58 protein-coding genes and 1 tRNA gene (2 of these 59 only partly in view) are annotated in these 55653 nt (G+C 53.2%); 26 read left to right on the forward strand and 33 right to left on the reverse strand.

Annotated features, from left to right (window positions below):
* A protein-coding gene (gene yqhD, locus ACSIPU_RS16770) for an alcohol dehydrogenase (protein WP_196558167.1) crosses the window boundary here: on the reverse strand, window positions 1-375 show its 5' portion. It extends 789 nt beyond the left edge of the window; the window shows 375 of its 1164 coding nt (coding positions 1-375); the start codon lies at window positions 373-375; its stop codon lies off the left edge, out of view.
* A 196-nt stretch (window positions 376-571) separates the two neighbouring features.
* Between yqhD and ACSIPU_RS16775 the strand changes: the two genes are divergently transcribed.
* Window positions 572-1471 (forward strand): AraC family transcriptional regulator, encoded by a 900-nt coding sequence (locus tag ACSIPU_RS16775; protein ID WP_016808000.1) that lies wholly within the window; start codon window positions 572-574, stop codon window positions 1469-1471.
* A gap of 43 nt (window positions 1472-1514) precedes the next feature.
* Here ACSIPU_RS16775 and yghB read toward each other — a convergent pair whose 3' ends face one another.
* On the reverse strand, window positions 1515-2174 hold the full coding sequence (gene yghB, locus ACSIPU_RS16780; protein WP_004105816.1) for a DedA family general envelope maintenance protein YghB: 660 nt from the start codon (window positions 2172-2174) through the stop codon (window positions 1515-1517).
* A 132-nt stretch (window positions 2175-2306) separates the two neighbouring features.
* The gene (metC, locus tag ACSIPU_RS16785) at window positions 2307-3494 is read right to left on the reverse strand and encodes a cystathionine beta-lyase (protein ID WP_004105814.1); all 1188 of its coding nucleotides are present in this window, start codon (window positions 3492-3494) and stop codon (window positions 2307-2309) included.
* A 251-nt stretch (window positions 3495-3745) separates the two neighbouring features.
* Here metC and exbB point away from each other — a divergent pair, with 251 nt between their 5' ends.
* The 7 genes from exbB to ACSIPU_RS16820 all read left to right on the forward strand — a co-directional run bounded on the left by exbB (window position 3746) and on the right by ACSIPU_RS16820 (window position 10049).
* On the forward strand, window positions 3746-4477 hold the full coding sequence (gene exbB / locus ACSIPU_RS16790) for a tol-pal system-associated acyl-CoA thioesterase (protein ID WP_004105812.1): 732 nt from the start codon (window positions 3746-3748) through the stop codon (window positions 4475-4477).
* A gap of 6 nt (window positions 4478-4483) precedes the next feature.
* Window positions 4484-4909 carry a TonB system transport protein ExbD gene (gene exbD / locus ACSIPU_RS16795; RefSeq protein ID WP_004105810.1) on the forward strand — a complete coding sequence of 142 codons (426 nt, stop codon included), beginning with the start codon at window positions 4484-4486 and terminating at the stop codon, window positions 4907-4909.
* A gap of 204 nt (window positions 4910-5113) precedes the next feature.
* Window positions 5114-6532 carry a glycoside-pentoside-hexuronide (GPH):cation symporter gene (locus tag ACSIPU_RS16800; RefSeq protein ID WP_004105808.1) on the forward strand — a complete coding sequence of 473 codons (1419 nt, stop codon included), beginning with the start codon at window positions 5114-5116 and terminating at the stop codon, window positions 6530-6532.
* Between the two features lie 13 nt (window positions 6533-6545).
* Complete coding sequence (locus tag ACSIPU_RS16805; protein WP_032692871.1) at window positions 6546-8072, forward strand: glycoside hydrolase family 43 protein; 1527 nt, start codon at window positions 6546-6548, stop codon at window positions 8070-8072.
* 107 nt (window positions 8073-8179) lie between these two features.
* Window positions 8180-8674, forward strand: coding sequence for a TIGR00645 family protein (locus ACSIPU_RS16810; protein ID WP_004105804.1), 495 nt, complete (start codon window positions 8180-8182; stop codon window positions 8672-8674).
* 121 nt (window positions 8675-8795) lie between these two features.
* A complete protein-coding gene (yghX, locus tag ACSIPU_RS16815) occupies window positions 8796-9683 on the forward strand; it encodes a YghX family hydrolase (RefSeq protein ID WP_023330039.1) in 888 nt (295 codons plus the stop codon).
* Window positions 9684-9761: 78 nt separating this feature from the next.
* The gene (locus ACSIPU_RS16820) at window positions 9762-10049 is read left to right on the forward strand and encodes a DUF2623 family protein (RefSeq protein WP_024274730.1); all 288 of its coding nucleotides are present in this window, start codon (window positions 9762-9764) and stop codon (window positions 10047-10049) included.
* A 35-nt stretch (window positions 10050-10084) separates the two neighbouring features.
* Here ACSIPU_RS16820 and yghU read toward each other — a convergent pair whose 3' ends face one another.
* Both yghU and ACSIPU_RS16830 read right to left on the reverse strand, forming a co-directional pair.
* Window positions 10085-10951 (reverse strand): glutathione-dependent disulfide-bond oxidoreductase, encoded by an 867-nt coding sequence (gene yghU, locus ACSIPU_RS16825; RefSeq protein ID WP_004115609.1) that lies wholly within the window; start codon window positions 10949-10951, stop codon window positions 10085-10087.
* Window positions 10952-11011: 60 nt separating this feature from the next.
* Window positions 11012-11572, reverse strand: coding sequence for a DsbA family protein (locus ACSIPU_RS16830; protein WP_004115608.1), 561 nt, complete (start codon window positions 11570-11572; stop codon window positions 11012-11014).
* Here ACSIPU_RS16830 and ACSIPU_RS16835 point away from each other — a divergent pair.
* The 3 genes from ACSIPU_RS16835 to ACSIPU_RS16845 all read left to right on the forward strand — a co-directional run bounded on the left by ACSIPU_RS16835 (window position 11572) and on the right by ACSIPU_RS16845 (window position 15099).
* Window positions 11572-11703, forward strand: coding sequence for a hypothetical protein (locus tag ACSIPU_RS16835; RefSeq protein ID WP_306344562.1), 132 nt, complete (start codon window positions 11572-11574; stop codon window positions 11701-11703). The genes ACSIPU_RS16830 and ACSIPU_RS16835 overlap by 1 nt on opposite strands.
* Before the next feature lie 76 nt (window positions 11704-11779).
* The gene (gene gss / locus ACSIPU_RS16840; RefSeq protein WP_004105796.1) at window positions 11780-13651 is read left to right on the forward strand and encodes a bifunctional glutathionylspermidine amidase/synthase; all 1872 of its coding nucleotides are present in this window, start codon (window positions 11780-11782) and stop codon (window positions 13649-13651) included.
* 266 nt (window positions 13652-13917) lie between these two features.
* The gene (locus tag ACSIPU_RS16845; RefSeq protein ID WP_004105794.1) at window positions 13918-15099 is read left to right on the forward strand and encodes an aminotransferase-like domain-containing protein; all 1182 of its coding nucleotides are present in this window, start codon (window positions 13918-13920) and stop codon (window positions 15097-15099) included.
* A 329-nt stretch (window positions 15100-15428) separates the two neighbouring features.
* Here the strand turns inward: ACSIPU_RS16845 and ACSIPU_RS16850 are convergent, their stop codons facing one another.
* The 3 genes from ACSIPU_RS16850 to ACSIPU_RS16860 form a co-directional block, all read right to left on the reverse strand.
* Window positions 15429-15617, reverse strand: coding sequence for a hypothetical protein (locus ACSIPU_RS16850; RefSeq protein ID WP_004105789.1), 189 nt, complete (start codon window positions 15615-15617; stop codon window positions 15429-15431).
* Between the two features lie 180 nt (window positions 15618-15797).
* Window positions 15798-16136, reverse strand: coding sequence for a hypothetical protein (locus ACSIPU_RS16855; protein ID WP_004105787.1), 339 nt, complete (start codon window positions 16134-16136; stop codon window positions 15798-15800).
* Window positions 16137-16242: 106 nt separating this feature from the next.
* Window positions 16243-16845, reverse strand: a complete 603-nt coding sequence (locus ACSIPU_RS16860) for a short chain dehydrogenase (RefSeq protein ID WP_004105785.1) — start codon at window positions 16843-16845, stop codon at window positions 16243-16245.
* Window positions 16846-16943: 98 nt separating this feature from the next.
* On the opposite strand from ACSIPU_RS16860, the gene ACSIPU_RS16865 reads away from it, so the two are divergent.
* Complete coding sequence (locus tag ACSIPU_RS16865) at window positions 16944-17843, forward strand: LysR family transcriptional regulator (protein ID WP_004105783.1); 900 nt, start codon at window positions 16944-16946, stop codon at window positions 17841-17843.
* A 78-nt stretch (window positions 17844-17921) separates the two neighbouring features.
* On the opposite strand, the gene ACSIPU_RS16870 is transcribed toward ACSIPU_RS16865, so the two are convergent.
* Together ACSIPU_RS16870 and ACSIPU_RS16875 are read right to left on the reverse strand one after the other, a co-directional pair.
* The gene (locus tag ACSIPU_RS16870) at window positions 17922-19067 is read right to left on the reverse strand and encodes a trans-sulfuration enzyme family protein (RefSeq protein ID WP_004115602.1); all 1146 of its coding nucleotides are present in this window, start codon (window positions 19065-19067) and stop codon (window positions 17922-17924) included.
* Between the two features lie 10 nt (window positions 19068-19077).
* A complete protein-coding gene (locus ACSIPU_RS16875) occupies window positions 19078-20448 on the reverse strand; it encodes a pyridoxal-phosphate dependent enzyme (protein WP_004105779.1) in 1371 nt (456 codons plus the stop codon).
* 33 nt (window positions 20449-20481) lie between these two features.
* On the opposite strand from ACSIPU_RS16875, the gene ACSIPU_RS16880 reads away from it, so the two are divergent.
* Together ACSIPU_RS16880 and ACSIPU_RS16885 are read left to right on the forward strand one after the other, a co-directional pair.
* Window positions 20482-20829 (forward strand): hypothetical protein, encoded by a 348-nt coding sequence (locus ACSIPU_RS16880; protein WP_224238653.1) that lies wholly within the window; start codon window positions 20482-20484, stop codon window positions 20827-20829.
* A gap of 164 nt (window positions 20830-20993) precedes the next feature.
* Complete coding sequence (locus ACSIPU_RS16885; RefSeq protein WP_004105776.1) at window positions 20994-22382, forward strand: SLC13 family permease; 1389 nt, start codon at window positions 20994-20996, stop codon at window positions 22380-22382.
* Window positions 22383-22519: 137 nt separating this feature from the next.
* Here ACSIPU_RS16885 and ACSIPU_RS16890 read toward each other — a convergent pair whose 3' ends face one another.
* From ACSIPU_RS16890 to ACSIPU_RS16905, 4 genes are read right to left on the reverse strand one after another with little or no spacing between them, the layout of a single operon-like run.
* Window positions 22520-23692: a hypothetical protein gene (locus ACSIPU_RS16890; protein ID WP_004105775.1), complete on the reverse strand. Its 1173-nt coding sequence runs from the start codon at window positions 23690-23692 to the stop codon at window positions 22520-22522.
* Window positions 23693-23742: 50 nt separating this feature from the next.
* Complete coding sequence (locus tag ACSIPU_RS16895; protein ID WP_004105773.1) at window positions 23743-26265, reverse strand: fimbria/pilus outer membrane usher protein; 2523 nt, start codon at window positions 26263-26265, stop codon at window positions 23743-23745.
* A 36-nt stretch (window positions 26266-26301) separates the two neighbouring features.
* A complete protein-coding gene (locus ACSIPU_RS16900) occupies window positions 26302-27000 on the reverse strand; it encodes a fimbrial biogenesis chaperone (protein ID WP_004105771.1) in 699 nt (232 codons plus the stop codon).
* 47 nt (window positions 27001-27047) lie between these two features.
* Window positions 27048-27566, reverse strand: coding sequence for a fimbrial protein (locus ACSIPU_RS16905; RefSeq protein ID WP_004105769.1), 519 nt, complete (start codon window positions 27564-27566; stop codon window positions 27048-27050).
* Window positions 27567-28357: 791 nt separating this feature from the next.
* Between ACSIPU_RS16905 and ACSIPU_RS16910 the strand changes: the two genes are divergently transcribed.
* Window positions 28358-28723 (forward strand): RidA family protein, encoded by a 366-nt coding sequence (locus tag ACSIPU_RS16910; protein WP_224227548.1) that lies wholly within the window; start codon window positions 28358-28360, stop codon window positions 28721-28723.
* Between the two features lie 143 nt (window positions 28724-28866).
* Here the strand turns inward: ACSIPU_RS16910 and ACSIPU_RS16915 are convergent, their stop codons facing one another.
* Window positions 28867-29271, reverse strand: a complete 405-nt coding sequence (locus ACSIPU_RS16915; protein ID WP_004105765.1) for a VOC family protein — start codon at window positions 29269-29271, stop codon at window positions 28867-28869.
* A gap of 637 nt (window positions 29272-29908) precedes the next feature.
* On the opposite strand from ACSIPU_RS16915, the gene ACSIPU_RS16920 reads away from it, so the two are divergent.
* Together ACSIPU_RS16920 and ACSIPU_RS16925 are read left to right on the forward strand one after the other, a co-directional pair.
* The gene (locus tag ACSIPU_RS16920) at window positions 29909-30733 is read left to right on the forward strand and encodes a winged helix-turn-helix domain-containing protein (RefSeq protein WP_004105763.1); all 825 of its coding nucleotides are present in this window, start codon (window positions 29909-29911) and stop codon (window positions 30731-30733) included.
* Window positions 30726-31199, forward strand: coding sequence for a hypothetical protein (locus ACSIPU_RS16925; protein ID WP_004105761.1), 474 nt, complete (start codon window positions 30726-30728; stop codon window positions 31197-31199). The genes ACSIPU_RS16920 and ACSIPU_RS16925 overlap by 8 nt, the downstream gene beginning before the upstream one ends.
* A gap of 39 nt (window positions 31200-31238) precedes the next feature.
* Here the strand turns inward: ACSIPU_RS16925 and ACSIPU_RS16930 are convergent, their stop codons facing one another.
* Window positions 31239-31787: a LuxR C-terminal-related transcriptional regulator gene (locus ACSIPU_RS16930; protein ID WP_004105759.1), complete on the reverse strand. Its 549-nt coding sequence runs from the start codon at window positions 31785-31787 to the stop codon at window positions 31239-31241.
* 389 nt (window positions 31788-32176) lie between these two features.
* On the opposite strand from ACSIPU_RS16930, the gene ACSIPU_RS16935 reads away from it, so the two are divergent.
* Complete coding sequence (locus ACSIPU_RS16935) at window positions 32177-33043, forward strand: nucleoside deaminase (protein ID WP_227628709.1); 867 nt, start codon at window positions 32177-32179, stop codon at window positions 33041-33043.
* A 155-nt stretch (window positions 33044-33198) separates the two neighbouring features.
* On the forward strand, window positions 33199-34092 hold the full coding sequence (locus ACSIPU_RS16940; protein WP_004105755.1) for a PHP domain-containing protein: 894 nt from the start codon (window positions 33199-33201) through the stop codon (window positions 34090-34092).
* A gap of 212 nt (window positions 34093-34304) precedes the next feature.
* On the opposite strand, the gene ACSIPU_RS16945 is transcribed toward ACSIPU_RS16940, so the two are convergent.
* From ACSIPU_RS16945 to ACSIPU_RS16955, 3 genes are all read right to left on the reverse strand, one after another.
* Entirely contained in the window at window positions 34305-35216 is a 912-nt protein-coding gene (locus ACSIPU_RS16945) for an alpha/beta hydrolase (protein WP_016807983.1), read from the reverse strand.
* 712 nt (window positions 35217-35928) lie between these two features.
* Window positions 35929-36004 (reverse strand) — tRNA-Phe (locus ACSIPU_RS16950).
* A 105-nt stretch (window positions 36005-36109) separates the two neighbouring features.
* Entirely contained in the window at window positions 36110-36826 is a 717-nt protein-coding gene (locus ACSIPU_RS16955) for a DUF554 domain-containing protein (RefSeq protein ID WP_004115404.1), read from the reverse strand.
* Between the two features lie 437 nt (window positions 36827-37263).
* Here ACSIPU_RS16955 and ACSIPU_RS16960 point away from each other — a divergent pair, with 437 nt between their 5' ends.
* A complete protein-coding gene (locus tag ACSIPU_RS16960) occupies window positions 37264-39402 on the forward strand; it encodes an ornithine decarboxylase (RefSeq protein WP_196558171.1) in 2139 nt (712 codons plus the stop codon).
* Window positions 39403-39469: 67 nt separating this feature from the next.
* Here ACSIPU_RS16960 and ACSIPU_RS16965 read toward each other — a convergent pair whose 3' ends face one another.
* The 4 genes from ACSIPU_RS16965 to mutY all read right to left on the reverse strand — a co-directional run bounded on the left by ACSIPU_RS16965 (window position 39470) and on the right by mutY (window position 43414).
* Window positions 39470-40726 (reverse strand): nucleoside permease, encoded by a 1257-nt coding sequence (locus tag ACSIPU_RS16965; protein WP_016807921.1) that lies wholly within the window; start codon window positions 40724-40726, stop codon window positions 39470-39472.
* Between the two features lie 193 nt (window positions 40727-40919).
* Window positions 40920-42005, reverse strand: a complete 1086-nt coding sequence (gene mltC, locus ACSIPU_RS16970) for a membrane-bound lytic murein transglycosylase MltC (protein WP_004105745.1) — start codon at window positions 42003-42005, stop codon at window positions 40920-40922.
* Between the two features lie 47 nt (window positions 42006-42052).
* Window positions 42053-42328 carry an oxidative damage protection protein gene (locus ACSIPU_RS16975; protein WP_004105744.1) on the reverse strand — a complete coding sequence of 92 codons (276 nt, stop codon included), beginning with the start codon at window positions 42326-42328 and terminating at the stop codon, window positions 42053-42055.
* 27 nt (window positions 42329-42355) lie between these two features.
* The gene (mutY, locus tag ACSIPU_RS16980; RefSeq protein WP_004105734.1) at window positions 42356-43414 is read right to left on the reverse strand and encodes an A/G-specific adenine glycosylase; all 1059 of its coding nucleotides are present in this window, start codon (window positions 43412-43414) and stop codon (window positions 42356-42358) included.
* A 136-nt stretch (window positions 43415-43550) separates the two neighbouring features.
* Here mutY and trmB point away from each other — a divergent pair, with 136 nt between their 5' ends.
* From trmB to ACSIPU_RS17000, 4 genes are all read left to right on the forward strand, one after another.
* Window positions 43551-44270 carry a tRNA (guanosine(46)-N7)-methyltransferase TrmB gene (gene trmB, locus ACSIPU_RS16985; protein WP_004115399.1) on the forward strand — a complete coding sequence of 240 codons (720 nt, stop codon included), beginning with the start codon at window positions 43551-43553 and terminating at the stop codon, window positions 44268-44270.
* Window positions 44270-44596, forward strand: a complete 327-nt coding sequence (locus ACSIPU_RS16990) for a YggL family protein (protein ID WP_004105731.1) — start codon at window positions 44270-44272, stop codon at window positions 44594-44596. The genes trmB and ACSIPU_RS16990 overlap by 1 nt, the downstream gene beginning before the upstream one ends.
* A gap of 50 nt (window positions 44597-44646) precedes the next feature.
* Window positions 44647-45366, forward strand: coding sequence for a YggN family protein (locus ACSIPU_RS16995; RefSeq protein WP_017145429.1), 720 nt, complete (start codon window positions 44647-44649; stop codon window positions 45364-45366).
* A gap of 110 nt (window positions 45367-45476) precedes the next feature.
* Window positions 45477-46484 carry a DUF1202 family protein gene (locus ACSIPU_RS17000; RefSeq protein WP_064370403.1) on the forward strand — a complete coding sequence of 336 codons (1008 nt, stop codon included), beginning with the start codon at window positions 45477-45479 and terminating at the stop codon, window positions 46482-46484.
* A 190-nt stretch (window positions 46485-46674) separates the two neighbouring features.
* Here ACSIPU_RS17000 and ACSIPU_RS17005 read toward each other — a convergent pair whose 3' ends face one another.
* The 8 genes from ACSIPU_RS17005 to ACSIPU_RS17040 all read right to left on the reverse strand — a co-directional run bounded on the left by ACSIPU_RS17005 (window position 46675) and on the right by ACSIPU_RS17040 (window position 53126).
* A complete protein-coding gene (locus ACSIPU_RS17005; RefSeq protein WP_004105725.1) occupies window positions 46675-47976 on the reverse strand; it encodes a TRAP transporter large permease in 1302 nt (433 codons plus the stop codon).
* Complete coding sequence (locus ACSIPU_RS17010) at window positions 47976-48479, reverse strand: TRAP transporter small permease (protein WP_004105723.1); 504 nt, start codon at window positions 48477-48479, stop codon at window positions 47976-47978. Before ACSIPU_RS17010 ends, ACSIPU_RS17005 begins: the two co-directional genes overlap by 1 nt.
* 45 nt (window positions 48480-48524) lie before the next feature.
* On the reverse strand, window positions 48525-49511 hold the full coding sequence (locus ACSIPU_RS17015) for a TRAP transporter substrate-binding protein (protein ID WP_004115390.1): 987 nt from the start codon (window positions 49509-49511) through the stop codon (window positions 48525-48527).
* 304 nt (window positions 49512-49815) lie between these two features.
* A complete protein-coding gene (hemW, locus tag ACSIPU_RS17020) occupies window positions 49816-50952 on the reverse strand; it encodes a radical SAM family heme chaperone HemW (protein WP_004105720.1) in 1137 nt (378 codons plus the stop codon).
* Window positions 50945-51538, reverse strand: a complete 594-nt coding sequence (locus tag ACSIPU_RS17025) for an XTP/dITP diphosphatase (protein WP_004105717.1) — start codon at window positions 51536-51538, stop codon at window positions 50945-50947. The genes hemW and ACSIPU_RS17025 overlap by 8 nt, the downstream gene beginning before the upstream one ends.
* Window positions 51539-51550: 12 nt before the next feature.
* On the reverse strand, window positions 51551-51841 hold the full coding sequence (gene yggU / locus ACSIPU_RS17030) for a DUF167 family protein YggU (protein WP_004105716.1): 291 nt from the start codon (window positions 51839-51841) through the stop codon (window positions 51551-51553).
* Entirely contained in the window at window positions 51838-52404 is a 567-nt protein-coding gene (locus ACSIPU_RS17035) for a YggT family protein (protein ID WP_004105714.1), read from the reverse strand. Before ACSIPU_RS17035 ends, yggU begins: the two co-directional genes overlap by 4 nt.
* Before the next feature lie 17 nt (window positions 52405-52421).
* Window positions 52422-53126: a YggS family pyridoxal phosphate-dependent enzyme gene (locus ACSIPU_RS17040; protein WP_016807917.1), complete on the reverse strand. Its 705-nt coding sequence runs from the start codon at window positions 53124-53126 to the stop codon at window positions 52422-52424.
* A 16-nt stretch (window positions 53127-53142) separates the two neighbouring features.
* On the opposite strand from ACSIPU_RS17040, the gene ACSIPU_RS17045 reads away from it, so the two are divergent.
* Together ACSIPU_RS17045 and ACSIPU_RS17050 are read left to right on the forward strand one after the other, a co-directional pair.
* Window positions 53143-54123 (forward strand): type IV pilus twitching motility protein PilT, encoded by a 981-nt coding sequence (locus ACSIPU_RS17045; protein ID WP_070556278.1) that lies wholly within the window; start codon window positions 53143-53145, stop codon window positions 54121-54123.
* Between the two features lie 348 nt (window positions 54124-54471).
* On the forward strand, window positions 54472-55125 hold the full coding sequence (locus ACSIPU_RS17050; protein WP_004105708.1) for a LuxR C-terminal-related transcriptional regulator: 654 nt from the start codon (window positions 54472-54474) through the stop codon (window positions 55123-55125).
* A gap of 55 nt (window positions 55126-55180) precedes the next feature.
* On the opposite strand, the gene ruvX is transcribed toward ACSIPU_RS17050, so the two are convergent.
* On the reverse strand, window positions 55181-55597 hold the full coding sequence (ruvX, locus tag ACSIPU_RS17055) for a Holliday junction resolvase RuvX (RefSeq protein WP_004105707.1): 417 nt from the start codon (window positions 55595-55597) through the stop codon (window positions 55181-55183).
* On the reverse strand, window positions 55597-55653 hold the 3' portion of the coding sequence (locus ACSIPU_RS17060) for a YqgE/AlgH family protein (RefSeq protein WP_196558172.1). Its footprint extends 507 nt past the window's final position; 57 of the gene's 564 nt are visible here — the last part of the coding sequence; the start codon falls outside the window, past its right edge; the stop codon is at window positions 55597-55599. Before ACSIPU_RS17060 ends, ruvX begins: the two co-directional genes overlap by 1 nt.

Raw genomic sequence — 55653 nt, forward strand, 5'->3', positions numbered from 1 at the left:
GCTGCCGTAAGTTTCGAGAATTTCCCACGGATCGATACTGGCATTGTAGTGGGCCGCCGCGGCGATGAATTTAGTGCCGTCGAGAACGGAGCCGCCGCCCACCGCCAACAGGAAAGTGATCTTTTCATCACGCGCGATTTTCACCGCGTTCATCAGCGTTTCGTAGGACGGGTTTGGCTCGATGCCGCCAAATTCCCGAACGTCAATGCCGTTCAGCGCGCTGAGAACCTGATCAAGCACGCCGGTTTTCTTCACGCTACCGCCGCCGTAGGTGACAAGCACACGTGCATCTGCCGGGATTTGATCGCGCAGATTTTCAATCGCGCCTTTACCGAACAGAATGCGGGTTGGGGTATGTAGGTCGAAATTATTCATGGCTGGTGCCCTCAAATAGATAAAACCGCCAACAGAGACAATACCTCTGCCAGATGACGGACATTGTGTTCCCGCGGGCCGTTCCCCTCAATGCACATTCCTGCCGTTGTCTTGCCCATTTCTCTTTGTAGCTGGAGAAATTCGCCGGAAGTGCGCACAATGCGAAGGTATAAAAACGTTCGGAGAAGCACGATAAATGAACCGCGCTGAGATATGCCAGCTATTAACGCATAAGGTTAATCAGCTGAAAAATAAAGAAGAAATGCTTAATGGTCTGCTGCCGGATATCCGCCTGCTGTACGGCACTCAGCCGGGGACGCGAACGCCGGTCATGTACCAGCCGGGGATCGTTTTTCTCTTTTCCGGGCATAAAATTGGCTATATCAATGAGCGTACCTTCCGCTATGACACCAATGAGTATCTGCTGCTGACGGTTCCGCTGCCGTTTGAGTGCGAAACTTTTGCCACCCCGGAAGTACCGCTGGCGGGAATAAGGCTGAATGTCGATATTCTTCAACTGCAAGAACTGCTGATGGATATCGGGGAGGATGAGCAGTTTCAGCCGTCCATGGCGTCAAGCGGGATCAACTCTGCGGTGCTGTCCGAAGAGATTCTGTGCGCGGCGGAGCGGCTGCTGGATGTGATGGAACGCCCGCTTGACGCGCGCATTCTTGGCAAACAGATCATCCGCGAAATTCTCTATCACGTGCTGACCGGGCCGTGCGGGGGAGCGCTGCTGGCGCTGGTCAGCCGTCAAACCCACTTCAGCCTGATCAGCCGCGTGCTGAAGCGCATTGAAAGCCAGTACACTGAGAACCTCAGCGTCGATCAGCTGGCGGCTGAGGCCAATATGAGCGTCTCGGCGTTCCACCATAACTTTAAATCAGTTACCAGCACCTCCCCGCTACAGTATCTGAAGACTTATCGCCTGCATAAAGCGCGCATGCTGATGATCCACGACGGCATGAAAGCCAGCGCGGCGGCGATGCGGGTAGGGTATGAGAGCGCATCGCAGTTCAGCCGCGAATTTAAGCGTTATTTCGGCATGACGCCGGGAGAAGATGCGGCACGCATCAGGACAATACAGGGGATGTAATAACGATCTCAGGGCGGCAAATCCTCGCCGCCCTGGCACCCTATCAGGCGTTGCAGTATTTCTTTTTAATCACCACGATAACCGTACCGAGCAGCCCGGCTATCAGCAGCGCGATAGGCAGAATCATCAGGCAGGTCATGACCTGATCTTCATGACGTTTTACGAAGGGAATCATACTCAGCGCATAGCCCAGACCGGTAACTACCCCAACCCACAGCAGCGCGCTCAGCCAGTTGAAAAACTGGAAGCGGCGGTTCGGCAGCCCGGAAATGCCCGCCATGGTTGGCAGAAGGGTGCGAACAAACGCCAGGAAGCGTCCGGCCAGCAGCGCCAGCAGGCCGTGCTTGTCAAACATGCAGGTTGCCCGCTGATGGTATTTATGCGGCAGATGCCCAAGCCAGCGCTTAACCGTGGCGGTATTACCCAGCCAGCGCCCCTGAATATAGCTGAGCCAGCAGCCGAGGCTGGCTGCAGCGGTTAAGATAGCGACAGTCGGTACAAAGTCCATCACGCCTTTGGCGATTAGCGCGCCGGCGAGCAGCAGCAGGCTATCGCCCGGTAAAAACGAGGCGGGCAGCAGACCGTTTTCCAGAAACAGGGTTGCGAACATGACCAGATATACAACGCCCACAACGTGGGGGTTTGCCAACGCGGCAAAATCATGCTGCCACAGAGCGGCGACGATTTCTTGAATGACAACCATGGACTTTCCTAAGTGGTACCGTGTTTTTTATTTAGTGTACTCCTGAAGAGGCCCGAGCACCTTGATCCCGGGCGCAACTAAAGCGGCCGCTTTTCTTAAAAACGTCCGCTATTGTTGCCACTGACTGTCACTTTACACGATACGCGCGAAGCCCGCCGCTAAATCATCCAGCAGATCGGTAACATTTTCTAACCCGATATGTACCCGAATTAGCGTGCCGCTGAAGTCAACTTCAGCATCAGGACGGATTGCGGCAATGTGTTCCGGCTGATTGGCTAAAATCAGCGATTCAAAGCCGCCCCAGGAGTAGGCCATGCTGAACAAGCTGAAGTGGTCGAGGTAGGCGGACAGCTCGGCATCGCTCAGGCGTTTGTTCAGCACGAAAGAGAACAGACCGCTGCTACCGGTGAAGTCCCGCTTCCAGTACTCATGGCCTTTGCTGCCGGGCAGGGCGGGATGATTCACGCGCGCTACCTGCGGATGCTGTGCCAGCCATTCGGCAATCTGCAGGCTACTCTCATGATGCTGACGCAGGCGGACGGCAAGGGTGCGCAGGCCGCGGCTGGTCATGTAGGCGGTATCGGCATCCACCATTTGCCCCATCAGGTAGGCATTTTCCCGCAGCTGCGCCCAACAGCGCTCATTGGACACCGCAGTGCCGACCATCGCATCGGAATGGCCGATCAGGTACTTGGTTCCGGCCTGAATAGAGATATCGATACCAAACTCCAGCGCTTTGAACAGTACTCCCGCCGCCCAGGTGTTATCGATCATAATGATAGCTTGCGGAGCGACGCTGCGCACCGCCGCGACGATCGCCGGGACATCATGAACTTCCATGGTGATGGAGCCGGGCGATTCGAGGAATACCACTCGGGTATTCGGCTGTACCAGACGGGCAATATCGCCGCCGATAAGCGGGTCGAACCAGCCGGTGGTTACGCCGAGTTTGGCGAGGATTTTAGTGCAGAAATCCTGGGTCGGCTCGTAGGCGGTATTGGTCACCAGAATATGGTCGCCCTGCTCGACGAACGCCAGGATAGTATTTGCGACCGCCGCTGCGCCGCAGGGGAAGAGGGCGCAGCCGGCGCCGCCTTCCAGTTCGCACATCGCTTCCTGCAGGGAGAAGTGGGTTAGCGTCCCGCGACGACCGTAGAACAGTTCGCCTTTGGCGCGGTTGCGGGTGGCGTGCTTTTTCGCTTCGACGGTGTCGAAAACCAGCGATGACGCGCGCTGAATCACGCTGTTGACCGAGCCCTGAGTATATTTTTTGCTGCGCCCGGCATGAACCAGCGCAGTATCAAGATGTTTATCAGCCATGTTCAGATAACCTGTTTTTATACGTCTGGACGTCTAAACTATCATGAATGCCCGTTGATGTACCGGGTCACGGCGGATACAGGTAAAAATTTTACTAACCGCGGGGTCAGCAACTTTTTTACTGCGTAAGCGCAAGGAAAATAAACGTGATTTGCTGCACAGTGTAAATACTAATGAGAACCACTATCAATTCGATGTCGTTTTGATATTATTGTGCGCAGATTTTGTGATTTACGTCCTGGAGATACAGTGTGGGTAATAATTTGATGCAGGCGGATCTCTCCGTTTGGGGTATGTATCATCATGCCGATATTGTCGTTAAGGTAGTGATGATCGGCCTGATTCTGGCGTCGGTCGTTACATGGGCTATCTTTTTCGGCAAAGGCGCAGAAATCCTGGCCAGCAAGCGCCGCCTCAAGCGCGAACAGCAGCTGGTTGCTGAAGCACGCTCTCTCGACCAGGCCAGCGATATCGCTAACGGTTTCGATGCGAAAAGCCTGACCTCGCAGCTGATCAACGAAGCGCAAAATGAGCTTGAGCTTTCTGCGGGTTCTGAAGATAACGAAGGCATTAAAGAGCGTACCGGTTTCCGACTGGAGCGTCGCGTCGCGGCGGTAGGTCGTTACATGGGACGCGGCAACGGTTATCTGGCGACCATCGGCGCGATTTCCCCGTTCGTCGGCCTGTTTGGTACCGTCTGGGGCATCATGAACAGCTTTATCGGGATTGCCCAGACCCAGACCACTAACCTGGCGGTTGTTGCTCCGGGCATCGCGGAAGCGCTGCTGGCCACGGCAATCGGCCTGTTCGCTGCGATTCCGGCGGTCGTCATCTATAACATTTTCGCCCGAATGATTGCCAGCTACAAAGCGTCCCTTGGCGATGTCGCCGCCCAGGTTCTGCTGCTGCAAAGCCGCGATCTGGACCTGAGCGCCAGCGGCGTTAAGCCGGTACGTACCGCCCAGAAATTACGTGTAGGTTGATGCTCTATGGCGATGCATTTTAACGAAAACCTCGATGATAACGGCGAAATGCACGACATCAACGTGACGCCGTTTATCGACGTCATGCTGGTGCTGCTGATCATCTTTATGGTAGCGGCGCCGCTGGCGACTGTTGACGTGAAGGTCAATCTGCCTGCGTCCTCCAGCCAGCCGCAGCCGCGTCCGGAAAAGCCGATCTATCTGTCGGTGAAGGCGGATAAAACCATGTTCCTCGGCAATGACCCCATTACTGACGAGAACATGATTGCGTCTCTGGATGCGTTGACCGAAGGTAAGAAAGACACCACGGTCTTCTTCCGTGCGGATAAAACCGTGGACTACGAGACGATGATGAAAGTTATGGATACCCTGCATCAGGCGGGTTATCTGAAGATTGGTCTGGTGGGCGAAGAAACCGTCAAAGCGAAGTAATCTCCCCTTTCCACGCATCTCCTCAGGCTGGCCTTGCGCCAGCCTTTCTTATAGTTGAAGCAAAAACTTGTAAGACCAATCGTGTAGATGTGTGACAACTTTCTCAGTTAACAGAAAACATAAACCCGATGCGAAAAATGACAATAGGATAGTTTTTATCCTCCCTCTAGAGTGAATACCACTTCATCTGAGAGGGATTATATTGTGAATCACGATAATAAACTGTCATTTGCGGAGAAGCTGGGATACGGCATGGGAGATGCAGCCTGCGGTATCGTCTACTCTTCGGTAACCATGTTTCTGACATGGTTTTATACGGATATTTACGGACTCTCCGCTGCCGCAGTCGGAGTGATGTTCCTGGTGACGCGAGTTCTGGATGCGATTACCGATCCGCTAACCGGCATCGTTGCAGACCGTGTGAAGACCCGCTGGGGCCATTTTCGCCCGTGGCTTATCTGGTTTGCCGTCCCTTATGCCGTGCTGGCGGTAATGACCTTCACTACTCCGGAATTTGGCGCATCGGGTAAACTGGTTTACGCCTACCTGACTTACACCTTACTCATGCTGTGTTACACCTTTATCAATATTCCCTACTGCGCGCTGGGCGGAGTCATCACGCGCGATGAGAAGGATCGCCTATCAGCCCAGTCATATCGTTTTACGATCTCTTCTCTGGCCGGTCTGATGGTTTCTGTCGCAACCCTGTTTCTGGTGGATTTTTTAGGTAAAGAAAATAAGCAGTTTGGTTTTCAGGCGACAATGGGAATCATGGGCGCGATCGCTATTGTAATGCTGGCTTTCTGCTTCTTCTCTACTAAAGAACGCGTGGCTCCAGCGGTTGAACAGCAGGGGAGCATACGCGAAGATCTCCGTCAGCTTCTGGCGAATGACCAGTGGCGTATTGTGGCGATAATCACTTTTTTCTCGAGTATGGCCGGGGTTATGCGCAGCGCCGCCACGCTCTATTATGCAACCTACCTGATGTTAGGCGGCGTGGAGTCCGCGGCGGGAACAGCCATGAAATCAGCATTTGTTTCCACCAGCGTCGTTGGCACGATTATCGGCAGCATCGCCGCCGGATGGCTGGCCAAGCGCTATCGCGCGGTCTCGCTGTTTAAAAATATCAACCTCCTGCTGGTTCTGGTTGGCGTCGTAATGTTCTTTGTGCCGCCGACCTGGCTGCCGGTGGTGTTCCCTTTATACTTTCTGGTCGGCTTCTTCCATCAGATGTACCAGCCGTTTAAATGGAACATGATGGCCAACGCCGCCGATTATGGCGAATGGAAGTTTGGTCGTCGCATCACGGGATTATCTTATTCCGGTAATCTGTTTGCTTTGAAAATGGGCATGGCGGTTGCTGGTGCCGCCGTAGGTTTTTCGCTTGGGCTATTTGGCTATCAGGCGGGCGTAACGGCGCAGACTCCGCTGGCGACAATGGGAATTGTTGGGCTGTTAACGCTCGGTCCATCACTATCTTACCTGCTCCTGTGGTGGCTGGCGCGTTTCTATAAGCTGGATGACAAAATGATGCAGACAATTCAGCGAGAGCTGTCCATGCGCCAGCAACAGGCGCATTCAGAGACGCAATTGCCGCTAAACGCCGTTCCGGAAAAGGCCTGAGGAGATGCGAAATATGACTCCTTCTGAATACCAGAATCCTATTTTATGCGCCGATTATTCCGACCCGGATATCGTGCGCGTAAGGGATGATTTCTTTATGGTCTCTTCCAGTTTTAACCATGTGCCCGCTTTACCGATCCTGCATTCAACGGACCTGGTTAACTGGACTATTATCAACCACGTTCTGGATGAACTGCCGCTACCGGGTTATGACCGGTATCAGCCGGGTAAGGGCGTATGGGCGCCATCGATTCGCTGGCACGATGGCAAGCTGTGGGTCTGCTTCAGCACCCCAGATGAAGGTATTTTTATCTGCCATACCGAGGACCCGTGGGGGAAATGGAGCGCTCCGCACTGCCTGCGTCAGGCCAGAGGGTGGATAGATCCCTGCCCGTTCTGGGACGACAATGGTCAGGCCTGGTTGGTACATGCTTTCGCCCATAGCCGCAGCGGCATTAAGCATAAACTGCAGTTGTTTGCGATGGCGCCGGACGCCAGCGAATTACTGGGCGAAGGGCAGATTATCTATGACGGCTGCTGCGATTTACCCACCCTTGAGGGGCCAAAGGTTTATCAACGCGCCGGTTGGTACTACATCTTTGCTCCTGCGGGCGGGGTAGAAAATGGCTGGCAGACGGTGCTGCGCGCGCGCCAGATGACGGGTCCCTGGGAAGCCAAAAACGTGCTTTTCCAGGGAAACACATCGATAAATGGACCACATCAGGGCGGCTGGGTGGAGGGCGAGAAGGGCGAATGCTGGTTTGTTCATTTCCAGGACTTACATCTCTATGGCCGCGTGGTTCACCTCCAGCCGATGTTCTGGGGTGACGACGGCTGGCCGCGTATCGGTGAGCAGATTGGCAGTTGCGGCGTCGGACAGCCGGTTTTACGTTGGCCGCGTCCGAAAGGGTTAACGCCTTCACCGGCGTTGGCGCCGCAAACCAGCGACTATTTTGCGCAAGGCCAACCGGGAATACAGTGGCAGTGGCAGGCTAACCCCAGCCCTGAGTGGCTGCTGCCGGCGGAAGGCGAACTCCGATTACGCTGCACCCCATTATCCCAAGTCGATGGACAGAGAGCGTTATACTGGGCGCCGCAGCTGTTGCTGCAGAAATTCCCGGCGCTAACTTTTAGCGCGAAAACAAGCGTAACGTTATATGCCGCTCAGGACGGTGATGCCGGAGGCCTGATCGTATACGGCGAACGCTACGCCGCTTTGCTGGTGGAGTTTGGGCAAGGGAGTTGCCGGCTCGTGTGGCGACACGGTTGGATGAGCGATGCGGGCGTTGTGCGCGAAACTCGTCAGGTTCTTGCTGAGCTTAAGCGCGGCAAGTGTCAGCTGCAGGTTGCCGTAGGCGAAGGCGGCTTGTGTCAATTTTCCTGGCGAGCTGAGGAGGAGGAGTGGCAGGGGGTTCCCCTTTGTTTTGCTGCCGGGAAGGGGAAATGGGTCGGTGCGAAATTTGGCCTGCTGGCTGCTTCAATGGATGGCCTGCAAAGCGAGGGCTACTGCGCTTTGCAGGACTTTGAGGTCATCCTATAAAGAAACCGTTTCTGGCCGTCTGCAGATAATGCGGGCGGCTGGATGTTGCATAAACGTTACCCTGTTGCGATATAATGGCGGCCGTTTATGTTAACTGACAGGATCTTATGGAACGCTTTCTGGAAAATGCTATGTACGCCTCGCGCTGGCTGCTGGCGCCGGTTTATTTTGGCCTCTCGCTCGGTCTGATTGCGCTGACCATCAAATTTTTTCAGGAGATCTTCCACATACTGCCGCATATTTTTAGCGTCAGTGAGTCGGATATGATTCTGACCCTGCTGTCGCTGGTGGATATGACCCTGGTGGGCGGTTTGCTGGTGATGGTGATGTTCTCCGGGTATGAAAATTTTGTCTCGCAGCTGGATATTAACGAGGGTAAAGAAAAACTCAGCTGGCTGGGCAAAATGGACGCGACGTCGCTGAAAAATAAGGTTGCCGCCTCCATCGTGGCGATCTCCTCTATTCACCTGCTGCGGGTGTTTATGGATGCGAAAAACGTCCCGGACAATAAGCTGATGTGGTACGTCATCATCCACCTGACCTTTGTGCTCTCGGCCTTTGTTATGGGCTACCTCGATCGTCTGACCAAAGTGAAACACTGATCCCTTCTCTCCCGGCGGCGTTAGCCGCTGGGCTTTTTTCTCCCCGTTTCTGCTTTTCTGCGCTGGCGTATGTCCGGGCTTCTGCTTTGCTTAAAGGGCGCTTAACAACGGAGGCAGGGTGATGACGCGATTAACGGCCAAAGATTTCCCGCAGCAGCTGCTCGAGTATTATGACTACTATGCCCACGGCAAAATCAGCAAACGCGAGTTTCTCCAGCTGGCGGGGAAATATACCGTCGGCGGGATGACCGCGCTGGCGCTGTTTAATCTGCTGAAGCCCGACTATGCCCTGGCAGAGCAGGTACCGTTCACCGACCCGGATATCCGCCCGGAGTATATTCATTATCCCTCTCCTGATGGCCACAGCGAAGTGCGGGCTTACCTGGTGACGCCGACGAAAATAGCCGACAAAGCGCCCGCCGTGGTGGTGGTTCATGAGAACCGCGGCCTGAATCCCTATATTGAAGACGTTGCCCGGCGGGTGGCGAAAGCGGGGTATATCGCGCTGGCGCCGGATGGCCTGAGCTCCGTCGGCGGCTATCCAGGGAATGATGATGAAGGCCGCGCGCTACAGCAGAAAGTCGATCCCGTGAAGCTGATGAATGACTTTTTTGCGGCGGTCGAATTTATGGCGAAGCATCCGCAGGCGACGGGGAAGGTCGGTATCACCGGTTTTTGCTACGGCGGCGGCGTCAGCAACGCGGCGGCGGTGGCGATCCCGGAACTGGCCTGCGCGGTGCCGTTTTACGGCCGCCAGCCGCCGTTGAAGGAGGTCGATAAAATTAAAGCGCCGCTGCTGCTGCACTATGCCGGCCTTGATAGCGGCATTAATGAAGGCTGGCCCGCCTATGAACAGGCGCTGAAGGCGCATAATAAAGTCTACGAGGCCTATCTCTATCAGGGCGTGAATCACGGCTTTCATAATGATTCCACGCCGCGCTACGATCGGGCTGCGGCTGACCTGGCCTGGCAACGTACGCTGGCGTGGTTTGAAAAGTATTTACGCTAGCGCAAACGCCATAAATAGCGCTACCGCTCGCTCAAAAAATCGCTATATAATTTATTATATAACGATTGGGAGAGCGCGATGGAAAATCATTTTGGAAAAGGCTTAATGGCGGGGCTACAGGCATCCCATGCTGACACCGCCGCGCATGCGGCGAATTTTTGCACCGACTATAAACGCGGGTTTGTGCTCGGCTACTCGCACCGCATGTTTGAAAAAACCGGCGACCGCCAGCTCAGCGCCTGGGAAGCGGGGATCCTCACTCGTCGCTATGGCCTGGAAAGAGACATGGTGATGGACTTCTTCAGAGAGGGCGGTTCTTCGACCGCGATGCGCTACTTTATGGCGGGCTATCGGCTGGAAAGCTAAAAACCGGAGGCGGGCGCCTCCGGTGGGCCAGAGCGTTACGCCTGGCGCTTATCTTCGGTTTGCGTTTCGAAGTCGCTGGCGGCATGGCGCTCATGAAGCTGCTCATTGAGCGGGCCAGAGGTACGGTTAACCATGCGTCCACGCTGTACGGCGGGGCGATTGCCAACATCCTGCGCCCAACGCAGCACGTTTTTATAGCTTCCGGCATCAAGGAATTCGGCGGCATTATAGACATTCCCCAGCACCACGTTGCCGTACCACGGCCAGATGGCCATATCGGCGATGGTGTACTCTTCTCCCGCCACAAAACGACCGCGGGCAAGCTGCTTGTCCAGCACGTCAAGCTGGCGTTTGGCTTCCATCGTAAAGCGGTCTATCGCGTATTCGATTTTCACCGGCGCATAGCTAAAGAAGTGGCCAAAGCCGCCGCCGAGGAACGGGGCCGCGCCCTGCAGCCAGAACAGCCAGTTGAGGGTTTCAGTGCGGCCTGCCGGATCTTTTGGCAGGAAGAAACCGAACTTTTCCGCCAGATAGAGCAGGATGCTGCCGGATTCAAAAACGCGGGTCGGCGGAGTGGTGGAATGGTCGCGGAGCGCCGGGATTTTTGAGTTTGGATTAACCTCGACAAAGCCGCTGGAGAACTGATCGCCTTCACCGATGCGAATCAGCCAGGCGTCATATTCCGCGCCGCTAACGCCTAACGCCAGCAGCTCTTCCAGCATGATGGTCACCTTCTGGCCGTTGGGCGTCCCCAGCGAATAGAGCTGAAGCGGATGCGCGCCCACCGGCAGCTCCCGCTCGTGCGTTGCGCCGGAGATCGGGCGGTTGATATTGGCGAATGCGCCGCCGTTGTTTTGCTTCCATTCCCACACTTTAGGTGGCTGGTAGTTATTCTCTGACATGCTGATCTGCCTTTTTAGTGAGGTGTTGAAGTCGTGACGTTACCGTGCCGGAGCGCCGGTCTAAGCCAGAATCCGCGCGGCCCATACGCTGACGTCGTCGCCGCTGCCGAGATCCGCCTGCACCAGGCCATTAACCATAAAGGTCGGCGACACGTGGATGCCGTTCTGGCGGGCGTATTTGCTATGCCATTTGATCTCGTTTTGCAGCTCGGGGCGGGCAAACGCTGCGGCCAGCGAGACGCGGCTGTAGCGTTCGAGACGTTCAATAATCTGCTGCGGCGTGGCGTCCATATTCGGCCCGCTACAGTGGTCGGTAAACTCAAACTCTTCGCGGTGGTCGGCGACGGCTTTAAGCACCTTATGCGCCTGCTCGCGGCCGTGCGGGAGGGTTGACGCGGCGAGAATACAGCGGACGATGACGCCGGAAAACAGATGCCACGGTTGAGACTGCAAACGTATTTTGATCGTCACGTTATCTGCGCCAACTTCATCCAGCAGGTCATCAAGCTTATTAAAGGCGCGAACGGAATAGGGGCAGGTGGGTTCAAGGAACACCTCAAAGGTGCGTGGCCCATGACCCCAGACCAGCGGTTGGGCGGTCAGATGCGAAGGTGTGCTCATTGTCGGCTCCTGATAATTTTTTTATCTCAAATAACGATATCACTTTTGCCCGGGGGCGCAGGCTTATTTTCCTTAAGGGCACGATTAGCGAATCGAATGAGTGGTATCATCACTTCACCTCTGTCTGGTAAGTGCCTGCGGCAGGATAAGAAGAGGGAGTTTTGTTTCGCCAACTGCCCGGGCTGCATTAATTTGAGGTCAGGCTAAATGAGCAAAGGTTCGACAAGCAGTGACGCCCCGTTTGGTACACTATTAGGCTACGCACCGGGCGGCGTGGCGATTTATTCATCTAATTACAGTAGCTTAAATCCGCAAGATTATCCGGATGACGCCACGTTCCGCAGCTATATCGGTAATGAGTATATGGGGCATAAATGGCAGTGCGTGGAGTTCGCGCGCCGCTTTCTGTTCCTCACCTACGGTTTTGTTTTCACCGATGTCGGCATGGCCTACGAGATTTTCTCCCTGCGTTTTTTACGCGAGGTGGTCAACGACAATATTCTGCCGCTGCAGGCGTTCGCCAACGGCTCTCGTCGTCCGCCGATCGCCGGCTCGCTGCTGATCTGGCAGAAAGGCGGCGAGTTCAAGCACACGGGCCACGTGGCGGTCATTACTCAGCTGGTAGGGAACAAGGTGAGGATCGCCGAACAGAACGTGATTCACTCGCCGCTACCGCAGGGGCAGCAGTGGACCCGCGAGCTGACGCTGGAAGTGAAAAATGGCCTCTACACGATTAAAGACACCTTTGCCGATACCGAAATCCTCGGCTGGATGATCCAAACCGCCGATACCGAACACAGCCTGCCGCAGCCAGTGCTGCCGGGTGAGGCGATGGCGATTAAAGGCGCGCGGTTGCCGAACAAAGGCCAGTTTCGCGGCAACTGGCTCAACGAGAAAGATTCCCTGCAAAAAGCCTATGTCGAAGCCAACGGCCACGTCATCAATAAAGACCCTTACCAGTATTTCACTATTACCGAAAGCGCCGAGCAGGAGCTCATCAAAGCCACCAACGAGCTGCATCTGATGTACCTGCACGCTACCGACAAGGTGATGAAGGACGATAGCCTGCTGGCGCTGTTCGATATTCCGAAAATTCTCTGGCCGCGCCTGCGCCTCTCGTGGCAGCGCCGACGCCATCATATGATTACCGGTCGTATGGATTTCTGTATGGATGAGCGCGGGCTCAAGGTGTATGAGTACAACGCCGACTCCGCGTCCTGTCATACCGAAGGCGGGCTGATCCTCGAACAGTGGCTGAAGCAGGGCTACTGCGGCACCGGCCATAACCCGGCGGAAAACCTGCTCGATGAGCTTGCCGGAGCGTGGAAGCACAGCCGGGCGCGCCCATTCGTGCACATCATGCAGGATAAGGATCTGGAGGAGAACTACCACGCGCAGTTTATCCAGCGTTCGCTGACGCAGGCCGGTTTCGAGAGCAAAATTCTTTACGGCCTTGATGAGCTACGCTGGGATGCCGCCGGGCAGTTAATTGATGCCGATGGACGCCTGGTTAACTGCGTCTGGAAAACCTGGGCATGGGAGACCGCCATTGAGCAGGTGCGCGAAGTCAGCGCCGACGAGTACGCGGCGGTGCCGATCCGTACCGGGCACCCTGATAATGAAGTGCGTCTGATTGACGTCCTGCTGCGCCCGGAAGTGTTAGTCTTCGAGCCGCTGTGGACGGTTATCCCCGGCAACAAGGCGATTTTGCCAGTGCTTTGGTCGCTGTTCCCTAATCATCGCTATCTCCTGGATACCGATTTTGTGGTCAACGAGCAGCTGGCGGAAAGCGGCTATGCGGTTAAGCCTATCTCAGGCCGCTGCGGCAGCAATATCGATCTGATTGGCCCGCAGGATGAAGTGCTGGATAAAACCAGCGGCCAGTTTTTCGATCGCAAAAATATTTACCAGCAGCTGTGGTGCCTGCCGAAGGTGGATGGCAAATACATCCAGGTTTGCACCTTTACGGTTGGCGGTAACTATGGCGGTACCTGCCTGCGCGGAGACGATTCTCTGGTGGTCAAAAAAGAGAGCGATATTGAGCCGCTAATCGTGCTAAAAGACAACGATAGCCGTTAAATTTTATCCCGGATTACGGCGGTGAGCGCCTTATCCGGGCTGCGGTTCTCGTCACCTGCGGCATTTGTAGCCCGGGCAAGGCGCATCGCGCCGCCCCCGGGGGAAGGCCGCAGGATGCTGAAGAATATCCCGGAGGCGATGCTGCGCATCTGTCCGGGCTACCGAACATACGAACCCGTAGCCCCAGTGAGCCTAGTGCGACCGGGGGAGTTATCGGTAAAAAACAGATAAAACATCACAACAACAAGACAGAAAAGGAAAATAGTATGCACGATCGGCGACTCGCCGCCCGCGCGGGTGAACTTAAGCCCTCCGCCGTCCGCGAACTCCTCAAGCACAGTAAACTGCCCGGCGTGATCTCCCTGGGCGGCGGCATTCCGGCTCCGGAGCTTTTTGATACCGAAGGCCTGAACCTGGCGGTGCAGCAGGTGATGAACGGGCGCTTTAACGATGCGTTCCAGTACGGTTTGACCGAAGGTTATCCGCCGCTGCGTCAGGCCGTCAGCGAACTGTGTCAGGCGCGCGGCGTGGACTGCCCGGCAAGCCATGTTTATATCACTTCCGGTTCGCAGCAGTCGCTGGATATCGTCGCCCGCACGCTCCTCGATCCGGGCGATGCGATTGTCGTTGAGCGCCCGACCTATCTGGCGGCGCTGCAGGTCTTCCAGCTGGCGCAGGCCAATATTCTCAGCGTGGATACCGATGATGACGGCATGCTGGTGGAACAACTGGCCGATCTGCTGGAAACCACGCGCGTGAAAGCCGTTTACCTGGTGCCGACGTTTGGCAACCCAGGCGGGAAGACCCTCAGCGAAGCGCGCCGTCGTCGCCTGGTTGAGCTGGCGAAAAAGCACGACTTCGTGATCATTGAAGACGATCCGTACGGTGAAATCAGCTTCACCGATGAAGTGCGCCGTCCGCTGTATCAGCACGCGGTTGAACTGGGCTGTGTCGATCAGGTGGTGTATACCTCCACCTTCTCCAAGATCCTCGCGCCGGGGATGCGTATTGGCTGGATCGTGATGCCGGACTGGCTGGCGCAGCAGACGGTGATCGTCAAGCAGGCGGCGGATCTGCACACCAACATGCTATCGCAGGTCATCACTGCGGAATACCTGAGCATGAACCGTCTGGAAAAGCAGATTGCCCTGATCCGCGAAGATTACCGCAAGAAGTGCGTGGCGCTGGCCGACGCGCTGGAATCGCAGCTTGGCGAGCATCTGGAGTTCAGCCGTCCTAAAGGCGGTATGTTCCTGTGGGCTCGCTTCCGCTATCCGTTCGATACCATGGAATGGATGAAGAAAACGCTGGAAAACGGCGTGGTCTACGTGCCTGGGGAAGCGTTCTATAACGACAACCCGGATACCCGCACGCTGCGTCTCTCCTACTCTACGGTATCGGCTGACGGTCTGATGACCGCCGTCGAGCGCCTGGCGAAATCGCTGTAATCGCCTTGCTTCGCGCCGCTGGTCGGCGCGGAGCGCTCTCCGCCCACGTTTCTTCTATTAACGGCCTGAATTCAGGCTAATCCTTGCCTGTCCGGCGAGCGCAATGAGGGGAGCTGAAGTTGAATGACGTGAGCGGTTTTGGCATCGCCCGTCATCGCTGACGACGGGCGAGAGAAACGTAGTGCTGGGGTTCTGGCGGCTTATCGCCAGCCCGGGGTTTAATCCTGGTCGGCAATGCGATCGTCAAGCCAGATCAGCATCAATGAGGAGAGAAAAGCGACAGCGATGGTACCAATAGCTAACAACATAAGAAGCCTCAGGGGTTTTTATTATTTTTCTGCTTTTACCGATGAGCGATTGTTTCTGTCCGTAATGGTCACTTTTGTGGCTGATTGTGAGGTGGCGAGGGTGAAGAAATCGTCAGCATCAATATCGAAATTGAGAACGATTTCTCTGTATTTGCCACAGTTCATTAACTCTTTTGCTTCTTTCATACTACTGGCGGTAATAGTAGGCATCAGTTTCATCTCGTTTAAAAACTGAGAAGCAAAATAAGAGCTAGTCGCTACCAGATCAACTACTTTTTCTGGTAAAGGCAACCGCAGTCGTCATGAGGGCTGCGGCTGTCCATCACCTTGTGAAACATCATTTCTGTTTTACCTTTCCTTTCAGCGCTGCGTTTTACGCCGCGCGCCTGTTTAGCGTGAACGCTGTTTCTCGCTCATCAGCTGGCGGCAGCGCTGCTGATCCTGGCCGAGGCTTTTCTGCTCTTCCGGAGTGAGCTGCTGCCAGGTGTCCAGCATCCGCTGGCCCAGCGCGGGAACGTAATGGGCTTTATGCAGCGCATAATCTGAATTGCCGCCTTCAATGATATTTTCCATATCGCGGAGAAATGTCTGGCTATCCTGGTGGTCGATCACGCAGAAAACGGAGCGGTAGTACGCTTCGTCCTCTGCGGAGTAGCGCGGCGTGAACCACCAGATAAGCAGGGCGATAAGCGCGATAAGCGGGATAATAAAAGCGAGTTTCTTCAGCATGAGTGATTCAAAAAAGCAAATTGAAGAACCAGTGTAACCGCTGCAGGCACAGGATGTAAGCGCCGTCGCGGGCCGGCAGCCTGACTCCAGCCCGCTGCGGTGTCGGTCAATAGCCGACCCGATAGATCCGCCCGCTCTGAACGCCTTCCACGCTGCGACGGTAGGCCTGAGCCACGCTGGCGGCAGGGACGCTGGCAAAGCCGGGGAAGAAACCGTCGTAGGCTGCCGCCGATTCCGTTAATACAGTGGGGCTAATCAGGTTAATACGGATCCCGCGCGGCAGTTCACAAGCGGCGGCGCGAACAAACCCCTCCAGCCCGGCGTTCACGGTGGTGGCATTGACGCCCTGAGCGATAGGCTCATGCGCCACGATCCCGCTAATCAGCGTAATCGAGCCGCCATCGTTAAGATAATGCTGGCCGGTCAGCGCCAGGCGAATCTGCCCCAGGAGCTTATCCTGTAAGCCCTGGTTGAAATCGCGATCGGTCATGGTCGCCAGCGGGCCAAAGAACAGATTACCGGTGGCGGAAACAATCGCGTCTACCTGACCGATTTTCTCAAACAGGCTCTGCACGCTCTGCTGTGAGGTGATATCAACCTGATAGTCGCCCTGAGTGCGGCCGACGCGAATAACTTCATGACGCTGGTTTAATTCTTGCGCAACCGCGCGGCCAACGGTACCGCTGGCGCCAATAACGATGATTTTCATAGCAGGTTCCTCTCTCGGATGAGAGGCTATTCTTTAATAAAACAGATAGCGGATAAACTGGCTGAAAGTTAAATGATTACTAACCTGAGGTTTGTAATATGGATAAGCTACGGGCGATGGAGACCTTTATTGCGGTCGTGGAGTGCGGCAGCTTTACCGACGCCGCGGCGCGGCTCGAGATGTCGGCGGTGATGGTCGGGAAATATATCGCGCTGATCGAACGGCAGCTTAATACCCGTCTTCTTGAGCGCAATACCCGCCGCCAGAGCCTCACCGACGCCGGGCGGGTCTATTTTGACGAGGCGAAACGCGTCCTGGAGCAGGTTTCAATCGCCGAGAGCGCGGTGGAGAGGCTGCGGATCGCGCCCGCGGGCACGCTGCGGGTAAGCGCGCCGACGTCGTTTGGCGCCTGCGTCATTGCTCCGCTGACCGCCACGTTTCTGCAGGCATGGCCCGACGTGCGCGTGGAGCTGGATCTGACTAACCGGATGGTCGATCTGGTGGATGAGGGGTTCGATTTGGCGATCCGCATCGGCGAGATCCGCAATAGCGATCTGGTGGCAAAATATCTCGCGCCCTACCGGATGACGATCTGCGCCGCGCCCGGGTATTTAGCCCGCTACGGTACGCCGACGACGCCTGCTGACCTGGCCGATCACCTCTGTTTGTCGCATACGGTGTGGACCGCGCGCAATGAGTGGAAGCTGCCTGGCGCGGAGGAGGGCGTCCGCTGGAAGCGCGATGCCGTCCTGCGCTGCAATGACGGCTATGCCCTGCGAACGGCGGCGATCGCCGGGGCCGGACTGGTGTTGCAGCCGGAAGTCCTGCTGGCCGATGCGCTGGAGAGCGGTAAACTGGTGCGCGTGCTGGAGGCGTATACCCCGCAGCCGAGGCCGGTTCACCTGCTCTGGCGGCAGGATCTGCGGCCGCTGCCGAAGCTGACGCGCTTTGTTGAGCATCTTCTGCAGGGGCAACGCCAGAACGGGCGGACCGCTTAATTTTCTGCCGGGCGGCGGCCTGACGCTATGGGGGTCTTGTTGGCCCGGCAAGGCGTCAGGCACCGCCGGGCAATCTGCTTAGTCGCGCAGCGCGTGGCGCCAGTCGGCGATCAGATCCTGCGGATCTTCTATCCCTACCGACAGACGAATCAGCTGGGGAGTAATGCCGTTGGCTAAACGCTGCTCCAGCGGGATCGATGCGTGGGTCATGCTAAACGGCTGGCTCACCAGGCTTTCCACGCCGCCGAGGCTCTCTGCGAGCGTAAACAGCTTCAGCTTGCGTATGATCCGCTCGGCGTAGCCATCGTCGCCTTTGACCACCACGGAAATCATCCCGCCGGGAAGCGCCATCTGCCTGCGCGCCAGCTGATGATGCGGATGCGAGGCCAGCCACGGGAACCAGACCCTTTCGACCTGCGGCTGCTGCTCCAGCCACTCGGCAAGCAGCAGCGCATTGCTGCTGTGGCGCTCCATACGCAGCGCCAGGGTACGAATACCGCGCAGCGTCAGGAAACTGCTGAACGGATCGAGCACGCCGCCAACCGCGTTTTGTAGATAGCCCAGCTTTTCCGCCAGCGCAGCGTTGTCGCCGACCACCGCCAGTCCGGCGACGACATCGGAGTGGCCGTTAAGGTACTTGGTCGCCGAATGCACCACGATATCAAAGCCCAGCTCAAGCGGACGATGGATGGCCGGCGAGGCGAAGGTGTTGTCGGTAACGCTGATAATATTGTGCCGCCGCGCAATGGCGGCGATGGCGCTAAGGTCGGCCAGCTTAAGCAGCGGGTTGGTCGGCGTTTCAACCCAAATCATGCGCGTATCGGGTTGAATAGCCGCTTCGATGGCCGCCAGATCGTCGGGCTTCACCCAGCTCACCCGCAGGCCGGCGCTGCGGCGACGAACGTTTTCAATCAGCCGGTATGTGCCGCCGTAAACATCGTCGACGGCGACCAGGTGGCTGTCTTTATCCAGCAGCTCCAGCACGGTTGAGATGGCCGCAAGGCCGGAAGCAAAGGCGTAGCCGCGCGTGCCGCTTTCCAGGTCGGCAATCGCCGTCTCCAGCGCGTGGCGCGTCGGGTTGCCGCTGCGCGAATATTCGTACCCGGTATGCTGGCCCGGCGCGGGCTGGGCAAAGGTGGAGGTGGCATAAATAGGCGGCATCACCGCGCCGTGTTCATCGGTAAATGTGCCGCTATGTACGCTCAGAGTATGCAAATTTGTCATTGAGAAGTCCTTACTGTTCGAGTCGGTTACGCCAGGTGGTCAGCACATCGCTGCGGGTAATGAGGCCAAGAAAACGATCGTTGTCGGCGATAACGGCCACCAGACCGCGATCGAAAATGGCCTTCAGCGCGCTTTCCGGCGCGTGCTTATCCAGGGTCTCCACGTTACGGGTCATCGCTTCCCTGACCGGCAGAGAAAAGCGCTGACTGTCACCCTGGACGTGGCTAATCAGATCCCATTCGTCGACGATGCCGACGACGCGGCCGTTTTCCAGCACCGGTAGTTGTGAGATGTCGTAGAGACGCATACGCGCGAGGATGGCCGCCAGGGTATCGTCCGGCGCGGCGGTAACGGTTGCCCCTTCGTCGTGGCGCAGAGCGATAAAATCGCTGAGATCGCCGCGCGAAGGGCGGCTTAAAAAGCCCTGCTGGCGCATCCAGTCATCGTTAAACATCTTTGATAAATATTTATTGCCGCTGTCGCAGGCGAAAGTCACCACGCGTTTAGGGGATGTCTGCGACCGGCAGTAGCGCAGGGCGGCGGTGAGCAGCGTTCCGGTAGAGGAGCCTGCCAGAATGCCTTCAACCTGCAGCAGCTGGCGGGCAGTGGCGAAAGCTTCGCTATCGGTGACGCGGTATGCGCTGCGGACGCTCTCAAGATGGGCCAGCGGCGGAATAAAGTCTTCGCCGATCCCTTCAACCAGCCAGGAGCCGGTTTCACCGTAGCGCCCGGTTTCGACCTGGTCCGCCAGAATGGAGCCCGCCGGATCGGCGAGGATAAATTCCGTTTTCGGGGAGTGTTCAGCAAACCAGGCCTGTAGCCCACCGAGGGTTCCGCCGGAGCCGACGCCGACGACAATCGCGTCGATATCGCCCTCCAGCTGCCGGAAGATTTCCGGGGCAGTGGTGGTGGCATGCGCCAGCGGGTTAGCCTCGTTATTAAACTGGTCGATATAAAAGGCGCCTGGCGTTTCGTCGGCAAGACGCCGGGCGTAGTCCTGATAGTAGGCGGGATGGCCTTTGTTAACGTCCGAGCGGGTAAGCTGTACCTGCGCTCCCAGCGCGCGCAGGTGGAAAATCTTCTCGCGGCTCATTTTGTCCGGCACCACCAGGATCAGGCGATAATTTTTCTGCGCGGCGATCAGCGCCAGCCCGAGGCCGGTATTGCCGGCGGTGGCTTCGATAATCGTGCCGCCGGGTTTTAATTTTCCTTCGCGCTCTGCCTGCGTAATCATGGATAGCGCGACGCGGTCTTTTATCGAGCCGCCGGGATTTTGATTTTCCAGTTTCAGAAACAGGCTGCAGGGGCCGGTATCCAGCTTATGAAGCTGCAGCAGGGGAGTATGACCAATCAGGTCGCTAACGGAATGAAAAACTGTCATAACATTTTGCCCATTCGTATCGAGATGATTTGAATGGTAGGGCTGCAAAATTGGCATTTTAAAGAACTTTTGTCTGCCGCTAAGAGCAAAAAGGAATATAAGATGCTTTTTAGCCGTCCGGAGGGAAAGGTTGTTAGCCGCCTGGGCGTGTCGATTTCCAGAATAGCGCGCTTTTGCCCGGTTTTTCGCCGAATTATCCGTTTTTACGCGCTGCTTTATCTCTATTTCGGAAAAGGATTGCCAAAAATATTCGATAGTTTCCAGCGGCAATTTTCAGGTGCCAGCGAAAATATCAGCGCCGGTATACCGGGACATTGTTCAACGGAACAAATTCAGATGGATGAATTATTCCTGATAAGATGCTCCTTCTCGTTTCAATAAAAAATATATATCAGGAACCCTTTTTCCAAAAATATCCTGCCCTGCAGGTTAATCAGCCAGGAAATTGTCTGGTACGATCCAGTTAACAGAACAGGAACATAATTTATACCTGAAAGACATATACATGTAATGATTCAGTCGTAACCAGTTACAAGGAAGCTACTATGAATAAAAACGACATGAGTCCTTTACCTACCAATACCCACGAGTGGTTTTTTAATCGTAACAGCATCATCATTTTGCTCGATATTGTTCTGTTTATCGTTCTCTACAACACGCTACCCTATGAGCCGAAGGTGGTCATGGGACTGAGTATGCTCGCTTTTATCGCCGTATTATGGTTAACGGAAGCGCTGCACGTGACCGTTACGGCAATAATGGTTCCCGTTATGGCTGTGCTGTTGGGAGTATTTAATACCCAGGCGGCGCTAAACAGTTTCGCTAACTCTACGATATTCCTTTTCCTCGGCGGCTTTGCTCTGGCGGCGGCGATGCATGTGCAGGGGCTGGATAAAGTCATTGCCGATAAAGTATTAGCGATGGCGAGGGGCAAAATGAGCCTCGCGGTCTTTATGCTGTTTGGCGTGACGGCGCTGCTGTCAATGTGGATCAGTAATACGGCGACGGCCGCAATGATGATGCCGCTGGTATTGGGGATCCTGAGTAAAGTCGATGGCAAAAACAGCCATTCGACCTATGTGTTTGTGCTCCTGGGGATTGCCTATAGCGCCAGCATTGGCGGGATGGCGACGATCGTCGGCAGTCCACCGAATGCGATTGCCGCCGCCGAGGTGGGGCTCTCCTTCTTTGACTGGATGAAGTTCGGTTTCCCGGCAATGATCGTCTTACTGCCTGTCGCTATTGCGATTCTTTACCTCGTGTTCAGGCCGGAACTTAAGGGAACCTTTGAAACGAACACTGAGCAGGTCGATTGGGATAAAGGCAAAGTTGTCACCCTGGCTATTTTTGGCCTTACCGTATTCTTCTGGATTTTCAGCGGACCCATTAACGACCTGCTGGGCGGTTTTAAATCCTTTGATACCATTGTGGCATTAGGCGCCATTATATTAGTCAATTTCGCCCGGGTGGTTCACTGGAAGGATATAGAAAAAACGGCTGACTGGGGCGTGCTGTTATTATTCGGCGGCGGTATCTGCTTAAGTAATGTGTTGAAAGAGACGGGCACCAGTCTGTTCCTGGCAAACCAGATTAGCGGGATGGTGGCTCATATGGGGATATTTATTATTATTCTGGTGATTGCAACATTCGTGGTGTTTCTGACCGAGTTTGCCAGTAATACGGCCAGCGCCGCTTTGCTTATTCCCGTATTTGCCTCAGTGGCCGAAGCGTTCGGCATGTCGCCTGTGATTCTGTCGGTATTGATTGCCATTGCGGCTTCATGCGCTTTTATGCTGCCCGTGGCGACGCCGCCAAACGCTATCGTTTTCGCCACCGGCCATATCAAGCAGCAGGAGATGATGCGCGCCGGCCTGTTTTTGAATATCGCCTGTATCGTCGTTTTGACCGGTTTTAGCATGTTGTTTTGGTTATAACTTAAACGCAGCGCGGCGGTCATTGCAGGCCGCCGTGTCGGGGTGACTCTCTTTGAGCGACAGGCGGGGCGCGCTTTTGTCATCGGCGACATCGCCAGTATAAAGCGATGCCGGGCATTAACGATTAAGCCAATAATCTAGGGCAGCGTAAAGGTGACCGTTGCCGCCGCGCTCCATGCGCCTGATGAGGTCTGATTTAACGCTTTCCACTGTGCCGTCAACGACTGTGGCGTTTGCACGGTATGGGTATAGGTTGCCCCTGAACAGACATTGGTGTTGGTATTGTCGCGCATTATTCGAAAATCGATTTGCCCTGTTGCCGCACAGCTCCAGGATTCAATAACGTTAAAGTTTTCTGATGCGCCAAACTTGCGGGTTAAATTGCCCTGTCCGGTTACGGTAAGCGGCTGTTCCATATAGGTGGTGCGCCACGCGGAGATAGTTCCGGTGTTGAATACCGTGCTGGGGAGAATTTCTATCGCAGCAATATTGCGTATATTAACGGCGATAGTATTGGTGATAGGTAAGGCCGGTGAATAACTGATCGTCGGGGCGTAGGCGGGTCGTTTGCCTGAAGGCACCAGTATAAAAGAATGGCTGATTGTCGATCCACTGGCCAAAGATGTAAGGGCGCCTTGCGTTACAGTGCAGTAAAGAAAGACACTTGGTGGCGTTGCGGCAGAAAGTGTAGCCTGCAGATTTGTATCGTAGGAGGATGATGATGGCATTGTCGTGAAAGTCTGACGTGGGTAAGTAAGCGTTGTTACACCGACATTTGCTGAATCTGGACGGGTCAAGGATCGAGTGCTTTGTGACCCATTATTATTAGATTTCAATTGAACGAAAGTACCAAACGAACTTATAACGTATGGTTCATTCCCCGAACCGAAAAAAGATTTACATGTGGCACCTTTGCCCATGCGTATATCGTAATTGACCTTAAAGGTGAAGCAGCCGTTTATGGTAAGAGATGCACCGCTGGCGGTTGCAGTACAGGTTCCCCTGGCATTAATTGAGGCGGCGGCAGCTGTGGCGACAGTGTTACTTGTCATGCTATAAGTATGCGATCCCCAGTAAATCAGCCCATTTTCTTGAACATAATTACCACTACCGATGGCGGGTGCCCAAAAAACTTTTTCACCGTCAGGGATTACCGACGCGCTGGCCGTAACGGTCTTTGGCGTCAGCGTGACGGTTATCGGATCGGTAGTATAAGCGCCGGTTACTGGATCAAACGATCCGCTTTTAACCTCGGGGGTGACGGTGAGTGCCGTTACGGTAGTAACGAACATAAAAACAAACCACTTCATTCTATTCTTCCTCGTAAGGCGTGCTATTTACTTCGACCAAGGGCGCAGAATTATTGACAGACGCTCGTCGCGCTCCAGAGACCGGATGCGCCAGCGGGTTTACGGGCGATATAATCAGCCTGACAGGTTGTTTCCTGCCCCTGACCGTTGCCCCACTGCACAAGCAGAGTTCCTTTTTGCGGTAAACCGCTCAGGAATACTTCCCCACCGTCACCGACAATAGAGGTGTTTCCCTCTGTTTTAAGCAGCGATACCACCGCCCCAAAGGGGATTGGTTTGCCGCCGGGCAGCGTTAACGTCATCAGGACGCGGTGGCCAATGGCCGTTTTATACTCTGCTCTGACGAGTGCCCCGCGGGTGGGGACAACTTTACTGGTCATATAGGTGATATCGGTATCGTCCCGCAGGGTCTTGCTATTCAGGCTAATATCATTGCGGCGGTACGGGGTCAGGTAAGGAACAACCGCATAGCCGCGGCTGTCCGTAGTGATGCCGCTATAGTTATTGATACCGACGCCTTCGGCATCCGGTGCTTTTACCAAGCCAATGGTTTCACCTAAGGGTTGTGACAGGGTGATACCATTTTCATGAACGACGAGCCCGCCGGCGATGCCGTACCCCAATTGCCGGGTATCACGGCTGTGGCTGTAAGAACCATTTACCGTTCCATAGCTTGTCTGCCAGTTGGCATTTGCTCCTACCAGTTGTTCGTTATGGCTGGAGTGAGTGGCGTTGATGCCCCAGTCAAGGCTGCCATCATCAAATGCCGAGCCGTTGAGCCTCAGGTTATGGCTGGTCCCGTTTCCACTCGTCCGGGTTGTGCCATAGGAGGCGTAAGTCTGGGGCAGGAACTTATCCAGAGGCACATTAATTTCAAAAGAGACAACATTATCCTGATCGGCATGGCCATACAGGCCGGTGTTGCGGTTCCAGGAGTAGTTCAAACTGATGCCAATGGCGTTGAAGTTTTTGTAGTACCCCAGGTTCGCCGACAGGCTGTTACGTTTGTTATGCCAGTAATCCTCACTGATCAAGGAGGCATTAAACGCGCCAAAATTGGCGCCAAGATCCTGATTCAACGACAGCTCAGCCCGGTTACGACGGCGGTCAGTAACATATGATGGAATGTTACTATCGCTTCTGTAGGTGCCGAGCGTCTCCTCCAGCGAGCGAAATCCGGAGGTTGAATAGCGATAACCGGCGATGGTGAAGTTTGTTCCCGTTTGCAGGAAATTTTTGCTATAGCGCACCCGTAGCGACTGACCCTGTTGCCTGCCCGTATCCGTCGGCGCTGACACCGAGTGGATGACATCGGCTGAAAAAGCGCCCCATGCGCCGATGTTCTTGCCCACGCCCAGAGCGTAAGACTGGTATTTGCTGCCTGCGTTTTGCACCCCACCGTACAGCGTAAAACCGAGCGGGAGACCATAAATACCGGTTCCCTGCACAAACAGATTTTTTTCCGTTTGCGGATCATAGGCGCGAAACTGACCGCCCGTTACGCTATAACGAAATTTCCCTTCGCGCTGCAGCACAGGCAAAGAGGCATAGGGGATAATCAAATGTTGTTCGCTTCCATCCGCTTCTTTAATCGTGACGTCAAGATCGCCTGCCCCGCCTGTAGAGGCGAGATCCGTTATTTCAAATGCTCCCGGCGCCACTTTGGTTTCATAAACCACGTATCCGTTCTGGCGTATGGTGACAAGGGCATTACTGCGGGCAATCCCCCGCACTACAGGCGCATAGTTGCGTACGCTGGAGGGCAGCATGTCATCATCTGAGGCTAGTTGAACACCGCGGAACGGTACGCTATCGAAGACATCAGAAGGGGCGGAACTGTCACCTAACGTCAGTTGGCTTCGCAAAGAGATAATATTCCGCTGAAGATAGCTGTAGACGTTGTCCCATTTACTTCCACTCTGATTACTATGCTCAAAGGTGGTGTAGTTGCGCAGACGCCACGGCCCGATGTTTATTCCCGGCCGCAGGTTGAGGTACGTACTTTTATAGGTATCAGCACCGTTATACTGGCTCTGATAACTGTTCATGCTGTAATTGAGTAACACGGCAGGAATCCCCTCATCCCAAAGCTCGACGGGCACTTCATCCTGACTGCGTGCCTTTAATGCCGCGTGGGGAATGCTCAGGTTTAGCCGCTGTCGGTTAAACTGAAAGTCAGTAAACGCGTCTGGAATAGCGTCCAGCTTAATGCATTCGCTGTTACTGTCCTGCAGCTCTGGAAACGGGGCGGTATTAATCCCCCACTGGGTGAGTTCCTCCAGGGTAACGCAGGGTTCCAGCTTGCCATCAGCAGTTTTCGAGAACATCACGTCACGGGCCTCGGCGGTCACCATCTCATTATTCACTGAGATATCGACCCGGTATTTTCCCGCAGGCTGACCATTGGCGACTTCAAAGACCGAGAGGTCGGTTGTACGCTCTGAAACACCATCCCGAACCTCAAGCAAGGCAGGATTAAAATACTCATCCGCAAAAGATTTATCAGGAACATTCAGAAGCGTAATGATAATCAAAAGGGATGTATATTTCGCAGTGAAATTTATCTGTCGCAAAATTCCATACCTGTTATACAAAAACATCGGTGAGAATTAATATGTGGCGTGAAACTCTTTGCCACTCGTTCCGTAGTCATTAATTATTTTCCAGTCAACACTATTGCTGGCCGCACCGGATGGAATAGTAATTAACAGCTCTGATTTGGGCGCTACATAGGTTTGTTCAGGGAGCACAGGCTTAAACATCTGACCTCCTACCTTGATCATCCCAAAGTTCATATAAAACGGCGTTGGGTTAGTAACCTGAATTTGATTACCTACTCTTTTCCAGCTAAGCAGGCTGGCGCTTTCTTCCGGTATACTCTTAATTGATGCGGGGCGGTAAATAAATTTCAGCCTTTTTTTAATCGCCAGCTGTAAAGTGTTTTCGCGCATGTCCTCTTTTTTAATTGACGGGATGCTTTTAATATTGAGCCAGAATAAAGATTCGCGATCATCCGGGAGTCGTTCGCCGCTGTAAATAGCGCGTAAGGTATTATCCTGCCCTGGTTCCAGGCGAAACAATGGTGGCGTGATCGTAAATGGAGCTTTAGATTTGTCATGCTCCCCCCGGTCTACCCAGGACTGAATAAGTACCGGAATCCCTTTGTTTGAGTTACTGACAGTAATGGAAGCCTCTTTTTCATTGCCGTTAAAAACCAGACGAGTGCCCCCGACAGAAACAGCTGCAACGCTGCTAGTGCTAACTGAGACTGAAGCCAAAAATAAAGATAAAAAAAGGAACGCTTTCATGAATACTCCACTAACGGGGGCGCTGGCACCCCCGCCATATTACATATTTACATATAAGAGATATTTACCTGGGCTACGGCGTTAGCCTGGCCCGCGGTGACAGCGGCTGAGGTACTGATATAATTAGCCGTAAAGTTGAGCTGCTGCGTAGCGGCAGATGTCAACGCAATACCAGAATCGGCGGAGTTAATATCGATATTGGTGCCGTCAGCCTTTTTGATATTAATCGATACACCGGTTGCGCCACCGCCGGTCAGTGCCAGGTCGCCTGCCGCATCCGCTGCGCCTGAAAAGGTAACCAGCGCGGCAGTCGGACCACCTGATGCCGGACAACCCGTTAAGTTAATGGAAAAAGGAACCGGGAGGGTCGTCGTTCCCACAGTCGGGAATTGCGCGATACCGAATGTGCCGAGCTGAACGTTTACAGTATTATTCGAGGTAGCTACGCTACAGGCTTCCTGAAGAATGGTTCCGCTGAAGTTAACGGTGGCATCTGCAGCCAGTGCCTGAGATGCAGACACAGATAACAGACCAAATGCAAACGCAACTGCTGATAATTTTTTCATACATCATTATCCTTAATATAAGCTACCGAAGTCATTCGGCGCATATTGCTATAAAGTTTCACAGAGCCATATCACATGAATGGCCTTGGGTAACAACATAACGATTCCGTTATTTCTATGCACCTGAAAACGTCTTATTAAGAATGTTTGAACGTTCATGATTTACGCCTGGAAAAATCCCTCTCCCGGCATATAAAAGCTGCAGCATGACTTTTTGCTGCCGGTTAAAAACGGCACAAAGCGTACTTATCAAAATGCTTAATAACATTACCTCTTCATTTATCTGGTTTTTTATTATCGAACCACAGGGGGGGGCGGTTGAGGGCGGGCTTTATTACAGGTTAATGTCCTGGGTTTTATGTTGTAATTTTGTTTAAAAATCTCGCTCAATTTAAATAGATATTAACAAGGTGCCTTGCCTTGACTGTTTATTAATATTTCATAATACCTGTTGTTATTATTTTAATAGCGAGGGATGAAATCGATAATATTCTTTATAATCAATCGGTTGTGATGTTCTATTTTGGGGCTTTAAATGTATTTAAGAACCTTTAAGGTTTTTTAAGGGCATTTCATGTGGCAGCACGTGACAGTTTTTAGCATTAAATGAGATGATTTCCTTGAGAAAACTGTATTTTACCTTCACGTCCCGGGTTTATCCCTGACACAGGAAAACCAGGATATTACGCTATGGCTTTTTTATGATACGTCACGGGACGCGCGTTTTTGCCATGCACTCACAAATCGTGACCTGATTTTGGCTTTCAGTCATATAAAATTTAAAAGGATCAATGATGAGTAAGATTATAAGGCACGAAATTAATGAAAGCTGGGCAATATCCGGAGTGGTCGAATCCTGTGGTTTGGTCTTTGTGAGTTACTGTATTGGTAACATCGGGAAGCCCATCGAGGAACAGATAAATGGCGCTTTCGATAATTTGAGCGAAAGGCTTAACGCTATCGGCCTGACGCTGGAGTCAGTCGTAAAAATTGATGCTCTGTTTCGCGACGTATGGAATATCCCATTAATGGAAAAAGTCATGCGTCAGCGATTCAACGGCCATTATCCCGCCAGAAAATCAATTCAAACCGAGTTTGCCCATGCTGGCGGGGCAACAGGTATGCTCTTTCAGCTTGATGCGATTGCCTGTCGTTAATCGATGTCGCCTCTTCTGTAATTGACAGGGGCGCGCCGTTTCGCTGTTCAACCGGGAAGCCATTGCATCGACCTCCCGGCTTGCTGACCCGCTAAAATAAATCGCTATCACACGAATAGGCATTTTATTCGGATGAATTGATTTTAAACCATCGCTTTTTTTGCCGGGTCGTAAAAAACAAAAGCGATTTTGTTTTTGTCAGGATCGCGAACGTAGGCACTGTAAAAATCAGCGCCGTAGTGCGGACGAAAAGCCGGTGGGCCTTCATCTTCGCCACCATTCTCAATCGCTAATCTATAAAGTTCCTGGATCATTTCAACGGATACCGCATTCAATGCAACCATGACGCCATTACCTCGGGTGGCGGGGAGATTATCAAACGGCATTCCAACGCATAATCCGGTAGTATGATTATCTTTGAACGTTCCCCATGCGGCGCCTTTTTCGCTACGCCCATCGAGAGGATGGCCAAGCACGCGCATCAAAGGCGCATAAAATTTATAGGAAGCTTGAGGGTCATTGGTTCCCAGCATAATATAAGAAAACATAGCATCTCCTTTTTAAAAATAGAGCATAACATAGCTAAGATATAACGAATATTTACCGGGTGTGAATTCAGATATTACATGAAAAATTCCCGGATAAGGTTGGCGATAATGAATAAAGAAAAGGTAAGGATCGTGCTTAACTTATGCTGTGCTGACGCTTCCCCTCAGCGTGGCAGGCTGGAATGATAAATATTTGTTATATCCAGTCAGAAGGGAACCACGGGCTCCCGACAGTAAAAAACAATAGACTTAACGGGGATAAAAAAGATCGACGCCCGGGCGCTATGTTCTTTTGACGCTAAGGATAGCGTTGACCATTAGCGCTAACACGCCGACGGGACTGATAAAAAACACCTTCGTTGGGCAATAACTGATTGTAGTTTCAGGGTTTATTCGTTTTAAACCTACATTTTTAATCACGACGTTTCGTAAATTTTTAACCATTAACCGGCTAATACGTTTATGGGCGCGGACGTTTTTGGTGAAGTTTGACAGCCGAAAAGACTCAGCATTAAAAATTAAAACGTCACATATGTTTTTTCAATCATATAATTAGCTATAATGCATGTAATTCCAGCTACACTGATCACCTCCTTACCATTTTAACCTCTTTTAACATATCAGCCGCGAATAGCATATGTATTGGATCATAAACAAAAATATAGAATTTTGGCCTGAAAATAAGCGGTTAATCTCGTTGAAAAACCCGGCGCTGAGCGTCACATTGACGGCTCCGGCAAGCCACTGTCTTGTTCTTTTACTGGAAGCCTCACCGGAGCTGGTCAGCCAGCAGACTTTTTTTAAAAAAGTTTGGGAAGATGAGGGGATCCTGGTTCCTGCAAATACCTTGTATCAAAACATATCGATTGTCAGGCGCGGACTGCGCGATGTCGGAGAAACGGATAACTCATTAGTCGTGACGGTGCCGCGTAAAGGTTTTCATATCAATGCCAACGTTAACATTGAAAAACGTGAAAAAATATCTTTAGATTCAGTAGGTTCTGCTGATGCATCTCTCGCGGTGCAGGATAGCGTTGCGGGAAAAAAAGCAACCACTGAATCTGTGGCTACCGTGCATACGGCTGATAAGAAAAACGCCCGCTCAAAGGCTGTCACACTCTTGATTATGGCATTGAGTTTACTGGCGGGCTTTTTTTCTCTGCATTACCTCTGGCACTTTAATGATGAAAAGCCCTTTTTTAGCAGCTATACATTAGTTGAAAGCGATCGCGGTTGCCATTTTTATACCATAGATGATAATCATGCCAGCATTGATAAATTTAATAGTTATAAGTCACTGATTTTCAAATCCGGACTGGACTGTAAGAAGTATCCCTTTGTTTATTTTTCCATGTCGCAGATGACTCCAGGTTTTATAGTGTTTATTTGCAGGAAAAGCTACACCGCGAAGGCTTCTGCCGGATGTGTTACTCTCTCTTTTCGTGGAATTGTACATGAATAGAATAAAAATTGTGATTGGCTTTTTTATTTCTGGCGCTCTGGCAGGGGGGATCTATAATTTTGTGAACGATAAAATACATCATAAGGAAGAGTGTACGGCATCGCTCGTGGTCTTCAAGGATAATACACAAACTAATTTGACCTTAAATTTCATGTATTCACTTGCTGAAGGTAAGGGTACCGTTGCGGTCAGCGGTAGCTATCTGGATGGCGGGAAACTGCAGGGCCATATCAGAAGAGATGTCATCTATGATATGGTCAAAAATCATGAAACTCACCATTTCCACTCCAGAGAAATAAACCGATACGGTAACATTGACTCTGTGTCGGATGAGTTCCTGGCCAGCATCCTGCCTGACTTTTACGTTTATCCAAATGAAAAAATAAGCTATATTATTTCAAAGCAAAATGAGCATAGCTTTCTGATAAAAATTGGGTCACGACCGCTACTGTATTGTGCTAATTAACGGTACGGATGATGAGTCAGGCTTGCTTATCATCCACAATTATCTGGCATAATCGTCCTTTAAATGGTCTTTTATAATGAGTAAATCAGTTAGCTTCCCTGCGCCAATTTTTCGACAGGCCACATATCTGTAATTGCTGACGATCTTACTGGTGAGCGATAGAGATTCAGCGATAACATGCGTATCTTTACCTTCAAGGCTTTTGTTGAGAATGATTTTTTCAATTTTGCTTAAGCGCTGGTTTTTGGTCGGTTTACACTTAACCCGTCTGATCAGGCAGCGGAGCGCTTTCATTATGACTTCCGGCGGCGCTTTAGCATTTATCACGGTATCTGCATCACAGATGAGTGCATGCTGCGACGAACTCAGAATCAGTAATACTTTGCATCGCTGGTTTAACGAGGAAAGTTTGCTGGCGTTGCATTTGTTTTCTAAACTCAGATGCAGGATAACAATATCTTCATAGTTTAAACGATCGAGTTGCGGGTCGTCACACTGACAGCTTTTGATTTCCATCGCGTTATATTGTCCGACACAGATAATGCCATCTCGAAGATACTGGTTATTGCTGATGATGAAGATAGCCATGATAACTCCCGTAAGCATTTCACTCATGATGTGTCGTATTAAATGACTATATCTGATTGTTCAGAAATTCAAACTTATCTCGTCTTAAATTTCCTTATTTACTCATATTAAATGGTAAAACTTAGAGTAAACAAGGAGTTGTATGATTTTCTTGAGGTGTCTGATAAGATATAAATAACATTTAGAAAATTCCTTATTAAATAATAATCGTCTTTTAATGTGCTTGGAATAATCTTAACGTTGATTTGCGTCATTATATCGTGGTTGTGATTAGTGCTTTACTAATCTCATGCGTATTAATCATCTTATCTATTTGCGCAGCGTATAGCACTTGCCACCAGGTGCTATAAATAAATTCACTTGCGGGATGTGGTTTTATGAATGGGGTTATGGAACTTGAATTCTGGATGCGTGTTGCCATTGTTGAAGCTGAAGAGAGTTTGCGTGAGGGGAATAAAGGTTTTGGCGCCGTTATCATCAAGGATGGTGAGATGGTTGCGGCGGCGCATGACTATGAGGAAACAGAGGGAGACGCAACCTCACATGCTGAAATCAACGCGATTAAGATTGCCAGCCAAAAAATTGGCAAAAATTTAAACGGGTGCATACTGATATCCACCAGTGAGCCTTGTCCTATGTGCGCATTTGCCATCGCCTGGTCCGGGATAAGCGAAATAGCTTTTGGTTTTTCTATTCAGGATGCACTTGCTCAAGGGCGGCGGCGAATTGCATTTCAGTGCGTCGAGGCTTTTGATAAGGCGAGCACAGAGGTTATTGTTCATAAAGGTATTCTGCGGCGGGAATGCGCAATTCTCTATCGTGCTGACGTTCGCCGCGAAATTAATCATCTGCGCAACGCAACCGATGAAGACCTTAAGGCGCTGAACGCGGATTCCATTGCCCGCCGTACTGCATGGTTCTGCCAAAATAAAGCCGGGTTGAATATTGGCGATAGCCATTTATTAGACACCGCACACCGCTTACTTATAATGCGATTCCACGCTGCAGAGGTCGAAATGCCCGTGGTGAACAGAACAGAGAAGCAAATTACTTTCCACTCTATGAATTTCTGCCCAACGCTTGAGGCATGCAGAATTCTGCGCCTTGATACCCGGCACGTTTGCAAACTCCTGAATGAAGAGTCCACCGATATGTTAGTGAAAAAGATAGATAGCCGACTTCGCTTCTCTCGAAATTATAATAACCTCAGACCATATTCCTCTTTCTGCGAAGAATCTATTTCTATTGAGGATTGAACGTGTGTTGCCATAAGCGATGTGCCTGATTGTTCCAGGGGCCGTTAACGGACTTTAGCTTCCTGAAAAACAAAGCTATCCGTTAACCATCGGCGATTTAACAGGGCAAAGCAGGCGATCAGCGGCGTAATGTTAAAACTTTTAAAGGAGAAGTCATGAAATTAATCGACTTGCACATGCATTCGGCATATAGCAACGATGCCGATTTCCCGGTCAGCGATCTGCTTACCATGGCTAAAGCGGCGAATCTTGCGGCCCTGGCGATAACCGATCACAACTCGGCGCGATCCGTTGAGGAGTCTATTCGCTATGGCAGAGCAAATAGCGTAAGCGTGATGACCGGGATTGAAATCGACTGCGCGTTTGCGGGCAATAATTATCATCTGCTGGGCTACGGTTTTCGTCGAGACAGCCGGGATTTTGATGCCGTCGAACACAACTTCCATCGTCTGGAAACTGCCGCGACGCCGCTAAAGCTGGAGAAACTGCGGGCGCTGGGGTTCCAGCTTGATGAAGATCGCCTGTATGCCATGGCCGGCGATCGGGTCCCGCAGGAAGAGGAGATGGCAGAACTTATTTTAGAGGATGCGCGCAACCTGAATCATGATCTGCTGCTGCCTTACCGCGCGGGGAATGCGCGCAGCGATATGCCGTTAATTAACTTTTTTTGGGACTTTTTTGGCCGAGGCAAACCCTGCCAGGTGACGGTGGAATTGCCGCCGATGGCGGAGATGGCGGCGCTGATAATCGACAACGGCGGCATTCCGGTCATTGCGCATATCGGCGCTAACGTGAAGGAAAAGCCGCTGGCGGTGATTGAACAGATGTTGCCACTTGGCGTACGCGGCGTGGAAGTGTTCTCCAGCTATCATGATGAGGAGCTATGTCGCGAACTTTATCACTACACGCTGGATAAATCGCTGCTGGCGACCTGCGGCAGTGACTTTCATGGTAAAAACAAACCCAATATTAAGCCTGGCGACTGTAGACCATGGCGTGACGCGCTACCGAAAACCCTGGAAATCCTCGAGCAGGTTGATCTTTATTGATGCTTGAAACCTACCGGCTGTGGGCGAGTTATTAAATAACAAGGACAAAAGATTTTGTGTATAGGTATTATCGGGCAGGAAAAGAGGCACAGGAAGAGGTATCTGCTGTCAGTCAGAGAAAGAGATGGACCACTTTCGTTGTGCCTCTAAATAGAGAGTCACAAAATCGCGTATATTTTATGGGGGCGCATAGTATTGTTGAGAGCCACGTTTCACGACAATGACTCTCTCCTTCGGATAAATTTAGCTACGGCTTGTAACGCCTCATCCGCTTCAGGTACCTTTCCTACCGATGACTGAAATACATGCCAGAGCCCGTCCCATATCTCAAGCTCAACTTGCATCCCAGCCTTTTTAGCATATCGGGAGAGGCGTAATGCATCATCGCGCAATAACTCCTCGCTTCCCACCTGAATAAATACGGGAGGAAGTCCAGACAAATCACCAAACAGGGGAGAGACAAGAGGATCGCTTCGTTCACTGTCCGAACAGTAGTATTTCACAGTCATTATCAGGTCTTCTATGCAAAGCAGCGGATCGAGATCCTTACACAGCGTTATGCTCTTACCAGAAAGTGTGAAATCTAACATGGGAGACAGCAGAACAGACGAGTCCGGCAAAGGATCTTGATGCTGTTTTAACAGGAGTAAAAGCGACATGACCAGTCCACCACCGCTGGAGTCTCCCGCGAGGATAATGTCCTCTGCTGAATAACCATTAGCAAGCAGCCATAAATAGGCCTGATGACAATTTAATAAGGCCGCAGGAAATCGATTTTCTGGCGCCAGAGGATATTCCAGTACCAGAGTTCGACAACCAGAATATTGTGCGAGACAGGCAGCGAGTTTTCTGTGAGTCAGACACGATCCCTGAGAATTTCCACCGCCGTGGAAATAGAGAATAATCCTGGTATTTATCGAATCGGGATATGAAATCCATTCCGCAGTTATCTCTGTATCGTTAACCGTTTCGATGCATACACCCGCAGGTAGTGTTGCCTTTATGGCTGCAGACTCCCAGACCTGGCGCTGAAGGGAGAGTGGGGTATTCAAAAGAAAATGAATATTTTCATCATGATTTTCAAATAGCTTAGCTTTATAATCTTTTGCTCCGTTACTCAGCATCTTCATTCCTTTTGCTGCTTACGCCAGAAATAATAATTGTCGGTAGTGCTTTTTTTGCATTTTAATAGGCATTAATTTATTTACTCATTCATAAACAATCTGAGAAATACGCCACATTATAAGTTTATTAAAATTCTTCGGCTTTTTTTTATCTTTCCCTACTAACCGACAAATAGCTTATTTTTTCAACGACGCTGGTGATAAGGCTTTTCCCGCAAAACAAGCGGACCTACGCTCAGGCAATTGATGCGAGAGAGCGTGGGGCAGGCAAAATCCCTGGTAATGAATTTTTTCTGGCAGAGGGGGGGGGAGGGGACTTTGACGGGAAGCTAGTGCTGGCTCCCCAAAAGCAAAAAACCGCCTTGTGGGCAGGTTCTTTAAATAGTGGTGCCCGGACTCGGACTAACGCCGCAGGCGTTGAACAGCGCGCTTGCCGCGCTGGCCCCGAAGGGGTGAGCCGCCGTGCGGCGAATAATCGAACGGAGTTCGATGGAGAGTCCGCTCGCAGAAAAGCAAAAACCCAGCCATAGGCTGGGTTCTCTGAATGGTTGGTGCCCGGACTCGGACTAACGCCGCAGGCGTTGAACAGCGCGCTTGTCGCGCTGGCCCCGAAGGGGTGAGCCGCGGTGCGGCGAATAATCGAACGGAGTTCGATGGAGAGTCCGCTCGCAGAAAAGCAAAAACCCAGCCATAGGCTGGGTTCTTTAAATAGTGGTGCCCGGACTCGGAATCGAACCAAGGACACGGGGATTTTCAATCCCCTGCTCTACCGACTGAGCTATCCGGGCAACGGGGCGCATTAAACCTGATTCGCCGCACCTCGTCAACGAAATTTATCTGTTTCGCAGCAGACTGAACAATCTATCACCACATTGCGTCAAAAGCACGCATCTTCAGGCGAAAAACGCCGTCCAGGCTACCGAAATCGGCATCGCCAGCACCAGGGCCGGCAGCATATTCACCACGGCGAACATTTTAATTCCGCAGATGCGCAAACCGGTGGCAACCAGCAGCATCCCGCCGACAGCGCTGAAATCCGCCATCATCATCGGCGTGGTTAACGGCATAATCAACGATGCGCAGGCCGCCAGTGCCAGCTGGATGGCCAGCATCGGCACGCTAATGGCCGAGACCGCCAGCCCCAGGGTGCAGGCGAAAATGGTGGCGGTAAAGAAGTCGAGAAACGCTTTGGCAATGAGAATGCTGGCGTCACCGGTCATTCCTTCGCGCATCGCGCCGAAAATCCCGGTTCCGCTGGCGCAGAACAGGACGATAATCGCGACGTAGCTTTGAATATATGACTCATGCGCCGAACTCTTTATCTGGCCCTTTTTTGGCGAAAGCAGCTGCTGAAGCTTACTCACCAGCGTATTAATGCCTTTCTCCATATTACATACTTCGCCGAACAGCGCGCCCACCAGCGTTGAAAGCACCATCACCGGCAGGTTGGCGCATTTGATCACCAGTAGAATACCGATGCCCAGCGACGCCAGCCCAAAAATAGAGGTCATTGATGTACGAATCCGTTCCGGCAATCTTTGACTTAAGAGTGCGCCAAGTACGCCGCCCAGAAGGACCGCACCGGCGTTAATAAATGGCCCTGTAACCAAAGTATGACTCCTGTTAATTATCCCTAACGACTGCATTATTATGGCGCGAAGCTGGCCAAAAGGCTTGCGCATCCGTGGGGTCGCTGCATACGTAATTCATCTTGCACGGTACATTTAAAGGTGACATGATTGCGCGAATTTTCTCCTCCCCTGAATGAGGCCGCCGGGATGACGACATCGCCACTACATCACCAGTGCCGCTGCGTACAGATGCGCAGGCTGCCTCGTCTTGCTACCCTTACTCTGCAACTTCTGCCCGTCATGCGGTGAGCGTAACGCAGGCTCACTGCAGGACAACAGTAAGATCGGACGCGGTCTGCTTTTACTGATGTCTGGCGGTCGGAGCTGGGATCCAGCCAGACCCTGACAGTTCGTTGGCCAGAGCAGAGATGCCCTGGCCTAAGCCTTTTACTCTCCGGAAACGGGTATCCGCGCTCATGAAATCAATGCACATTGCCGCCAGCCGCGAGCTGGTATCCCACCTGTCCACCCACCGTCGCGTGGTGGCCCTGGACAGTACTGATTTTACCGATGTGGCGGCAGTCGTCATTACCGTGGCGGACAGCCGCAGCGGCATCCTTGCGTTGCTGAAACGCACGGGCTTTAACCTGCCGGTCTATCTGTTCAGCGAAGCTGAGCACGAAAAACCAGAAGGCGTGACGGCCATCGTTAGCGGCAAAGAGCAGGAGTGGCTCGAACTGGAAGCCGCCGCCTGCGACTATGAAGAGAACCTGCTGCCGCCGTTCTTCGATACGCTGACTCAGTACGTAGAGATGGATAACAGCACCTTCGCGTGCCCCGGCCATCAGCACGGCGCCTTCTTTAAGAAGCATCCAGCGGGGAGGCAGTTCTTCGACTTCTTTGGTGAGAACGTCTTTCGCGCCGACATGTGCAACGCCGACGTTAAGCTTGGCGATCTGTTGATTCATGAAGGATCGGCCAAACACGCGCAGAAGTTCGCGGCGAAGGTCTTCAACGCCGATAAAACCTATTTTGTCCTTAACGGTACCTCGGCGGCGAACAAAGTGGTGACTAACGCGCTGCTGACCCGCGGCGATCTGGTGCTGTTTGATCGCAATAACCATAAATCCAATCATCATGGGGCGCTGATTCAGGCAGGCGCGACGCCGGTCTATCTCGAAGCATCGCGCAACCCGTTCGGTTTTATCGGCGGGATTGACGATCGCTGCTTCGATGAAAAATACCTGCGCGATCTGATTCGCGAGACGGCGCCGGAAAAAGCTGATATGCCGCGCCCGTTCCGCCTTGCGGTGATCCAGCTCGGAACCTATGACGGGACGGTATATAACGCCCGCCAGGTGGTCGATAAAATCGGCAGCCTGTGCGACTACATCCTGTTTGACTCGGCCTGGGTCGGCTACGAGCAGTTTATCCCGATGATGGCCGACTGTTCGCCGCTGCTGCTGGACCTGACGCCGAATGACCCGGGCATTTTTGTTACTCAGTCGGTGCATAAACAGCAGGCCGGTTTTTCGCAAACTTCGCAGATCCATAAAAAGGATAACCATCTGCGAGGGCAGGCGCGTTTTTGCCCGCATAAGCGGTTGAATAACGCCTTTATGCTGCATGCCTCGACCAGCCCGTTTTATCCGCTGTTCGCGGCTCTCGACGTGAATGCCAAAATCCATGAAGGGGAGAGCGGGCGCCGCCTGTGGGCCGAATGCGTAGCGCTGGGTATTGAAGCGCGCAAAGCGATTATCGCTAACTGCAAAATGATCCAGCCGTTTATTCCGCCAATGGTCGCGGGACGCCCGTGGCAGGATCACCCCACCGAAACCATCGCCCGCGAGCGGCGCTTCTTTAGCTTTGAACCGGGCGCGCGCTGGCACGGCTTTGAGGGCTATGCCAGCGAACAGTACTTCGTTGACCCCTGTAAGCTGCTGCTGACGACGCCAGGAATCGATGCGCAGAGCGGGGAATATACTGATTTTGGCATCCCGGCGACCATTCTGGCCCACTATCTGCGCGAAAATGGCATTGTGCCGGAGAAGTGCGATCTGAACTCTATTCTGTTTCTGCTGACCCCCGCCGAAAGCGAGGAGAAGCTGGCGCAACTGGTGGCGATGCTTGCCCAGTTTGAGCAGCATATCGAATCGGATACGCCGCTGGCCGAGGTTCTGCCGAGCATCGTTAACAAATACCCGGTGCGCTATCGGGACTACACCATCCGCGAGCTGTGTCAGGAGATGCACAACCTGTACGTTAGCTTTGAGGTGAAGGATCTGCAAAAAGAGATGTTCCGCAAGCAGAGCTTCCCGCGGGCGGTCATGAACCCGCAGGACGCCAACCGCGAGTTTATTCGCGGTAACGTCGAACTGGTGCGCTTAAGCGAAGCGGAAGGGCGCATTGCGGCGGAGGGCGCGCTACCGTATCCACCGGGCGTGCTGTGCGTCGTGCCTGGCGAAATCTGGGGCGGGGCGGTGCTGCGCTATTTTCTGGCGCTGGAGGAGGGCGTCAATATGCTGCCGGGCTTCTCGCCGGAGCTCCAGGGGGTCTATAGCGAAACGGACTCTGACGGCATTAAGCGTCTGTATGGCTATGTGCTGAAAGCATAAAAAAGCGCCTCGTTGATATCACCGGGGCGCTTTTTTTTATTCGTACATCTCGGGTGAAGCCGTTTATTTAATGTACGACGGTCTGCGCACCGGCTGGTACGCGAACGTGCTTGTATTTAAACAGCGCGACGAAAGCAAACGCCAGAACCAGCGAATAGCCGGCGAAAATCAGCCATACGGTTTGCCAGTCGGTAATCCCTTCGACGGTAAAGTGCTCCACCACTTTGCCGCTCACCATCCCGCCAAGTATGCAGCCGAAACCGTTGGTCATCATCAGGAACATTCCCTGGGCGCTGGCGCGGATTTCCGGGCGAACCTCTTTTTCCACAAACACCGACCCCGAGATATTGAAGAAGTCGAAGGCGCAGCCATAAACGATCATCGACAGCACCAGCAGCACGGTGCCGAACGGAGTCGGGTCGCCGTAAGCGAACAGGCCGAAGCGTAGCATCCACGCCACGATACTAATCAGCATCACGTTTTTGATGCCGTAGCGGCTGAGGAAGAACGGGATGGTCAGAATGAACAGGGTTTCCGAGATCTGCGAAATCGACATCATCACCGAGGCGTGCTGCACGATAAAGCTGCTGGCGAACAGCGGATCTTTATCAAAGCTGTGCAGGAAGGTGTTGCCGAACATATTGGTGATTTGCAGTTCGGCGCCCAGCATCATCGAGAAAATAAAGAAGATCGCCATACGTTTGTTTTTAAACAGCGCGAAGGCATCAAGGCCCAGCATGGCGGTCCAGCTCTGGTTTTTCTGCTGATTGGCCACCGGAATATGCGGCAGCGTCAGAGTGAAGAGCACCAGCAGCAAGGAGAGCGCCGCGCCGATATAGAGCTGCATATGGCTCAGCTCAAAGCCGGAGAAGCTGACGCCCCACATGGCGAGGATAAAACCGATGGTGCCCCAGATGCGAATCGGCGGGAAATCGGTCACGATATCCATGTTCGCAGACTGCAGGCGGTAGTAGGAAATGGTGTTAATCAGCCCCAGCGTCGGCATATAGGCCAGCGAGTTAAGCAGGATGACGAGGAACATCTCGCCCGGCGTAGTGACCTGGGCGGCGAGCCACAGCGTCAGCGCGCCGACCAGATGGCAAATGGCGTAAACCCATTTGGCGCTGATCCATTTATCGGCAACGATACCAAGCAGCGTCGGCATAAATACCGCAGCGATACCGAGCGAGCTATAAACCGCTCCGATGGCCGCACCGTCAAACTTCAGGGTAACGAACATATATGAGCCGAGCGTGGTCAGCCAGCTTCCCCAGAGGCAGAACTGCAGGAACGACAGTATTTTGAGCTGCAGCTTAAGATTCATGTTTTGATCCTCACGGATATAGAATTGTTTTGTGTTTTAAATAACATTTTTAGCGTTATTTTGGTTGGATTCTATCATTCATGGGGTGGATACTTTTGTTAACTGCCGCAGAAAATCGCAAAACAGTTGCGCAACTCTATTGTGTATAGCAGAAGGAAGGCGCCCTTGAGGAAACAAGGGCGTTGGCAGAGGATTACTTGCGGCGGTAGCCTTTTTGCGCGGTGTTTACCTTGTAGAGATAACGGCGCGATTCGGCGGACGGGTGACGGCTGGTGATGGTCTGATAAACGTCGCCCGGCGTCATGTTATTGATGATATTCGCGGCCTGAATCTTATCGCTGGAGAAGACCCGCAGCACGCTGCCAGCGCCGCCGTTATAGGCGGTAATCACCGCATAGCGACGCGAGGTGGGGTTAGCAATACCGGCCAGATAGACGTTGTTCAGCATGGCCAGATAGGCGGTCCCGGTATCGATATTATTGGCCGGATCGAACAGATAGCTGCGGCTCGGCAGGCCGGATTTCCCCTGCGAGCGGAACACATCCTTCCCGGCACTGTGCTGCACCACCTGCATCAGCCCCAGCGCGTCGGCATGGCTGACTGCATAGGGGTTAAAGGACGATTCGGTTTGCATAATCGCCAGGATCAGCGACTCATCAACGCCATATTTGCGCGACGCCTGACGGACCATGCCAATGTATTTATGCGCACGTTTGTCGAGATGGTTCGGCACCAGGTTGATGGTGATGCTGTAGATCATGCGCGGACCGTTGCTGCGGCTTTTCAGACGCGTTTGCAGCAGGTAGTCCGCAAAGCGTGAGGCGCGCCACTCCCAGCGAATCGACTCACCGGTGTTATCCACGACCTGACCATACAGGAACGGTTCTTTTGAGATCTGAATGTCATCGACGTCGGAATAGAGGTCGATGGAGTTAGGGTCGTCGCCCATCAGCAGGGTTTTAATAATCGCCTGGCGCAGACGCCCGGCCGGGTCGGTGCCGGCGATGGTTTCGACGGTAATCGTCCCGGCGTCAAAGTTGATGTGGCTGCGGGTTTGATACTGGTCCGTGTATTTGACGTAGTCTTTCGGCCCGGCGAGCAGAACTTCGTTATAACCCCAAATGTTCTCGATGTTATGGGCGAACTGGCCCATCAGAATATCAAAGCCGTTAGTGTCCTTCACCCACGCCTCGTTATACTCGGCGCCTTTTTTGGTTGAGCTGGAACACGAAACGAGCAAAGGCGCAATCAGCGCTAGCGCTAAGTATTTTTTCATCATTCCGGGAGTGCGTGTTGTGTTTGTTGTGGTAAAGGGCCGTCAGGCCCTTACTGTTTTTCTGGCGGCGTATAGCCTTCGATGTGTACGTCTTTACCTTCAAACAGGAACTGAACCATCTCCTGCTCCAGCAGTTTGCGATGCTCGGGGTTCATCATGCTGAGTTTTTTCTCGTTGATCAGCATCGTCTGTTTGTGCTGCCACTGGGCCCAGGCTTCTTTAGAGATTTCGTTATAGATACGTTTGCCCAGTTCGCCCGGATACAGCTGAAAATCCTGGCCATCGGCTTCACGCTGCAGGAAAGTACAAAAAATCGTTCTGCTCATTCTTAATCCTCTTTAATCGCCAGAAAGCTAAACCGGTGCTCCGGCTTTTAACTGTTGCAACAAGCGCTCCACGGGGGCCGCCAGACCGACGGACGGCGGCTGCGCTAAGTTATACCAGAGTGCGCCCCCTTCATCCATGCATGCGCCGGATGAGTGCACTGTAAGCCACATCGGCACAATATCCAGATGGAAATGGCTGAAAGTGTGGCGAAACGCGGTTAATTGCGTCAGATTATCGGCCTTAATCTGGCGCTGCGCCAGCCACTGCCGCAGCGCATCTTCATCTTCAAACTGCGGGAAGCAGAACAATCCGCCCCATAAACCCACCGGCGGGCGCTGGCAGAGAAATACCTCATCGCCGTGCTGCATCAGCAGGAAATAGCCGGTACGTTCCGGGATCGTCTGTTTCGGTTTTTTGCCTGGATATTGAGCCCATGAATGACTGGCGTAGGCCACGCAGCCGTTATTCAGCGGACAGAGCTCGCATTTGGGCTTAGAGCGGGTACACACCATCGCCCCGAGGTCCATCATGGCCTGGTTAAAACGCTCAACCCCTTTTGCTGGCGTCACGTCCTCACTAATATCCCACAGGCGTTTCTCAACCTCTTTTTTCCCCGGCCAACCGCTGACAGCATAGCAGCGCGCGAGCACGCGCTTCACGTTGCCGTCGAGAATCGGATAATGCTGACCGAGAGAAAGGGATAAAATCGCCCCGGCGGTGGAACGACCCACGCCCGGCAGCGCGGCGACTTCATCAAAAGTTTGCGGGAAGTTTCCGCCGTGCAGGGTGGCCACCTGCTGCGCCGCTTTATGCAGATTGCGCGCGCGGGCGTAATAGCCCAGCCCGGTCCACAGATGGAGGACTTCATCGAGTGGCGCATTGGCCAGATCGGTAATTGTTGGGAAACGCGCCATAAAGCGCTCAAAATAGGGGATGACCGTCGCCACCTGCGTTTGTTGCAACATCACCTCGGAGAGCCATACTTTGTAGGGCGTCTTGCCGATTTGCCAGGGCAGGGTTTTACGTCCGTATTTGTCGTACCAGTCCAGTACCTGGGCTGAAAATTGCGCGGCGAGAAAAGTCAAAGCTACGGCTCCGGGATAGCGATTATAAGGTGGCAGATTGCAGCACAAGGGCGAGAGGCTGTAAACCCTTGCATCCGCCGGGTAACTTTGGATAATGCCCGTTTTCCGAACACTCTCACAAGCAGACTTAACTTTTATGAAAAACGACGTCATATCTCCGGAATTCGATGAAAACGGCCGTCCGCTGCGCCGTATTCGCAGCTTCGTCCGTCGTCAGGGCCGCCTGACTAAAGGTCAGCAGCACGCGCTGGACACCATTTGGCCGGTGATGGGCGTTGAATTTAACGATGCGCCGCTCGATTTTGCCGCGCTGTTTGGCCGTGAAGCGCCCATCACGCTGGAGATTGGTTTTGGTATGGGCGCTTCGCTGGTGGCGATGGCGAAAGAGAAGCCGCAGCAGAATTTCCTCGGCATTGAAGTGCACTCTCCTGGCGTCGGCGCCTGTCTGGCGTCTGCTGAAGAAGAGGGCGTGCAAAATCTGCGCGTTATGTGCCACGATGCGGTAGAAGTGCTGCACGCGATGATCCCCGATAACTCCCTGAGCATGGTGCAGCTGTTTTTCCCTGACCCGTGGCACAAAGCGCGTCATAATAAGCGCCGGATCGTTCAGCCGCCTTTTGCCGAACTGGTGAAAAGTAAACTGAAGCTGGGCGGCGTTTTCCATATGGCGACCGACTGGGAGCCCTATGCCGAGCATATGCTGGAAGTGATGTCCTCGCTTGAAGGATATCGCAACCGGTCAGAAAGCAACGACTATGTGCCGCGCCCGGAATCGCGCCCGGTAACCAAATTTGAACAGCGTGGCCATCGTCTTGGCCACGGCGTATGGGACTTAATGTTCGAGAGGGTGAAATAATGGCAACGAATCGTAGCCGTCGTCTGCGTAAAAAAATGCATATCGACGAATTTCAGGAAGTGGGTTTTTCCGTCGCGTGGCGTTTCGCGGAAGGAACCAGCGAAGAGCAGATCGACCAGACCGTTAACGATCTGATTGATGAGGTGATTGAGCCTAATAAGCTGGCCTTTGACGGCAGCGGCTATCTCTCCTGGGAAGGCCTGATCTGCCTGCAGGAAATCGGTAAATGCACCGAGGAGCACCAGGCCATTGTGCGTAAATGGCTGGAAGACCGCGGGCTGGCCGATGTACGCACCAGCGAACTTTTTGATATCTGGTGGGACTAAGTTTGACAAGGGTCGGCAACTGCCGGCCCGTTTTGTCTGAAGGGAGTTAAATGATGCGCAAAACGCTGTTAGCTGTGGCGCTTTCCGTCACCGCTTTGTCCGCGCATGCGGACTACCAGTGTAGCGTCACGCCGCGTGACGATGTCATCCTCAGCCCGCAGCAGGTGCAGGTGAAAGGCGAAAATGGCGATCTGGTGATTAAGCCGGACGGCAGCCTGAGCTTTAACGGGAAAGCGTATTCTCTGAACGCCGCTCAGCGCGAACAGGCTCAGGACTATCAGGCCAGCCTGCGCAGCAGCCTGCCGTGGATTGATGAAGGCGCACGCTCGCGGGTAGAAAAAGGCCGCGCCGCGCTGGATAAAATTATTACCGAACAGGTAGGGGCCAGCAGCAGCATGCATAGCCGCCTGACCAAGCTTGATGCGCAGCTGAAAGCGCAAATGAGCCGCATAATTGAACATCGTAACGATGGCCTGACGTTCCACTATAAAGCTATCGATCAGGTGCGCGCCGACGGCCAGCAGCTGGTAAACCAGGCGATGGGCGGCATCCTGCAGGACAGCATCAACGAGATGGGCGCGAAGGCGGTTCTCAAAGGCGGCGGTAACCCGCTGCAGGGGATCCTCGGCAGCCTTGGCGGCCTGCAAACCGCCATTCAGGATGAATGGAAAAATCAGGAAGCCGATTTCCAGCAGTTTGGTAAGGATGTCTGCAGCCGCGTGGTTTCCCTTGAGGATAGCCGCAAAGCGCTGGTGGGGTCCTTAAAGTAAGCTTTATTCCGCTACCTGCGTCCGCAGGTAGCAAAATCAGATTTCATTTATCCTGCCTGTGGTGGCGAACTCCTTATGATGTCTGCTGTATTCATAAAAGGAATTTGCTGATGAAATATGCATGGAAAACGCTCACCGTCCTGATGATCGCTTCCCCTTGTCACGTGCTGGCGGATGCCAACACGCCAACAGACGACGTGGTAAAACAGCAGTTTGCTGAACAGACTGGCGGGATTATGCGCTTGCAAAACGTGACGCTGAAGCAGCTAGACGCCAGGGGAAATCAGGCGACCTATATGCTGGAAGGCGATATGGCCGCCGCGGAAGATCTCTATATTCGCGTCGGCGTCGCGGGAGATTACTTTTTTTATGAGCGAGTCTGGACCAGGGGGCGGCCGGTAAAGTTCTCCGCCATGATGACCGCGGTAGGGACCAAAGACTCCGGCTGGCAGACCGAATTCTTTTCTCTGCAGATGGCGGCGAAGAGGGGCGGGAGAACCTTTAAGGAAATCGGAGGGGATGAAAGTAAAACCCTGATCGTCAATGACCACAAGTTTATGGCGCAATTTGCCAAAATTGACGCCAGCTTTGCCGCCAGCAAAGCCACGATGAAGACGCTGCAAGGGCAACAGGATGCGCTGAAAACCGAGATCGCCGCGTTAGAGAAGCAGATTAACCGTTCATGGGGTACGGATGCGAACGGCAAGCCGCTCGATCGCAGCGACGTGCAGCAGGCGATGCTGGAAAAAATGTATGAAGTAGACCGGCAAAACGATCCGCTGAAGTTCGAGAATCATTACTACAAAACTCTCTATGAACCCGCACTGGCCGCCTGTCAGAAAAAAGCGGTTTGCGATGCCGCGCCGCTGCGCGCCGAGCGCGATGCCGTGTTGAATGAGCAGAAGCGTAACTATTATCGCCAGCATAAAGAGATGAGTGAAAATATCAAAGCGGAGATGGCCGCGCGCGATAAAAAGATAGCGCCGCTGCAGAAGCAAAAAGGCGAACTGAACACGCAGCTGATGGCGCTGGAGATCCGCTACCGGGAGTTGGCTCGCGACGAAAAATACTGGCAGGAGGGGCTGGAGAAGATGCGCCGCAACGGGGTTCTAAAGTAGCCGGGTCAGGTTCGGAATGGCCCGGCTGCGCCTGGCGCGTATGAGCTTGTCGGATGACAGAATATTTTGCTATTGAAGCTTTTGTCGGCCGGGCACGGCGCTAGAGCCGTCGCCCGGCAGAAGCGTTAGCTCAAGGTCTAACGCCCATTCTTCCTCAGGAATGCGTCCCCTCCTTTCCAGGGCAATAACGCTACATCAGCCCCAGCAGCTGCGGAATAAACAGCGAAATCTGCGGGATATAGACAATCATCATCAGCGCGATCAGCAGGGCGGCGTAGAACGGCAGCAGCGGTTTGATCAACTGCTGAATTTTGACGCCAGAAATAGAACAGCCAACGAACAACGCGCTGCCAACTGGTGGGGTGAGCAGCCCGATACACAGATTGGCGACCATCATAATACCGAAGTGCACCGGATCCATCCCCAGGTCCTGCGCGATTGGCAGGAATATCGGCGTGAAAATCAGCACCGCTGGGGTCATATCCATAAAGATCCCGACGATTAACAGCACGATATTTATCAGCAGCAGAATCACCACCGGGTTTTCAGAAACGCCCATTAGCGCGTCGCTTATCATGTAGGGAATGTCGGCGTTGGTCATCGCCCACGACATGCCCACGGAAAAGCCAATCAGCAGCAGCACAATAGAGGTCATGACTACCGATTCCAGAATCAGCTTCGGCAGATCGCGCCACTTCACTTCCCGATATATCAGTACCGACAGGATAAAGGTGTAGACCACGGCGATAGCAGAGGCTTCCGTCGCGGTAAAAATGCCGCCAAGGATCCCGCCCATCACAATGATGACCAGCAGCAGGCTGGGCAGAGCATCGAAAAACGCTTTTGCCGCCTGGGCGCAGGTCGGACGCTCGGAAACCGGATAGCCGCGACGTTTAGCAATGACGGCACAGACCACCATAATAGCCAGGCCCATCAGGATGCCCGGCAAATAGCCGGCCATAAACAGCGAGGCCACCGAGACGCCGCCTGCGGTCAGGGAAAAGACGATCAGTACGTTTGACGGCGGAATAAGCAGACCCGTGATGCAGGATGAGACGTTCACCGCCGTAGAGAAGGCCGGATCGTAGCCTTTCTGCGTCTGTATGGGGTTGAGCGTGCCGCCGACCGCGGCGGCGGCGGCGACCGCTGAGCCTGAAATCGAGCCGAACATCATATTGGCCAGCACGTTGACGTGGCCCAGAGAGCCCGGCACGCGTCCGACCATCACCTGGGCCAGATTGATTAAACGTATGGCAATCCCGCCGCTGTTCATCAGGGTTCCCGCAAAGATAAAGAATGGAATCGCCAGCAGCGCGAAGTTATCGAGGCCGTTTGCCAGGCGCTGAGAAACGGTAATCACTGCGATATCCCAGGGGAACATCAGCAGCATCGAACCGACGGTAGCGATGCCAATGGAGAAGGAGATAGGTACGCCAATAAAAACCAGAATAAAGAAAGAGCCAAATAGCATCAGTGCGATATAGCTGTCCATCAATTTGCCCCCGCTGCAGAGTGCTTCATGTTTTTCAGTCCGGTGCTGATAAAACACAACGCGTAGAACATCATAATGATCCCGGTTAGCGGCAGGATCAGATACACGTAGCCCATGGGGATTTGCATCGCCGCTGAGACCTGGGACGTCGATAGCGTTTTCTCAATCAGCTTCACGCCGCCGGTCACAATTACTGAACCAGCAAAAATAAAGATCAGCAGATTAATGATGACGCTGAGAAGCGCTTGCCTGCGAGGAGGGAGCGTCATCGCCAGTAAATCGATAGCCAGATGACGCTGGGCGCCGACGGTATATGCCGCACCCAGCAGCCCGACCCAAATCATTAAAAAGCGCGCCAGTTCGTCGGTCAGGGTGCTTGGCTGGTTTAGCACGTAGCGGCTAAATACCTGCCAGACGACGCAGACCACCAGCGCAATCATAACGGCGACGGAGAATGCGGCGATCGTGCGGTCCACCGCCAGCTTTATGCGGTTAAGTATCATCTTTGAGTTCCCGGTGAAAGGGGCCAGCGGCTGGCCCGCTAAGTGTTATTCAGCAGCAGCTTCAAATTTGGCCAGCAGAGCCGCCTGTTTCGGATCTTTTTTGAAGTCATCAAAGAGCGGTTGAACGGCGGCGCGGAATGGTGCTTTATCAACTTTGATAATTTCGCCGCCCATGGCTTTGGCCTGCGCGCGGGTGTCGGCGTCAATTTTGTCCCACAGTTTTTGCTGATAGGCCTCTGAGGCTTTCGCCGCCTCGTTCAGGATTTGCTGCTGCTCCGGCGTCAGCTTGTCCCAGGTTTTGCTGGAGATAACGAGGAAATCCGGGATGGAGGCATGTTCATCTTCTGAGAAAACCTTAGCGATTTCGATATGGCGCGTTTGCACCCAGGAAGGTACGTTATTTTCCGCGCCGTCCACTACGCCCTGCTGCATCGCGGTATAGACTTCACCAAACGAAATTGGCGTTGGCGAACCGCCCATTAATTCGATCATTTTCAACGTTGTCGGACTGGCCTGGACGCGGATTTTCAGCCCTTTTAAATCTTCCGGTTTAGTAATGGGTTTTTTAGCATAAAAACTTCGGGTCCCGGCAACATAAGCGGAAAGGGCAAAGAATCCTTTATCTTTCGTGGACTCCATTATTTCTTTACCCACTTCACCGAAGACGACTTTATTGAAGTGATTCTGATCCTTGAACAGGAACGGTAAATTATATATCGCGTAGACGTTATCAAATGACTCCAGGTCGCTGGCGGAACCTTTCGTCATATCCAGTGCGCCGTTTTGTAATAACTCCATCGTTTCACGCGCGCTGCCCATCTGGCTACTGGGGTAAATACGGATTTTCATATTGCCGTTGGAAAGTTGGTTAACCTCTTTCGCCATCTGCTCAAACGCCTGATGAACAACGTGGCTGCGTTCAAGGTTATGTGCCAGTTTTAACGTAACTTTTTCAGCTGCGCTGGCGCCCGCTGAGAGCAGGGCAAGCAAAGAAACACATACCAGAGAACGAGAAAACGAGAGTTTTTTCATGAGTCGGCTCCATGCACTTAGGTTAATTGGTCAATATCTAATGAGTCATTCTTTGTTTCTGTATGACATATTATCCTGGTTGTCGTACACCTTTAAGCTGTCTGACTCACACTTTTTCCCAATGAGACGATGAAATGCGTATTTTTGTGCGTTAGGTTATATTTATTTTCTATAAATGAATGTGAATTAATTTTTATTAAGAATGCTGAACTGAGATTCTTCGGGAATTGCGATATTAATATTTCGGGAAAAACGAATAATTAATTATCCCGCTATTTATATAACGGGATAATCAGGGAGAGGTTTATTCGCTGAGGAATAATTCGAGAAGGGAGTTCAAAAATAGCTTGCCGTGCTCGGTAATCTGCCAGCAGCCTTCATCTTCCGTCAGGTAGCCCTGGGCAATAGCGGCATCGATTTGCGGGCGGATCGTCCGCTCGTCGAGGCCGGTAAAGCGGCTGAATTCATCCCGTGGCGCCGCTTCGAGCAGGCGGAAACGGTTCATAAAGAACTCAAACGGTTTATCTGCGTTCTCAACATCATGCTGGCGCTCCAGGTAACGGCCTTCCATATAGCCGCGCGGGTGGCGGGTTTTCGCCGTCCGCAGAATGCGTCCGTCCGCAAACGTCACTTTACCGTGCGCGCCGCAGCCAATGCCCAGGTAGTCGCCAAAGCGCCAGTAGTTCAGATTATGCTGGCACTGATATCCCGGTTTTGCATAGGCGGAAGTTTCATATTGCCGGTAGCCCGCGGCGCTAAGCAGGCTATGCCCCTGCTCATAAATATCCCACAGCGCATCGTCGTCAGGCAGGACCGGCGGTCGCGAACCAAACAGGGTATTTGGTTCAATGGTCAACTGATACCAGGAGAGATGCGGCGGATTGAGCGCAATCGCCTGGCGCAGGTCGTCCAGCGCCTCTTCCAGAGACTGGTCCGGCAGACCATGCATTAAATCGAGGTTAAAGCTGCGCAGTCCCAGACCGCTTGCCAGGTTTGCCGCGCGTTTGGCTTCCTGTGGCCCATGAATGCGCCCCAGACGCTGCAGCTTTTGCTCGCTAAAGCTCTGTACGCCGATGGAGATGCGATTAATGCCGGCGCGCTGATACTCCACGAAGCGATCCGCTTCCACGGTGCCGGGGTTGGCTTCCATCGTGATTTCGGCTCCGGCCGCCAGCGGAAGAGCCGCGCGTACGCCATCGAGTAGGGTTTGCATCGCCGGGCCGGAGAGCAGGCTCGGCGTACCGCCGCCAATAAAAATCGTCCCGATTTCACGTCCCTGCGCATAGTGGGCGTCGGCGCGTAGATCGTTCAGCAGATGCTGGACATAGTCATCATGCGGCACTTCGCCCTTCAACGCATGCGAGTTGAAATCGCAGTACGGGCATTTCTGCACGCACCACGGGATGTGAATGTAGAGGCTCAGGGGCGGCAAATTAGCCATTACGTAAGGCTTCCAGTAACAGTTTCAGCGCTCGTCCGCGGTGGGAAATGGCGCTCTTCTCTTCACGGCTCAGCTCCGCTGCTGTTTTACCTTCCGTCGGAACAAAGAAAATCGGATCGTAACCAAAGCCGCCGCTGCCGGCGGCCTGGCGAGCGATGATGCCTGGCCAACTGCCGTGGCACACCAGCGGCGTGGGATCTTCCGCATGGCGCAGATAGACCAGCACGCAGTGGAACTGCGCCTGGCGCTTATCGTCCGGCACGTCGCGTAGCGCGTCGAGCAGTTTTTCCAGATTGCGCTGGTCGGTCGCATCTTCACCGGAATAGCGGGCAGAATAGATGCCAGGCGCGCCGCCTAACGCATCGACGGCCAGACCTGAGTCATCGGCGATAGCCGGAAGGCCGGTAATCTGCGCGGCGTGGCGCGCTTTAAGAATGGCGTTTTCGATAAACGTGAGGCCGGTTTCCTCTGCGGAATCCACGCCCAGTTCGGTTTGCGCCACGATATCGAGGCCAAAATCTGCCAGCAGCGAGGCCAGCTCGCGCACTTTACCGGGATTGCCGGTGGCGAGAACAACTTTTTGCATAAGAGATCCTGTCTATTCTGTCAGCGCAGCGACCCCGTCGGGGATCTGCTGCGGATGAATGATTTTTATCTGTTTGTGGCGACCCAGTTCGCCCTTCTCAATAAGCACCTGGCTTTTTGCTACGCGAAACTGTTTGGCAAGAAATTTTACCAGATGGGCGTTGGCCTGGCCGTCAACGGGTGGCGCGGTAATGGCGACTTTGAGTTCGTCGCCATGTAAACCAACGATGCTGTCGCGGCTGGCCTTAGGCTGAATATACAGCCTTAAGACCAGACCGTCAGCGCAGGCCTGGACAGCACTCATAGCGCCATCCACAGCCCCGGAAGCAGAACGTTACCGGTAGCCTGCAACAGTTCGGCGATACCCATATTGATCACGTACAGCAGCAGAACCAGCACCATCGGCGAGAAATCAATTCCGCCCATTGAGGGCAGCAGCCTGCGGATAGGGCGCAGCAGCGGGTCTGCCAGCTGCATCAGAACATATTCCACCGGGCTACGGCCCTGGCTTACCCAGCTCATGATCGCCATTAACAGAAGAACCCAGAAGATCAGCGAGCCGACGGTTTTGATAAGGATCAGCAGCGCGGAGATCCAGATAATCGGCTGGAAGGTGACGACCATAAACAGGACGATAGCTTTCACGACGCAGAGAATAAAGGCGACCAGCAGGGAGGCGCTGTCGAGCGGCCCCATCGCCGGGATAATGCGGCGCAGCGGCCCAACGACAGGCTGCGTAGCCTTGACCACGAACTGCGAAAACGGGTTATAAAAGTCGCAGCGCGCCCACTGCATCCAGACGCGTAACAACACGACCATTGTATAAAGCTCAATGACCGTTGAGAGCAGGAAAGTCAACGTCTTCATGGCGTTCCTCAGATTCCTTATTTTTTGCTGTAGTCGCGCGCGCCGAAAATTGCGGTTCCGATGCGCACCATAGTGCTTCCCGCCGCGATGGCGGCTTCCATATCATCCGACATTCCCAGCGACAACGTATCGACGGTAGGGTAGTGCGTTTTTAGCCGCGCAAATGCTACCGCCATTTGTTGGGCGACGGCAAACTGCCTTACATATTCTGACTCAGGCGCGGGGATGGCCATTAAACCGCGCAGCTGCAGATTCGGCAATTTAGCGATCTCTGCCGCCAGCGCGTCCAGCTCTGCAGGCGGAATACCCGACTTGCTCTGCTCATCGCTAATGTTGATTTGAATCAGCACGTTGAGCGGCGGCATGTCGGCAGGGCGCTGTTCACTGAGGCGAGCGGCGATTTTGAGTCGATCGACGGTATGACACCAGTCAAAATGTTCGGCCACGAGGCGGCTTTTGTTGGACTGCAGCGGACCAATAAAGTGCCACTGCAGCCCGCTTGCCCCGGTCTCCTGAAAGTAGCGGATTTTCTCCACCCCTTCCTGAACATAGTTTTCGCCAAACGCGACCTGGCCTGCGGCCATCGCTTCTTCGATAGCGCTCGCAGGTTTCGTTTTACTGACTGCAAGCAGCGTAACTTCTTCTGGAGCACGGCCGCAGCGTGCGGCAGCGGCTGAGATTTTGTCCCGGACCTGTGCCAGGTTATGCGCAATATCGTTCATATACCGAGGATGAGTTATGGAACTGGAAGAAATAGTGGCCCTTAGTGTAAAGCATAACGTCTCCGATCTACACCTGTGCAATGCTTCAGCACCGCGCTGGCGTCGCCAGGGAAAGCTGGAGCCTGCGCCTTTTACCTCCCCTGATATCAGCAAAATACTCCATGACTGGCTCAACGCCGAGCAGCTCGCGCAGTGGCAGGCCAGCGGGCAGGTCGATTTCGCTTTAGCGCCGGCTGGCGGGCCACGCCTTCGCGCCAGCGCATTTGCCCACAGCCGCGGTCTGTCGCTGGCGCTGCGTCTGCTGGCGGAAACCTGTCCGCAGCTGGAGGCGCTCGGTGTACCAGCCGCCTTAAGCGATCTGCTCAATGAGGAGAGCGGGCTTATCCTCGTCACGGGCGCCACCGGCAGCGGGAAATCAACTACCCTGGCGGCGATGGTGGGCTATCTTAATCAGCGCCTCAATGGTCATATCCTGACGCTGGAAGATCCGGTCGAATTTATTCACCACAGCGAGCGTTGCCTGATCCAGCAGCGGGAAATCGGCCGCCACTGCCCCTCCTTTGCCGCGGCGTTACGCGCTGCGCTGCGTCAGGATCCGGACGTCATTCTGTTAGGGGAACTGCGCGATAGCGAAACTATCCGCCTGGCACTTACGGCGGCGGAGACCGGACATCTGGTTATGGCGACGCTGCATACGCGCGGCGCGGCGCAGGCGGTTGAAAGGCTGGTGGATGTTTTTCCCGCCCAGGAGAAAGAGCAGGTTCGCAGCCAGCTGGCGGGAAGTTTGTGCGCGGTACTGGCACAAAAATTGTTTCCGGATGCTGCAGGCGGCAGAGTTGCGCTATACGAGCTTTTAGTTAATACCCCAGCAGTGGCGAATTTGATCCGGGAGGGAAAAACGCATCAGCTGCCCGGCGTGATGCAAACCGGGCAGCAATCTGGCATGCAAACATTTACGCAAAGCTTTCAGCAACGTACGGCAGCGGGTCTTTTATAGCTGCATTTTTTATATTCAGACATCTTACCAATGGCTTGTTATGATAATGTTTTATTAATGTTCGGTATTATTATTTTATATTACAAAGAACCATATGGAATTAAGCCGAATAATGTAGGCTATGAAAAACGAATTGACATAAACCTCCCATAACCAGGAAAAAAGTTTGATAATCTTTTGACTCTCTCAAGGTATTCGATTTATGCTGTTTACAGGGATAGGAAAATTCCCATGGAATATTGTTTCAAAGTGTAAATTTGGTTTTTATTTATAAATACACCGGCGATGGTATTCTTGTTAATTCATTTAACCGCTATGAAGGCGGGTATCAACTAAGGAGAGTTTTAAGTGATTAATTTTTCTGAGGATTCGGTTCTTTCTCATCAGGTTACCTTTATTACTCACCCCTCAATTCAAAGCAAGGCATTTGCAACCTGGCTGGCTGACAGGTTATCTGCTACAGTGATCCTGCAAAATATTAACAAACCCCTCGCGCAACGACTTGTGAAAGATTCTGTAATATTATTTGATATTGCGGTTTCAAATAAAAAGTTGAATAGCGTGTGGCGTGATATTATTCGCCTGCAGGTAGATAACCCCCGTTTATTGATTATCAACAGCGCACAAAAGTATGAGCTCTACGAAATGGCACAGTGGCCAGCGCTTTATGGCGTTTTCCGTCACGACGATGATGAATTGCGCTTAATTGAGGGCGTTAAAGCTGTGCTTAACGGCGAACAGACGGCTGAATTGAGCGTAATGCACCCGGCTATGTACGCAGCGGATCATCAATCGGCGCCTGTGGAAAGTTCGCCGCTGACCGAGCGCGAATGTGAAATCCTTAATGAACTTCGCTGCGGGGCGACCAATATGGATATTGCTCGCGCGCTGTTTATCAGCGAAAACACGGTGCGTACCCATCTGTACAACGTGTTCCGTAAGCTAAGCGTGAAGAACCGAACCCAGGCGGTCAGCTGGGCAAATGAGCATCTGCGTCACTAAAAACTGAATCAGGATGATGGCGCCTGTCGCTGCGATGTGGCGCCAGCATTCAGGATCAGAAGCCCTGCTCGAAGTAGCTTTCCAGAATAATGACAGCGGACGCTGAATCAATGCTGCCTTTATTGAGCGCACGGAATCCACCGTGTTCAAATAACCCGGCTCTGGCTTCCACCGTGCTCAGACGCTCATCGTGCAGGATTATCTGCACGCCGAAACGGCCATGGATTTTATTCGCGAAGTTGCGCGCGCGCGCGGTCAGAGGTTGCTCCGTGCCGTCCATATTCAGCGGCAGGCCGACAACCACCTTTTCGGGCTGCCACTCTTTGAGCAGCTTCTCGATAATATTCCAGTCAGGTTTGCCGTCCTGCGCCTTCAATGCGGGCAGGGGGCGGGCAGTGCCGGTGATGCGCTGCCCTACGGCGACGCCGATGCTTTTGGTGCCAAAATCAAAGCCTAAAAACGTTCCGCTCATCAGGCATGCCCCGCTGCGGCCGGCATGGTGACGATATTGATGCCGATCAGCTTCGC

Source organism: Klebsiella sp. HN106, from assembly GCF_051209435.1.
In the GTDB taxonomy this organism is placed as follows: domain Bacteria; phylum Pseudomonadota; class Gammaproteobacteria; order Enterobacterales; family Enterobacteriaceae; genus Klebsiella; species Klebsiella oxytoca.

What these genes read in the sequence shown, in the direction of transcription:
- ACSIPU_RS16885 (WP_004105776.1), top strand. Translation starts at nt 20,994, where the DNA reads ATGAATAAAAACGACATGAGTCCTTTACCTACCAATACCCACGAGTGG.
- ACSIPU_RS16975 (WP_004105744.1), bottom strand. Translation starts at nt 42,328, where the DNA reads ATGAGCAGAACGATTTTTTGTACTTTCCTGCAGCGTGAAGCCGATGGC.
- ACSIPU_RS16990 (WP_004105731.1), top strand. Translation starts at nt 44,270, where the DNA reads ATGGCAACGAATCGTAGCCGTCGTCTGCGTAAAAAAATGCATATCGAC.
- ACSIPU_RS16830 (WP_004115608.1), bottom strand. Translation starts at nt 11,572, where the DNA reads ATGAGCACACCTTCGCATCTGACCGCCCAACCGCTGGTCTGGGGTCAT.
- ACSIPU_RS16945 (WP_016807983.1), bottom strand. Translation starts at nt 35,216, where the DNA reads ATGCTGAGTAACGGAGCAAAAGATTATAAAGCTAAGCTATTTGAAAAT.
- ACSIPU_RS17035 (WP_004105714.1), bottom strand. Translation starts at nt 52,404, where the DNA reads ATGAAGACGTTGACTTTCCTGCTCTCAACGGTCATTGAGCTTTATACA.
- ACSIPU_RS16920 (WP_004105763.1), top strand. Translation starts at nt 29,909, where the DNA reads ATGTATTGGATCATAAACAAAAATATAGAATTTTGGCCTGAAAATAAG.
- ACSIPU_RS16880 (WP_224238653.1), top strand. Translation starts at nt 20,482, where the DNA reads ATGGTAGGGCTGCAAAATTGGCATTTTAAAGAACTTTTGTCTGCCGCT.
- ACSIPU_RS16940 (WP_004105755.1), top strand. Translation starts at nt 33,199, where the DNA reads ATGAAATTAATCGACTTGCACATGCATTCGGCATATAGCAACGATGCC.
- exbD (WP_004105810.1), top strand. Translation starts at nt 4,484, where the DNA reads ATGGCGATGCATTTTAACGAAAACCTCGATGATAACGGCGAAATGCAC.
- ACSIPU_RS16925 (WP_004105761.1), top strand. Translation starts at nt 30,726, where the DNA reads ATGAATAGAATAAAAATTGTGATTGGCTTTTTTATTTCTGGCGCTCTG.
- ACSIPU_RS17015 (WP_004115390.1), bottom strand. Translation starts at nt 49,511, where the DNA reads ATGAAAAAACTCTCGTTTTCTCGTTCTCTGGTATGTGTTTCTTTGCTT.
- ACSIPU_RS16935 (WP_227628709.1), top strand. Translation starts at nt 32,177, where the DNA reads ATGGAACTTGAATTCTGGATGCGTGTTGCCATTGTTGAAGCTGAAGAG.
- ACSIPU_RS16845 (WP_004105794.1), top strand. Translation starts at nt 13,918, where the DNA reads ATGCACGATCGGCGACTCGCCGCCCGCGCGGGTGAACTTAAGCCCTCC.
- metC (WP_004105814.1), bottom strand. Translation starts at nt 3,494, where the DNA reads ATGGCTGATAAACATCTTGATACTGCGCTGGTTCATGCCGGGCGCAGC.
- ACSIPU_RS16965 (WP_016807921.1), bottom strand. Translation starts at nt 40,726, where the DNA reads ATGAATCTTAAGCTGCAGCTCAAAATACTGTCGTTCCTGCAGTTCTGC.
- hemW (WP_004105720.1), bottom strand. Translation starts at nt 50,952, where the DNA reads ATGGCTAATTTGCCGCCCCTGAGCCTCTACATTCACATCCCGTGGTGC.
- trmB (WP_004115399.1), top strand. Translation starts at nt 43,551, where the DNA reads ATGAAAAACGACGTCATATCTCCGGAATTCGATGAAAACGGCCGTCCG.
- ACSIPU_RS17005 (WP_004105725.1), bottom strand. Translation starts at nt 47,976, where the DNA reads ATGGACAGCTATATCGCACTGATGCTATTTGGCTCTTTCTTTATTCTG.
- ACSIPU_RS17045 (WP_070556278.1), top strand. Translation starts at nt 53,143, where the DNA reads ATGGAACTGGAAGAAATAGTGGCCCTTAGTGTAAAGCATAACGTCTCC.
- gss (WP_004105796.1), top strand. Translation starts at nt 11,780, where the DNA reads ATGAGCAAAGGTTCGACAAGCAGTGACGCCCCGTTTGGTACACTATTA.
- ACSIPU_RS17000 (WP_064370403.1), top strand. Translation starts at nt 45,477, where the DNA reads ATGAAATATGCATGGAAAACGCTCACCGTCCTGATGATCGCTTCCCCT.
- ACSIPU_RS16960 (WP_196558171.1), top strand. Translation starts at nt 37,264, where the DNA reads ATGAAATCAATGCACATTGCCGCCAGCCGCGAGCTGGTATCCCACCTG.
- ACSIPU_RS16995 (WP_017145429.1), top strand. Translation starts at nt 44,647, where the DNA reads ATGATGCGCAAAACGCTGTTAGCTGTGGCGCTTTCCGTCACCGCTTTG.
- yghU (WP_004115609.1), bottom strand. Translation starts at nt 10,951, where the DNA reads ATGTCAGAGAATAACTACCAGCCACCTAAAGTGTGGGAATGGAAGCAA.
- ACSIPU_RS16875 (WP_004105779.1), bottom strand. Translation starts at nt 20,448, where the DNA reads ATGACAGTTTTTCATTCCGTTAGCGACCTGATTGGTCATACTCCCCTG.
- ACSIPU_RS16850 (WP_004105789.1), bottom strand. Translation starts at nt 15,617, where the DNA reads ATGCCTACTATTACCGCCAGTAGTATGAAAGAAGCAAAAGAGTTAATG.
- ACSIPU_RS16870 (WP_004115602.1), bottom strand. Translation starts at nt 19,067, where the DNA reads ATGACAAATTTGCATACTCTGAGCGTACATAGCGGCACATTTACCGAT.
- ACSIPU_RS17040 (WP_016807917.1), bottom strand. Translation starts at nt 53,126, where the DNA reads ATGAACGATATTGCGCATAACCTGGCACAGGTCCGGGACAAAATCTCA.
- ACSIPU_RS16910 (WP_224227548.1), top strand. Translation starts at nt 28,358, where the DNA reads ATGATGAGTAAGATTATAAGGCACGAAATTAATGAAAGCTGGGCAATA.
- ACSIPU_RS16805 (WP_032692871.1), top strand. Translation starts at nt 6,546, where the DNA reads ATGACTCCTTCTGAATACCAGAATCCTATTTTATGCGCCGATTATTCC.
- ruvX (WP_004105707.1), bottom strand. Translation starts at nt 55,597, where the DNA reads ATGAGCGGAACGTTTTTAGGCTTTGATTTTGGCACCAAAAGCATCGGC.
- ACSIPU_RS16915 (WP_004105765.1), bottom strand. Translation starts at nt 29,271, where the DNA reads ATGTTTTCTTATATTATGCTGGGAACCAATGACCCTCAAGCTTCCTAT.
- ACSIPU_RS16860 (WP_004105785.1), bottom strand. Translation starts at nt 16,845, where the DNA reads ATGAAAATCATCGTTATTGGCGCCAGCGGTACCGTTGGCCGCGCGGTT.
- ACSIPU_RS16905 (WP_004105769.1), bottom strand. Translation starts at nt 27,566, where the DNA reads ATGAAAAAATTATCAGCAGTTGCGTTTGCATTTGGTCTGTTATCTGTG.
- ACSIPU_RS17010 (WP_004105723.1), bottom strand. Translation starts at nt 48,479, where the DNA reads ATGATACTTAACCGCATAAAGCTGGCGGTGGACCGCACGATCGCCGCA.
- ACSIPU_RS16865 (WP_004105783.1), top strand. Translation starts at nt 16,944, where the DNA reads ATGGATAAGCTACGGGCGATGGAGACCTTTATTGCGGTCGTGGAGTGC.
- ACSIPU_RS16775 (WP_016808000.1), top strand. Translation starts at nt 572, where the DNA reads ATGAACCGCGCTGAGATATGCCAGCTATTAACGCATAAGGTTAATCAG.
- ACSIPU_RS16930 (WP_004105759.1), bottom strand. Translation starts at nt 31,787, where the DNA reads ATGGCTATCTTCATCATCAGCAATAACCAGTATCTTCGAGATGGCATT.
- mltC (WP_004105745.1), bottom strand. Translation starts at nt 42,005, where the DNA reads ATGATGAAAAAATACTTAGCGCTAGCGCTGATTGCGCCTTTGCTCGTT.
- yghX (WP_023330039.1), top strand. Translation starts at nt 8,796, where the DNA reads ATGACGCGATTAACGGCCAAAGATTTCCCGCAGCAGCTGCTCGAGTAT.
- ACSIPU_RS16890 (WP_004105775.1), bottom strand. Translation starts at nt 23,692, where the DNA reads ATGAAGTGGTTTGTTTTTATGTTCGTTACTACCGTAACGGCACTCACC.
- yggU (WP_004105716.1), bottom strand. Translation starts at nt 51,841, where the DNA reads ATGAGTGCTGTCCAGGCCTGCGCTGACGGTCTGGTCTTAAGGCTGTAT.
- ACSIPU_RS17025 (WP_004105717.1), bottom strand. Translation starts at nt 51,538, where the DNA reads ATGCAAAAAGTTGTTCTCGCCACCGGCAATCCCGGTAAAGTGCGCGAG.
- yghB (WP_004105816.1), bottom strand. Translation starts at nt 2,174, where the DNA reads ATGGTTGTCATTCAAGAAATCGTCGCCGCTCTGTGGCAGCATGATTTT.
- ACSIPU_RS16820 (WP_024274730.1), top strand. Translation starts at nt 9,762, where the DNA reads ATGGAAAATCATTTTGGAAAAGGCTTAATGGCGGGGCTACAGGCATCC.
- ACSIPU_RS16810 (WP_004105804.1), top strand. Translation starts at nt 8,180, where the DNA reads ATGGAACGCTTTCTGGAAAATGCTATGTACGCCTCGCGCTGGCTGCTG.
- ACSIPU_RS16855 (WP_004105787.1), bottom strand. Translation starts at nt 16,136, where the DNA reads ATGCTGAAGAAACTCGCTTTTATTATCCCGCTTATCGCGCTTATCGCC.
- ACSIPU_RS16900 (WP_004105771.1), bottom strand. Translation starts at nt 27,000, where the DNA reads ATGAAAGCGTTCCTTTTTTTATCTTTATTTTTGGCTTCAGTCTCAGTT.